This is a genomic window from Pseudomonas sp. W2Jun17 (assembly GCF_023127795.1).
Classification (GTDB): domain Bacteria; phylum Pseudomonadota; class Gammaproteobacteria; order Pseudomonadales; family Pseudomonadaceae; genus Aquipseudomonas; species Aquipseudomonas synxantha_A.
The window spans coordinates 286,190-340,244 of the sequence record NZ_SPKO01000029.1 but is presented as its reverse complement, the minus strand read 5'-3'; the positions used below and the strand labels follow the sequence as shown (position 1 = coordinate 340,244).

Below are 54,055 nucleotides of genomic sequence, written 5' to 3'. Positions count from 1 at the left end.
TTCGCTTTCATCGTCTTCGGTCTCCAGGCGTACCAGGTGGGCCGGCACACCGGTGGCGGCGCCCCAGTAGTAGATGCCCAGGGCGCAGGCCGCCACGACCAGTGTGTCAAACGGGTGGCTGATCACGCCGATACCGCCAAAGCTGCCGAGCTTGGAGAGCAAAATGGTCACGGCGTAGAAGCCGATCAACCAGGCCGAGGAGCGTACTTGCTGCTTGAGATTGAGGTGCGCGGTCGGTACCCAGCGTGCACACAGCAGGTACACCAAAAACATCAGGATTTGCAGGCCCAACAGCCATGACACCGTGTTCCAGCCTGACCAGTACACGATCAGCGCGGCGATGATGAATGACAGCGGGCCCAATACCGCCATGCCCTTGACCCGGAACGGCCGCGCCATGTCCGGTGCATTGCGGCGCAGAGCGGCGACAGTCACCGGGGCCACGGCGTAGCTCAGGATCAACGCGGCGGACACCACGTTGATCAGCGCTTCCCAGGAAGGGAACGGCAGGGTCCAGAACACCGACAGGCCAAAGGTCAGCCACAGCGCCGGACGCGGGATGCCGGACTTTTCATCGATGCGCGTGAAGATCTTGAAAAAGGTGCCGGTCTGCGCCCAGCCATACACCACGCGCGGGGTGGCATTCATGTAGATATTCCCGCAGCCGCTGGGGGAGATCACCGCATCGGCCACCACCAGATAAGCCAGCCAACCTACACCCAGCGCCAGAGCGATATCTCGATACGGCAGGGCCAGTTCCTTGCTGATCCCGGCCCATCCATTGGCGAGCATTTCGGTGGGCACGCCGCCGAGAAACGCAGTTTGCAGCAGCACATAGATGGCAGTCGACAACAGTACCGAGAGAATCAGCGCGATGGGAATGGTGCGCTGCGGGTTTTTGACTTCGCTGGCCACCGAAATGATCGGCGTCAGCCCCAGGTAGGCGAAGATTACACCGCCAGCCGACACCGCCATCTCAATGCCCGAGAGGCCGAACGGTGCAAAACCATGCATCTGGAAGTTCGCCGGTTTGAAGAAGGTGAACAGCACGCCGATCACCAGCAACGGCACGATGAACTTGAACACGCTCACCAGGTTATTGGCGATGGCAAAGGTCTTGACGCTGCGGTAGTTGAGGATAAAGAACAGGCATAGTAGCGTGAACTGCACCAGCCAGCCCAGAGTGGTCGGGTCGCTGGAACCAGCCTTGGTCAACTCCGGAAACCACGCTGCGGCGTATTGGCGCGAGGCAACCACTTCAATCGCCACCAGGCTGGAAAACGCGATCAGCGTGATAAAGCCCATCAGGTAGCCCAGCAACGGGCCATGGGAGTACACCGGGTAACGCACCACGCCACCGGCGCGGGGCAGGGCGGCGCCGAGTTCGCAATAGACAATGCCCAGCAACAGCACGGCGAACCCACCCAGCAACCAGGAAAAAATCCCCGCCGGGCCGGCGATGGCCGACACATGACTGGCGGCGAATAACCAACCCGAACCGAAGATGGCTCCCAGCCCGATAAAGGTGAGGTCCATCAGTGACAGCTGTTTCTTGAACTTGCCTTGGCCTGACATAGCGGCGCCTTCTTGTGAGTTATTGGATAGGCATGCAGTGGCGCTATCGTGAACCCGCCAGCCCGGCGGCGATTGATGTTTTACGTGGGGATGAATGACGAATTCAGCACAATTTCCCGCACTCGACAGCGCCCGGCACATGGCGCAATCTGCTGGCCGTCGATCAATAAAAGGGCGGTGAAAGTCATGTTGCACAGCGCGTTTGCGAGCCTTCTCCACGGCAGCCGCCCCGACAGCATCGAGCAGCTATTGAACGGGGTAGAGCAGTTATTACCGATGTTCGACGTGCTGCCCAACGCCGCGATTTTTATCAAGGACATCGACGCCCGCTACGTGCTCGCCAACCGCACCCTGGTGCAGCGCTGCGGCCTGAGGCAGTTGCAACCGCTGCTGGGCAAGACCAGCGTCGAGGTGTTCCCTGCGCAACTGGGGCCGGGCTATACCGAGCAGGATCGGCGTGTGCTCGAACAGGGGCGGGTGTTGGAAGACCAGCTTGAATTACACCTCTACGGCACCCGCGAACCCGGCTGGTGCCTCACGCACAAATGGCCGCTGTACAACCGGCTCGGTGCAATCATTGGCTTGGCCGGGATTTCGGTAGACCTGCAATCGGCCAGCGAAACCCACCCGGCTTATCAACGCCTGGCGGCGGTGGATGAACACATCCGCACCCACTTCAACCGCCGCGTCACCTTGGGTGAGTTGACCCGTATCGCCGGGATTTCCGTGGCGCAGCTGGAGCGTTACTGCAAGCGTGTTTTCCACCTCACGCCGCGGCAAATGATCCAGAAGGTACGCCTGGAACATGCCCGGCGGTTGTTGCATACCGAGCTGCCGATTACCGAGGTGGCGCTGCAATGCGGGTACACCGACCACAGTGCGTTTACCCGCCAGTTCAAGGCATCGACCGGGTTCACCCCCAGGCAGTATCGGCAGACAACGCCAAGAGACAAGACAGACGAAAATCCAGTGTGGGAGGGGCGGTGCGATGATTCGACTTGCTCCCGATAGCTGTGGGTCAGATAAACATATGCTGACTGACACACCGCTATCCACATTTTAGATTGCTGCCGGCCCTGGCTCTATTTCAATGCAACGAATGGCGCGCACGCCGCTCATATGCTTACGAGTAACCTTTAACGACCACAGGTACCGAGCTTATGACCGCGGCGAACAACGATCATGTGAACTGGCTGGTGCAACAATCCATGCTGCACGCGGCGCGGCAGCGGGCCAAGCTCTACTCCGGGCAAGGGCGCTTGTGGCAGCAGCCCTACGCGCATACCCGGCCGCGTGATGCGTCAGCCTTGTCGTCAGTGTGGTTCACCGCCTACCCGGCGTCGATTGTCACCCGCGAAGGCGGCACGGTGCTCGAAGCGCTGGGGGATGAAACCCTGTGGCATGCCTTGTCGAAAATCGGCATTCAAGGCATTCACAACGGCCCATTGAAAAAGTCCGGTGGCTTGGCTGGCACCGAACACACCCCGACCATCGACGGCAATTTCGACCGCATCAGCTTCGACATCGACCCGCAACTGGGCACCGAGGCGCAGTTGCAGGCGTTGACGCGCATGGCCGCCGCGCACAATGCGGTGATCATCGACGATGTAATCCCATCCCACACCGGCAAGGGCGCGGATTTTCGCTTGGCGGAGATGGCCTACGAGGACTACCCCGGGCTGTACCACATGGTGGAAATCCGTGAGGAAGATTGGCCGTTGCTGCCGGACGTGGTCGAGGGCCGTGATGCACAGAACCTCAGCCCGGTGCAGGTGGACGCACTGCGCGACAAGCACTACATCGTTGGCCAGTTGCAGCGGGTGATCTTCTTCGAACCCGGGGTAAAGGAAACCGACTGGAGCGCCACGCCAGAGGTGGTCGGCGTGGATGGCAAACCACGGCGATGGGTGTACCTGCATTACTTCAAGGAAGGCCAGCCGTCGCTCAATTGGCTGGACCCCTCGTTCGCCGCGCAGCAGATGATCATCGGTGATGCGTTGCACGCCATTGATGTGATGGGCGCGAAGATCCTGCGCCTGGACGCCAACGGTTTTCTCGGCGTGGAGCGCAAGCTGGACGGTACTGCCTGGTCGGAAAGCCATCCGCTGTCGATCACCGGCAACCAGTTGCTCGGCGGCGCAATTCGCAAGGCGGGCGGTTTCAGTTTCCAGGAACTCAACCTGACTGTGGATGACATTGCCTCCATGTCCCACGGCGGCGCCGACCTGTCATACGACTTCATCACCCGGCCAGCCTACCAGCACGCGTTGCTGATGGGCGACACCGAATTCCTGCGCCTGATGCTGCGCCAGATGCACAGCCTGGGCATCGACCCGGGCTCGCTGATCCACGCGCTGCAGAACCACGATGAACTGACTCTGGAACTGGTGCACTTCTGGACGCTGCACGCCCATGACACCTTCCTGTTCCAGGGCCAGACCTTTCCCGGCAACATCCTGCGCGAGCATATCCGCGAGCAGATGTACGAACGCCTGACCGGTGAACATGCGCCGTACAACCTCAAGTTCGTCACCAACGGTGTGTCCTGCACCACGGTCAGCATCATCACTGCTGCCCTGGGCATTCGTGACCTTGAGGCGATTACCGCTGCGGATATCCAGCAGATTCGCCAGATCCATTTGCTGCTGGTGATGTATAACGCCATGCAGCCTGGGGTGTTCGCGTTATCCGGCTGGGACCTGGTGGGCGCGCTGCCGTTGGCGGCCGAAGACGTGGCGCACCTGATGGCCGATGGTGATACCCGCTGGATACATCGAGGCGCTTACGATCTGGTCGACCTGAACCCCGAGGCCGAGCTGTCGGCCGGGCAGATGCCGCGTTCCAAAAGCCTGTACGGCAGCCTGAACCACCAGTTGCAGGACCCGGACTCATTCGCTTCGCAATTGCAGAAAATCCTCAGCGTACGCCGCGCCTACGACATCGCCGCGAGCCGTCAGATCCTGATACCGGATGTCGAGCATCCGGGGTTGCTGGTCATGGTTCACGAACTGCCGGCGGGTAAGGGGACGCAGATCACTGCGCTGAACTTTGGTGCCACGCCGATCACCGAATCCCTGCACCTGCCTAACATCGCGCCGGGGCCGGTGGTGGATATCATCAATGAGCGTGTAGAAGGGGACCTGACAGAGGAGGGCACGTTCACGATTACGCTGGATGCCTATGAAGGGCTGGCATTGCGGGTAGTGAGCAGCACGCCGATGTAAATGGATATTGGCCCGACGTAGGAGCGAGCTTGCTCGCTCCTACACCTGGCATTATGGCAAGCCGATCAATGATGCTTATTCTTGTGCTTATGCTTGTTGCCTTTGTGCTTGGCGCCGCCTGAGCGATGATTGCTTTCGTCGTCGGCCAGGTTATTGCCCAGCGCGCCTCCGGCTGCACCACCGACGCCTGCGCCGATGGTCGAACCGGTGGTGCCGCCCAGGCGATTGCCAATCACCGACCCGCCTGCCGAGCCCAAACCGCCGCCAATCGCCGCTTCGGTTTTATTGCCCTTTTGCGCGCCGACCGCGCCACCCGCTGCGCCACCCACACCTGCGCCGATGGCCGCACCGGTGGACCCGCCGAGCTGTTGGCCTACCACATTGCCCAACGCGCCGCCGACACCGCCGCCCAGTGCGGCAGTGCCATCTCCGGCGGCCAGGGCCCCTTGGGAAATCAGGATGCCCAATGCCAGGGCAGGGAATGTCATTTTCATTTTTTTGTACCTCAAGGGCTGTCTCAGGCGTTCACGGGTTAAAGCACGCCTGGCATTCAGATTAGAGCACATGCGGTATCACTGCGGTTTTTGCGATAGTCATTGGCGCAAGAAAAAATTTCTTGCAGCCCTCTTGAATTCCGTTTCCTCGTCCATAAATTTTTGATCACGCGATGCCGAATGCGGGTCGCGTACTAAATCACTTGGAGAAACTCAGGAGATTTTATAATGGCTACTACCCTTTCGTTGGCCCCACTGTTCCGTCAATCGGTGGGCTTTGATCGCTTCAATGACCTGTTCGAGTCGGCGCTGCGTAGCGAGGCTCCGAATTCCTATCCACCTCACAACGTGGAAAAGCACGGTGATGACGCCTATCGGATTGTCATCGCGGTTGCCGGCCTGACCGAGGAGGATCTGGATATCCAGGTCGAAAGGGGCGTCTTGACGGTTTCCGGCGGTAAACGCGAAACCGACGATAAGGTCGCTTACCTGCACCAAGGCATTGCTCAACGTGCCTTCCGGTTGTCGTTCCGCCTGGCGGACCACATCGAAGTGCGCGGCGCAGCCCTGACCAACGGGTTGCTGAGCATCGACCTGCAGCGTGAGGTGCCTGAAGAGGCCAAGCCCAAACGCATCACGATTGGTGGCGAAACCAGGCCTGAACTGCGTCAGGTAAGTGTGCAGTAAAGCAAACGGCGGTAAAAAGGCGCTCTACGGAGCGCCTTTTTTGTGGGCGTTAACCCTCGCCCTTGATCGCAAACAACTTCCTGGCTTCGGCAAAACACTTCTCGGCAATGGCCGAGCGTGGTTCGGTCTTGCGCATCACCATGCCCAGGGGCGCGAGGACGCTGGCGTCCGGCAGGTTGATGAACGCCAGGTTCTCGATCGGGCTTTCCAGGCCGCTGTCCAACGGCATGATCGCGCAGCAGAAGCCTTCGTGGATCGCCTGGAACAGTTGATAGGTGGAATCGCTTTCGAGGATGGGCTGCGGATCCAGGCCACGGCTGCGGAAACTCAGGTCGATGGATTTGCGGTAGTGCATGCCGTTGCTGATCATCCCCAATGGCAGTTCGGCGGCGTCTTCCCAGCTCATTTGGGTGCCTTCGAAGTGGAAGTGGCGGGTGTCGTAGAGCAGCCCGACACGGGTCTCGCCCATTTCGAAAAAATCCAGGTAGTTGGGGTTGACGTGGTCCAGGTAGCACACACCCAGGTCCAGCTGGTTGGTGCCCAGCGCTTCGATGATCCTGTCCGAACTCATGGATGTGAGGCTGAACTTGAGTTCCGGGAAGGTGTGGGACAAGTCCTGAATGAAACTGATCGGGTTGAAACCGCTCAGGGGCACCAGGCCCAGGCGCAGGTTACCGACCAGTTGGCCACGGCAAGCGGCGGCTTCGGCGAACAGGCCGTCGTGGGCGGCGAGCAGGGTCCGGGCCCAGGCCAGTACGCGCTCGCCGGCTTCGGTGAAGCCTTCAAAGCGCTGGCCGCGGGTGACCAGCTCCAGGCCCAGTTCATCTTCCAGGTTGCGCAGGCGCATCGACAGGGTTGGCTGGGTGATATGGCAGCGTGCGGCAGCCTGGCCGAAGTGCCGGGTCTGCTCCAGCGCGATCAGGAATTTGAGTTGCTTTATGTCCATTAATGCACCTGCCTGGGAATAAGTGAAAAGCCGTTCATGGCGCAAGGTGCTGGAACCCCGCGCAACCCGGCGAATGAATGAGCAGACGATCTCATTGTAACGGCAGGCACGTCCAATCACCTGTATTGACAGAGTGATTGATGCACTCGATAGCAGTCCAGGGCCGGCAGTAAAAGCCGTGATAGAAACGCTCGATAACCCGGTCAGTCGTAACGATTAGACAGCCATCGTTTCAGCGCTTTAGCCTCAGGCCATTGTTTTGATAATCGCCTGCCGGAGAATCACATGAGCGTAACGTCGGATGCATTGTTTGTACCCCTGAATATTGCCGTGTTGACGGTCAGTGATACCCGCGAATATGCCAATGATACCTCCGGGCAATTGCTGGTCAGTCGCCTGCTGGAAGCTGGGCACAGCCTGTTGGAGCGCAACCTGCTCAAGGATGACCTGTACAAAATTCGCGCCCAGGTGGCGGCCTGGATCGCCGATGAGCGCGTGCAGGTGGTGTTGATTACCGGCGGCACGGGGTTTACCGGCCGCGACAGCACCCCCGAGGCGGTGGGCTGTTTGCTGGATAAGCACATTGATGGTTTTGGTGAGCTGTTCCGTGCGATCTCGATTCTTGATATTGGTACGTCCACGGTGCAGAGCCGCGCCTTGGCCGGGTTGGCCAACGGCACGCTGGTGTGCTGCCTGCCGGGCTCGACGGGTGCTTGTCGTACTGCCTGGGAAGGTATTCTGGCCGAGCAGCTCGATGCGCGCCACCGACCATGTAACTTCGTGCCGCACCTCAAGCCGGTGGCTCTGTGCGGCACGCGAGGATGAGGCGCGCCGCGCTGATGTCGGTGGAGGAGGCCATTGCTGCGTTGTTGGCCCTGGCCGAGGAGCATCGCCTGCACGACAGCGAGCCGGTGCTGCTCAGCGATGCCCGGCAACGGGTGCTGGCCAATGACCTGGTGGCGAGCCTGGACCTGCCGCCCTGGCCCAACAGTGCCATGGACGGCTACGCCCTGAACCTCACAGACTGGCACGGCCAGCCACTGCCGGTGTCGCAGCAGATCTTCGCCGGTCAAGCGCCTGAACCGCTGCAGCCCGGTACCTGTGCGCGCATCTTCACCGGCGCACCGGTGCCGGACGGGGCCAACTGCATCGAAATGCAGGAGAACGCCGAGGTGCTGGACGATGCGCGTGTGCGCTTTACCCAGCCGCTGCGCGAGGGCCAGAATATCCGCACCCAAGGCCAGGAAAACCGCGCCGGTGAGGTATTACTGCAGGCCGGCAAGCGACTCGGCCCTTTCGAGCTGGCCATTGCGGCGGCCCAGGGCTGTACCCATGTGTCGGTGGTACGCCGGCCACGGGTGGCGCTGCTGTCCACCGGCGATGAACTGGCCGAGCCGGGCACACCGCTCAAGCCTGGCTGCATCTACAACAGCAATCGCACTTTGCTCAGCCATTGGCTGGGGGCACTGGGTTGTGAGGTCATCGACGGCGGCATTCTACCCGACCAGTCGCAACTGACTCGGCTCAAGCTGGAGCAGCTGCAACAGGCGGCCGACCTGATTCTGACCACCGGCGGCGTGTCGGCCGGCGATGCCGATTGCCTCGGCCAGGTACTGCGTGAATGCGGCAAGCCATTGTTCTGGAAACTTGCGATCAAACCGGGCAAACCCCTGACCGTCGGTTCGTTTGGCCGAGTACCGGTGATTGGCCTGCCCGGCAACCCGGCCTCGGCACTGGTGACCTTCGGCTTGCTGGCCCGGGCTTATCTACTGCGTATCCAGGGCGTCGATGATGTCACGCCGATGAGCTTTGAGGTGAATGTGGGGTTTGACTGGCCCAAGGCCGGCAGTCGCCGCGAGTACCTGCGAGCCAGGATCGAGGCGGGCAGGGCGGTGCTGTATCCGAACCAGAGTTCCGGAGTGATGCTGGGGGCGTCGTGGGCGGATGGGTTGGTTGAAATTTGCGAGGGCAGCAGGTTGCAGATGGGTGATACGGCGCGGTTTATACCGTTCTCTGAGTTGTTCTGATTCGGGCACGCTAATGCCAGTTGTAGGAGCGAGCAAGCTCGCTCCTACACAGGGCGATGTACGCTTCCACATTCAGATCTAAAGCGCCCACCGCTCCTGCGCCAGTCGATCACTTTCCCGTCCTTCTACCCAACGCTCTCCAGCTGGCGTTTGCTCCCGCTTCCAGAACGGCGCCCGAGTCTTGAGGTAGTCCATCAGGAACGCGCAGGCCTCAAAGGCCGCCTGGCGATGTTGACTGGCGACGCCGACGAAGACGATGGCCTCACCCACTTGCAACGCGCCCACACGATGAACGATGCTTACCCGCTGCAACGGCCAGCGTTCGTGGGCTTGATCAACGATCAACTGCAGTGAGCGCTCGGTCATGCCCGGGTAGTGCTCAAGGAACAACGCGCTGACCTGATCGCCCTGGTTGATATCGCGTACATAACCGACGAACGTGGCCACGGCGCCAACGCCGGGGTCTTCGGCGTGTACGCTGCGGGTCAGTTCACCCAGGTCCAACAGTTCGGTCTGCACCTGAACCGGCATGGGTCAGCCTCCGGTCACTTGGGGGAAGAACGCAATTTCGTCGAAGTCTTCGATCAGCGCTTGCGGTGTGCAGAGTTCCTGGTTCAGCGCGCACATCAGGCTGGTTTCACCCAGCACCTGCTGCCAGGTCTCACCGCGGGCGCATAGCAATTGCCTGACGTCTGCAATGGTGCGCAGGGACTCATCCAATACGAGCTTTTCACCGCCAACGCCCAGTTGTTCACGGTAGCGCGCAAAGTAGTTGATCAGAATCATTGGGCGTCTCCTGCAATGAAGGTGCCTGACTTGCCGCCGTGTTTTTTCAGCAGCTGGATTCGGTCGATGACCATGCCCCGATCCACGGCCTTGCACATGTCATAGATCGTCAAGGCTGCCACGCTGGCGGCGGTCAGGGCTTCGAGTTCGACGCCGGTCTGGCCGTTGAGCCGGCAGGTGCTGAGGATCTGCACTCTGTCAGGCTCGATGGCGCGCAGTTCGAGGTGGATCGAACTGAGCATCAGCGGATGGCACAGCGGAATAAGCTCATGGGTTTTCTTCGCGGCCATGATCCCGGCGATACGTGCCACGGCAAACACGTCGCCCTTGGGATGGCCGTTGGCCTGGATCAGTTGCAAGGTGGCCGGCAACATGTGCACCCAAGCCTGGGCCTGGGCTTCGCGGGTGGTGGCGGCTTTGTCGGTGACGTCGACCATGCTGGCTCGGCCTGCGGCGTCCAGATGGGTCAGGGTAGGCGAGTGTTTGTGCATGGGGTACCTCGGGTCAACTGAGTACAAAGAAAGAGAAGCCGGCCAGCTAGCCGCCGGTCATGTTCATGAAACGCACCACCTGCACGTCATCGTTGAGCTCGAAGTTGTGTCGGTACGGCTTGATCTTCATCGACTCGAGAATGGCGTGCTCCAGCCGTTGCGGTTCACCCGGGTAACGGCGCAGCACCTCCTTGAGGTCGACCGAATGCTCGTTGCCCAGGCACAGCAGCAAGCGGCCTTCAACGGTCAGCCGCACGCGGTTGCAGGTGCCGCAGAAGTTGTGGCTGTGGGGGGAAATAAAGCCCAGGCGAATATGCGGTGCTTCGGCCAGGCGCCAGTAGCGTGAAGGGCCCTGGGTCGATTCGGCCGAGTCGATCAGGGTGTAGCGTTCGGCGATGCGCTCGCGCACTTGCGCGCTGGAATAGAAAGCCTCGGCACGGCTGTGTTCGCTGATCACGCCCAGGGGCATTTCCTCGATAAAGCTGATATCCACGCCGCGCTCGATGGCGAACGCTACCAGGTCGTTGATCTCGTGATCGTTGCGGCCTTTCATCACCACGCAATTGAGTTTGGTGTGGTGAAAACCCGCAGCATTCGCAGCGTCAATACCGGCGATGACTTTGGCTAGGTCGCCGGTGCGCGTCAGTTCGCGAAAGCGCTGGGGATCAAGGCTGTCGAGGCTGATATTCAGGCGCTTGAGGCCGGCGTCGAACAAGGGGGCTGCGAGCTTGCCCAACTGCGAGCCGTTGGTGGTCATGCACAGCTCGCGCAGGCCGGGGAGGGCGGCGATGCGCTGGCACAGGTCAACCACACCTGGGCGAATCAGCGGCTCGCCGCCGGTCAGGCGAATTTTGCGAGTGCCCAGGGTGACGAAGCTTTCAGCCAGTTGATACAGCTCTTCCAGTGTGAGGATGCGTTGGCGCGGCAGGAACTGCATGTCCTCGGCCATGCAATACACACAACGGAAATCGCAGCGGTCGGTCACCGACATTCTGAGATAGTCGACCCGGCGAGAAAAACTATCCATCAGGATTTTATCGGTCATGGAAACCTCCGGCTGCGACTCAATAAGAGCGTAGCCATGGCGTTGTTTTTGAGCGCTCGACAGAGATGGGAGCCTTATTTGGTTCAAGCCTAAAGTTGTTTTTCAAGGGCGTCTAATCACTATTAACAACTGAGTGATCGATGAAATCTATAACGATTTTATTGGGGCTTTCCAGGTTCGTATCACTATGAAAAATAAAGATTTTAATCTTGATAGATGGTGTCGATGGCGTGGTCGTTATTTGTGATTAGACAGATGTTTTTGCAGGGCCTAGCCTGAATATGTAAACCGATTTCTAGACCGTGGAAAGATCGGTGCAAACACTGTTTGCGTTCTGCAATGCCTGAAAATAACCATCAATAAAGGCTTTAAGTTAGGCGCTGCCTATGCGTGAAGTCCTGGAGAAACATCATGAGCGAAGTTGAACGTTATAAACCGTACAAGGGGGCCGCCGCCGGTTGGGGCGCGCTGATCGCGGTGACGAAAAACTGGCTGGGCAGTGAAAACGCGCTCAAGAACATTCGTGCGATGCTCAAGACCAACCAGAACGGCGGTTTCGACTGCCCCGGTTGCGCCTGGGGCGAGTCGCCGGAAAGCGGCATGGTCAAGTTCTGCGAGAACGGCGCCAAGGCGGTCAACTGGGAAGCCACCGGGCGCCTGGTCAATCCGGCGTTCTTCAACAAATACACGGTGTCGTCGCTGGCAGCGCAAAGTGACTATTGGCTCGAATACCAAGGCCGCTTGACCCACCCGATGCGCTATGACGACTCCCTGGACCGTTATGTCGAAATCACTTGGGATGATGCCTTTGCCCTGATCGCCAAGCACCTCAACGAACTGGAGTCGCCGGACCAGGCCGAGTTCTATACCTCGGGCCGCGCCAGTAACGAAGCGGCTTATTTGTATCAGCTGTTCGTTCGCGCCTACGGCACCAACAACTTTCCCGACTGTTCGAACATGTGCCACGAAGCCAGCGGCCTGGGCATGGACGACAGTGTTGGCGTGGGCAAAGGCACGGTGACCTTCGATGACCTGGAAGAAGCCGACGCGATTTTCGTCATCGGCCAGAACCCCGGCACCAACCACCCACGTATGCTCGAACCGCTGCGCGAGGCGGTAAAGCGCGGAGCCCAGGTGATCTGTTTCAACCCGCTCAAGGAGCGTGGGCTGGAGCGTTTCCAACACCCGCAGCATCCCCTGGAGATGCTCACCAACGGTTCCGAACCTACCTCGTCGGCGTACTTTCGCCCGGCCTTGGGCGGCGACATGGCGGCCTTTCGTGGTATCGCCAAGTTCCTGCTCAAATGGGAACGTGAAGCCCTGGAGAACGATGGCGAGGCAGTCTTCGACCGCGCTTTCATTGCCCAGCACACCTCGGGCCTGGAGCACTATCTGGCGCAAGTGGACGCCACCTCATGGGAGCATATCGTCGCGCAATCGGGCCTGAGCCTTGAGGATATCGAGCTGGCCGCACGCATGTACCGACGCGCCAAGCGGGTGATCATGTGCTGGGCGATGGGCGTGACCCAGCACACACACTCGGTGCTGACCGTGCAGGAAATCATCAACGTGCAACTGTTGCGCGGCAATATCGGCCGGCCAGGGGCGGGGCTATCGCCCGTGCGTGGCCACAGCAACGTGCAGGGCGACCGCACCATGGGCATCAACGAACTGGCGCCGCCGGAATTGATCAACGCATTGGAAGCACGCTTTGACTTCAAGGTCCCGCGCCGCCATGGTCACAACACGGTCATGGCGATTGCGGCCATGGAAGAAGGGCGCGCCAAGGTCTTCATCGGCCTGGGCGGCAATTTTGCCCAAGCCACGCCGGACACCCCGCGCACCCACGCGGCACTGCGCAAGTGCGACCTCACCGTGCATATCGCCACCAAGCTCAACCGCAGCCATCTGGTGACGGGGCGCGAAGCCTTGATCCTGCCGTGCCTGGGCCGCACCGATATCGACATCCAGGAACAAGGCCCGCAAGGCGTGACCGTTGAAGACACCTTCAGCATGGTGCACATCTCCCACGGCCAGCTGAAACCCAAATCGCCGCTGATGCGTTCGGAACCGGCAATCATTGCCGGGATCGCCAATGCGACCCTGGGCAACCACCCGATTGACTGGCTGTGGACGGTGGCCGACTACGGCCGCATCCGCGACTTGATTGCCGACACCATTCCCGGCTTCAAGGACTTCAACACCAAACTGCTGCACCCGGGCGGCTTTCATCTGGGCAACGACGCAGCGCGACGCATCTGGAAAACCAACAGCGGCAAAGCCCAGTTTGTCTCCAGCGTGTTGCCGGCGCACCTGGTCAGCGAAGGCGTGCGCAACCTGGACGTCAAGCCGGAGCTGATCCTGCAGACCATGCGTTCCCACGACCAGTACAACACCACCCTGTACGGGCTCGATGACCGCTATCGCGGCGTCTATGGCATGCGCGATGTGGTGTTCGTCAATGAACAGGACATCCGCAAACTGGGCTACGAGCCGGGGCAGAAAGTCGACATGGTCTCGCTGTGGGGCGATGGCCGTGAGCGTCGGGTCAGCGGCTTCACCTTGATCGCCTATGACATTCCCGCCGGGCAGGCCGCCGCCTATTACCCCGAAACCAACCCGTTGGTGCCGCTGGAAAGCTATGGCGACCGCACCTTTACCCCGACGTCGAAGTTCATCGCCATCCGGCTTGAACCCGCGCCGGTCAGCAATCTGATCCAGTCCCACGGCGCTTGAGTCGTACCGGGGCGGCCAGTATGGCGCCCTGGGTTTCCCTGATCACTGCACATCCGTTTGCCCCAGGCCACGAGGCCTGAGGCACGCCGATCTGGGTGCGCGTGCGCATCAAGTTTCCATAAGGGTATTGCCATGTTAAATCTCGAGGCGCTGGACCTTGCGCGAATTCAATTCGCCTTCACGGTCTCGTTTCACATTATTTTCCCCGCTATCACCATCGGCCTGGCCAGTTTCCTGGCGGTGCTCGAAGGCTTGTGGCTGAAAACCAACAACGCGGTCTACAAGGACCTGTATCACTTCTGGTCGAAGATCTTCGCCGTCAACTTCGGCATGGGCGTGGTCTCGGGCCTGGTCATGGCCTACGAGTTCGGCACCAATTGGAGTCGCTTCTCGGACTTTGCCGGCAGCATCACCGGGCCGTTGCTCACCTATGAGGTGCTGACGGCGTTCTTCCTGGAAGCGGGTTTCCTCGGGGTCATGCTGTTTGGCTGGAACCGGGTGGGGCGGGGTTTGCACTTCTTTTCCACCGTAATGGTCGCCATCGGTACGTTGATCTCGACGTTCTGGATCCTGGCGTCCAACAGCTGGATGCAAACGCCCCAGGGCTTCTCCATCGTCGATGGTCGGGTGATGCCGCTGGACTGGTTCGCCATCGTCTTCAACCCGTCGTTCCCGTTCCGCCTGGCGCATATGGCAATCGCTGCCTTTGTTGCCACGGCGTTCTTCGTCGGCTCATCGGCGGCCTGGCACTTGCTGCGTAAAAACGACACCCCGGCAGTGCGTAAAATGCTCTCGATGGCGTTGTGGATGGCGTTGATCGTCGCACCGATCCAGGCGGTCGTCGGTGATGCCCATGGCTTGAACACCCTGGAGCACCAGCCGGCGAAGATCGCTGCGATTGAAGGGCATTGGGAAAACGTCGGTAACGGCGCGACGCCGCTGGTGCTGTTCGGTATCCCTGACATGGAGGCCGAAAAGACCCGCTACGCGATAGAAGTCCCGTACCTGGGCAGCCTGATCCTGACCCACAGCCTGAACAAACAGATCCCGGCGCTCAAGAGCTTCCCCAAGGAAGATCGGCCGAACTCGAGCATCATTTTCTTCAGTTTCCGGATCATGGCCGGGCTGGGGATGTTGATGATCCTCACTGGGATACTGGGTTTGGTGTTGCGCCGTAACGGCGCGCTGTATCGCAACCGCCTGTTCCTGCGCCTGGTACTGTTCATGGGGCCGACCGGGCTGATCGCAATGCTGGCCGGCTGGATCACCACTGAAGTAGGGCGCCAGCCGTGGGTAGTCTACGGGCTGATGCGTACCGCAGACGCGGCGTCCAATCACAGCGTCACGCAATTGAGCATCTCCCTGGCGTTGTTTGTGCTGATCTACTTCTCGGTATTTGCCGTGGGTATCGGCTACATGATGAAGCTGGTGCGCAAGGGCCCGCAGCCCCATCACGACCATCCGCCACAGGGCGGCCCCGGCCAGGAACGCACACCGCGCCGTCCTCTGTCCGCTGTCACCGAGACGCTCGCGTCCGGCGACCACACCAACTGATCAAAGGGATTGCACATGGGCATTGTAGGTATAGACCTGTCGTTGATCTGGGGCGTGATCATTACCTTCGGGGTGATGATGTACGTGATCATGGATGGCTTCGATTTGGGCCTGGGCATCCTGTTTCCGCTGATCCCGGACGAGCAGGAGCGCGACGTGATGATGAACACCGTGGCGCCGGTATGGGACGGCAACGAGACGTGGTTGGTACTCGGCGGCGCGGCGTTGTATGGTGCGTTTCCGCTGGCGTACTCGGTGATCCTGGAGGCGTTGTACCTGCCGCTGATTTTCATGCTGGCCGGGCTGATCTTTCGTGGCGTGGCGTTTGAATTCCGCTTCAAGGCCAGCCCGCAGAGGCGGCATATCTGGGACATGGCGTTTATCGGCGGCTCGTTCCTGGCGACCTTTTGCCAGGGCGTGGTGATCGGCACCTACATCGCCGGCATTGCGGTGGTCAATCGCCAGTTTGCCGGGGGCAGCCTCGACTGGCTCTCGCCATTCCCGCTGTTCTGCGGGGTTGGGTTGGTGGTGGCCTACGCGTTGCTGGGCAGCACCTGGTTGCTGGTCAAGACCGAAGGCATGCTCGAATCGCGCATGCGCCTGTTCAGCCGCTATCTGGCCTTCGCGCTGATGGCGGTGGTGGCGGTGCTGTGCGTGTGGACGCCGTGGCTGCACCCGGAAATCGCCGTGCGCTGGTTTGCCCAGGCGCACATTGTGGTGTTTGGCGGCCTGATGCTGCTGGGCGTACTGGCATTGGTGGGGCTGTTGAAAACGTTGCGCCAACACCACTCGCACTGGCCGTTCGTATTCACCCTGATGCTGGTGTTCCTGGGGTATATCGGGCTGGCCTTCAGCATCTGGCCGAACATTGTGCCGCCATCCATCAGCTTGTGGGACGCTGCATCGCCGCCTTCGAGCCAGTTGTTCATCCTGATCGGCACGCTGTTCATCCTGCCGATCATCCTGATGTACACCTGCTGGAGCTATTACGTATTCCGCGGCAAAGTGAGGATTGGCGATGGCTACCACTAAGGGTGAAAAGCCGCGGCCTGCTGGCCGTTGGTACCAGCGGGTGTTCTGGCTGATCGCTATCTGGTTCGCCAGCGTGCTCGCCCTCGGCATCCTTGCGAGTGGCTTGCGCTGGATGATGCACATGGCTGGCATGACCAGCCATTGAGGGGAGCCTGATCCAATGTGGAAGGGGCGGCACATCGTTCCATTTTTGAGATGCAGCGGCCCGGTTCAGCCACTACCTAACCTTGAAGCTGATGATTAAGGTGGCTCCATTGTTTTTTCGCAGGTGTCCTACAGGCGCAAGTCGTGGATACCGGTCGGAGCGTGTCTATACAGGAAGTGCAGACACTGCTGGGCACTGTTCCGGCACACCATTCCAGGGAGGTCTATCCAAGCAAGAGGAAATGCAAATGACTGCATCAGGTAACGCTGCAAACTTCAATGGTCAAAAGCCGACGATTGATCCCGCCGACACGGCCATGTTGCTGATCGACCACCAGAGTGGTCTGTTCCAGATCGTCAAGGACATTGATGTTCCTCAATTGCGCGCCAACGCTATCGCGCTGGCCAAGGCCGCGACCCTGTTGAAAATCCCGGTCATCACTACCGCTTCGGTTCCACAAGGCCCCAATGGCCCGCTGATCCCGGAAATCCACGAGGCTGCGCCGCACGCCCAATACGTCGCCCGCCGCGGCGAAATCAACGCCTGGGACAACCCTGAGTTCCACGCCGCTGTCAAAGCCACTGGCAAGAAAACCTTGGTGATCGCCGGCACCCTCACCAGCGTTTGCCTGGCGTTTCCTTCCATTGCGGCGGTGCATGAGGGCTATAAGGTGTTCGCGGTGGTCGACGCTTCGGGCAACCATTCCAAGCTGGCCACTGACTTGACCATCGCGCGCCTGGCCCAAGCCGGCGTGGTGCCGATCGACATCATGGGCACGCTTTCGGAGCTGCAAGGTTCGTGGAACCGTCCGGATGCCCAGGAGTGGGCGAACGTCTACACCCAGGCGATGCCGCACTACCAACTGCTGATCGAGAGCTACATCAAGGCTCAGGAAGTGGCAAACAATCACGAAGAACTAGACTCACAACGCAAGTAAACACGCTGGGTTCTTTGCGGGGCGCCCACTCAGGGCATCACCTTCATTTATCAGGAGTACCACCATGTCTACACCTTACGTTCGCTTGGACAAAGACAACGCCGCTGTGCTGTTGGTCGACCATCAGGCTGGCCTGCTGTCATTGGTCCGCGACATCGACCCGGACAAATTCAAGAACAACGTGCTGGCCCTGGCTGACCTGGCCAAGTACTTCAAGCTGCCGACCATCCTGACCACCAGTTTCGAAACCGGCCCGAACGGCCCGCTGGTTCCCGAGCTCAAGGCGCTGTTCCCGGACGCCCCGTATATCGCCCGTCCCGGCCAGATCAATGCCTGGGACAACGAAGACTTCGTCAAGGCCATCAAGGCCACCGGCAAGAAGCAACTGATCATTGCCGGCGTGGTGACCGAAGTGTGCGTGGCATTCCCGGCGCTGTCGGCGCTGGCGGAAGGCTTTGAAGTGTTCGTGGTGACCGATGCCTCCGGCACCTTCAATGAGCTGACCCAGCAATCGGCCTGGGCCCGCATGTCGGCCAACGGCGCGCAACTGATGACCTGGTTCGGCCTGGCCTGTGAGTTGCACCGCGACTGGCGCAACGATATCGAAGGCTTGGGGACGTTGTTCTCCAACCACATCCCTGACTACCGCAACCTGTTCACCAGCTACAACGCGTTGACTGAAGGCAAGTAAGCCTGGAATGCAGGCTGCCGATGTATTGGCAGCTTGCACTTGCTCCTGGGATAGGGCCGCTTGCGCGCGGGCACTACGGCGACCGTGACGGTGATTGAACAACCACAGGAGCAACGCTGATGCCTATTTTCAAGCGGATCGTGCGTGTCTCCATATCGCTCACGGTGTCACTCTCGGCGGCGGGCGTGCAGGCCGATAACTCCTTGGGCCAACGGGATAACCTCAGCACCGGTATCAATGAACGACAGAAAGCCGAACTGGCGGTGACGCCGGGATTTGTCGGCGGCTCGTCCCTCAATGGGCTGCTGCGCAATTACTACCTGGGCCGCGATAACCACAACACGCCGTCGCGGCTGGATCAGCGTGAATGGGTGCAAGGTGTGTACCTGTCGTTTCGCTCGGGTTACACCGACACGCCGATTGGTGTGGGGGTCGATGTGCATGGGTTCTATGGTCTCAAGCTCGATGGCGGTGGAGGCAGTGGCGGGGCGGGTTTGCTGCCGCTGGATTCGAAAAAGGCTCCGGAGTCTGACTTCTCGGCAGCCGGCGCGGCACTCAAGCTGCGCGGCTTTGGCAGCCTGGTGCAGGCCGGTGACCAGTACCTGGATAACCCACTGGTGGCCAGCGGTGTGAGCCGTGTGGTCCCGCAGACTTTTCGTGGCGTCACGCTGAAGAACTACAGCTTGCAAAACCTGACCCTCGACACCGGCTGGGTCGATTCCACACGCCTGCGCAACCAGAGCGGCCAGAACCACCTGACCACCAGTTACGGCACTGGCAACAAGGCCGGTGTGGCGGCCGAGCGCGAGAGTTCGCACATGAGCTGGCTGGGCGGCGTTTACAGTGCGCCGGGCGGGGTTACGCTGACGCTGTATGGCGGCCAGCTCAGCGATATCTGGAGCCAGTATTACGCTGGGGTCAGCTACCCCTTCACGTTGAACCATGGGGTCACGCTGACGCCGTATGTGCATTACTTCAAGACCCGTGACCAGGGCCAAAGCCACTTGGGGCGCATCGACAACAATACTTACACCGGCGGCCTGACCCTGTCCGGCGCAGGCCAGAGCCTGACCCTCGGTGTGCAGAAGGTCGACGGTGACACGCCGTTCGACTACGTCGTGCAGGACGACCGCACGTTCATGTACCTGAACAATTCCCAGCAATACGCCGACTTCAATGCCCCGGGTGAAAAGTCGTGGAAGATCCAATACCAGACCAGCCTGGCCTTCATCAACGCGCCGGACTTTCAGCTCAGCACCTCCTACACCCGGGGTGAAGCGGACCTGACGCGAGTCGACCCCAACAGCACCGGCTACGGCTACATCTATAACGCTGCGGGCAAGGATGCGCACCACTGGGAACGCGACGTCGCCCTGCGTTATGCGGTGCCGGGCGGCAAGGCCAAGGGCTTTAACGTCACATTGCGCTGGGCCGCGCATCGATCCGGCCAAGGCTATACCGCGCCGGGCAATACCCGTGGCAACTCGAATGCCGATGAGTACCGGGTGATCGTGGATTACCCATTCAACGTTTTTTAATCGGCAGTCAATGAAGGTGCTGTATGCGTCAAACACAATGGATTCAGGTACTGGGCATCAGCTCTGCATTGGCCTGCGCCACCAGCGAGGCAGACAGTGTCAGAACGCCAGCAGTATCCAGCCGGGCCAAGCGATCCACAGTAACCTCGCGGTGTCCTACGCCGTTGCCGAACGCTGGCGGGTCGGCGTGGCGGGGTATCAACTCAAGCAGATCAGCGATGACCGTATCGATGGCCATCGGCAACAGGACTCCAGGGAGCAAGTGGTAGGCATAGGACCCGGCGTGATGTATCAGCAAGGCAAGCGAACATTCTTTGCGAACCTGTATTTTGAAAGTGGTGCTGAAAACCGCGCCCAAGGAACGCAACTGACGCTACGTTACCTCCAGGCGTTTTAGCGCTTAATACTTAGAGGCAGTCATGCTATGCACAATCTTTTTCCGGTAACGCTGGCATTTGCGGCGGTAAGCGTATTGCCTGCGTGTTCCACCCAACTGACCGAGCGCGGTTTTAACGTCAACCTGGTCACTGCCTCGTCTTCGAACCAGTGTCGACTGATTGAAATGTTCACCGTGCAGGGGTCTGGGCCGGATGACATCTTGCGACGGGCGCTCAACCGGGCGGCGGTTCTTGGGGCAGACAGCATGGCTGTGGCAGATGGCAAGGAAACGGCCGATGGCGCCGAGATCAGGGGGGCCGCCTTGATTTGTCGCCAGCCATGAGCCCTGCGGGGGCGGGGGTGCTGCGTAGCTCAGCAGGAACAAGCGCCCTCGCCATAGGCATGGGTATCTACACAACTTCAGTTTGCAGCCCCCTACGGTAACCACGATGCGAAGCGAGCTGCTCTTGATCTTGATCTGCTTTTGATCTTAGGCGGCCCCCCAAATCCATGTTGGATTACGGGCACACCGAGCCTAGGCGAGGTGCCGAGTGGTGGGGCAAGAGCGTTTTGCTCACTTTTGCGCTTTTCAAAAGTGAGCCGCTGTAAGAGCGGAACCAATAGTGGCCGTTACTTAAATAACGGATATGTACTCGATCTGACCCAGCACCCGGGTCGGCCCTGAGGCCGCCAGCGGGAGCAAGCTCCCTCGCCACAGGTACAGCGCCGTATCAAAAGATGTGTAGATACCTATGCCGCCATAGGGGATCGCAGCATTTTAGACGCAATTTGTTACTAACCAATCGCCCGAAAATACATCGTTGTAGCGGCAAACAGGGACAAAACCCCGGTTCGCCATTCAATTTTCATAAAAATGTAACAACCCTGCTGCACAGTTCGGGAGCCCGTCACCACAACGAGTTCTTTTAATGAAAAGCTTGATGAAGTCTGCAGCACTGGCCGTTACGGTTTCTCTGTGTGCCTCCTCCATGACCTTCGCCGCCGAAAACGTGCGTCTCACCGGCTCCGGCGCCAGCTTCCCTGCACCGATCTACCTCACCTGGTTCAAGGATTTCAGCAAGAAGACCGCTGGCGTCACCGTGGACTACCAATCCAAGGGCAGCGGCGCCGGTGTGCAGGACTTCCTGAATAAAACCGTCGATTTCGCCGCCAGTGATTCGGCCATGAAAGATGAAGACATCGCCAAGGTGGCCGAAGGCGTGCAATTGCTGCCGATGACCGCGGGTGAAATCGTGCTGGCGTATAACCTGCCGGGTAACCCCAAGGGCCTCAAGCTGCCACGCGACGTTTATTCCAATATCTTCCTGGGCAAGATCACCAAGTGGAACGACCCACAGATAGTCGCCGCCAACCCGGACCTGAAACTGACCGACACACCGATCACCGTGGTAGTGCGTGCAGACTCCAGCGGCACCACGGCGGTGTTCACCAAGCATTTGGCGACCATCAATCCTGAATTCAAAACGGCGCTGGGCGAGTGCAACACGGTCAACTGGCCTGCCAGCGACAAATTCATCAAGTCGCCCAAGAACGATGGCGTGACGGCCACCGTACGCCAGACGCCAGGCGCGATTGGCTACATCGAGTACGGCTTCGCCAAGCTGGCCAAGGTCGACTTCGCCCAGTTGCAGAACAAGGCCGGCCAGTACGTGGTACCGAACGCCGAGAGCGGTGCCGAGGCCCTGGCAGCAGTGAAAATGCCGGAAAGCCTGGTGGCCTGGCTGCCGGATCCGGACGGTGCCAAGTCCTACCCGATCACGTCCTACACCTGGATGATCTTCCGCAAGGACAACGGTAATCCGGCCAAGGCCAAGGCCATGCGCGAAATGGTCGAGTACAGCTTGACCGAGGGGCAGAAAATCGCCGACTCGATGGGCTACATCCCACTGCCGCAATCGGTGGTCGATCAGGTGCGTAAAGCTTCCGCCAACATCCAGTAACACCCGTGAGGTCGCTCTTGGCCTGGGCTGTCAGCCAGGCCGGGAGCGTTTCCCCCCTTGTTCCGGAATTCGCCCATGATCAAACCTTTCGTCGTTCCGGTTAACCCGGATTCTGCCTGCCAACCCCCCTCTGCAAAAGACTTCCTGGTCGATCGCACCTTCCGTGGGCTTGCGCGAATCGGGGTGGTACTGATTCTGGCGTTGGTCGCAGCCTTGGTATTCGAGGTGGGACGCAAGGCTCTTCCCGGCATGGAGAAGCACGGTTTCGACGTGCTTTTTGGCAGTGTCTGGGATGTCAACCAAGGCAAGTACGGGATCCTGCCAGCGATTTGGGGCACGCTCTATAGCGCCCTGATTGCGCTGCTGATTGCAGGGGTTTTCGGCGTCAGCATGGCGATTTTCCTGACTCAGGATTTCCTGCCGGCGAAGCTGGCGGCGGTGTTTCGCACCATCGTTGAATTGCTCGCGGCCATCCCCAGCGTGGTGTATGGCCTGTGGGGCATCTACGTGGTGATCCCGGCGATCCGGCCACTGACCACCTGGTTGAACAGTGAACTGGGCTGGATCCCGTTTTTCGGCACCTCCTTGAGCGGGCCAGGGTTGCTGCCTGCGGCGCTGGTATTGGCGATCATGATTCTGCCGACGATTGCCGCCGTGTCCCAGGACGCCCTGACCAGCGTGCCGATGAAAACCAAGCAGGCTGCCTACGGTATGGGGACTACCCATTGGGAGGCGATTCTCAAGGTGATGGTGCCTTCTGCCGCCACTGGTATTTTCGGTTCGCTGGTGCTCGGCCTCGGCCGCGCGCTGGGTGAAACCATGGCGCTGGCAATGCTGGTGGGCAACGCCAACAACATCTCACTGTCGCTGTTTGCGCCGGCCAATACCTTGGCGGCCTTGTTGGCGCTGAACTTTCCCGAAGCCGGGCCGAATGAGATCGAGGTGTTGATGTACGCCGCGCTCGTGCTGATGTTTATCACGCTGCTGGTGAACGTCATCGGTTCCATGATCATGCTCTACGCCCAGCGCGGTACTAAACAATGACTGACCTCACGTCCCCAATCACCGCGGTGCCCAGCCTGCAGCGCAAGTTCGAAGGCCGCGCCCTGCGCAGCCTGGTGTTGACAACGCTGGTCTGGCTGGGCGCGCTGCTGGCCAGTGTGCCGCTGATTTCCGTGCTCTACATGCTGATCACCCGTGGTGGCGCACGCCTGAGCCTGGAAGTGTTTACCGAACTGCCGCCCACCGGCTTCGAAACCGGCGGCGGTTTCGGCAACGCCATGGCAGGCACCTTTGTGATGGTCGGCATTGCTGCTGCCATCGCGGTGCCGGTCGGCATCATGGCGGCGATCTTCCTGGCCGAACTGGGGCCGGATAGCAAATTGGCGAACACTGCGCGCTTTGCCGCCAAGATGCTCACGGGCCTGCCGTCGATCCTGGCCGGGGTGTTCGCCTACGCCCTGGTGGTCATGACCACCGGTACTTACTCGGCGCCGGCGGGCGGTGTAGCCCTGGCGGTACTGATGCTGCCGATCGTGGTGCTCACCGCCGAAGAGTCGATGCGCATGGTGCCCAAGATCATGAAGGACGCCGCCTACGGCATGGGCTGTACGCGCTCGCAGGTGATCTGGAAGATCATTTTGCCGACCGGCCTGCCGGCGATCCTCACCGGCGTGATGCTCGCGGTGGCCCGGGCTGCCGGCGAAACCGCGCCGCTGCTGTTTACCGCGCTGTTCAGCAACTACTGGATCTACCACGACGGCGACCTCGCGGTCATGAACCCCACGGCCTCGCTGGCGGTGCTGATCTACAACTTCTCCGGCATGCCGTTCGACAACCAGCTTGAGCTCGCCTGGGCGGCCTCGTTGGTGTTGGTGATGATTGTGCTGGTTGTCAATATTGTCAGCCGTATCTTCGGCAAGCCCAAGTATTAAGAACGGGAGCATCTGAATTTTGAACGTCTCAACTGCGCAAATAGCCGCTCCGTTTGTCACCCAGTCGCCTGTAGTCATGGACTGCAAGCTGGACAGGATTTTCTACGGCAACTTCATGGCGGTGCGTGACAGCCATGTGCCGATTGAAAAAAACAAGATCACCGGGTTTATCGGCCCGTCGGGCTGCGGCAAAAGTACTGTGCTGCGCAGCCTCAACCGCATGAACGATTTGGTGAAGGGCTTTCGCTTCGAGGGCCACGTGCATTTCCTCGGCCAGGACGTGTATGGCAAGGGCGTCGACCCGGTGGTGGTACGCCGCTATATCGGCATGGTGTTCCAGCAGCCCAACCCGTTTTCCATGAGCATCTTCGACAACGTCGCGTTCGGCCTGCGCCTGAACCGCTACAAAGGCGACCTGGGCGACCGCGTCAAGCACGCCCTGCAAGGCGCGGCGCTGTGGGATGAGGTCAAGGACAAGCTCAAGGTCAGTGGCTTGTCGCTCTCTGGTGGTCAGCAGCAGCGGTTGTGTATCGCCCGCGCCATCGCCACCGAGCCGGAAGTGCTGTTGCTCGATGAGCCGTGTTCGGCTCTCGACCCTATCGCGACCCGCCGGGTGGAGGAGCTGATGGTGGAATTGAAGAAGGACTACACCATCGCACTGGTGACCCACAACATGCAGCAGGCCATCCGCGTAGCAGACACCACGGCGTTTTTCTCGGTGGATATTTCCCAAGGCACGCGCACTGGCTACCTGGTGGAAATGGGCCCGACTGCGCAGATTTTCGGCAGCCCGCGTGAGCAGATGACCGAGGATTACATCAGCGGCAAGTTCAGCTGAGCCATCCATGTTCGATAACAGCCGCACCTGCGCCAACGTCTTCTCGGGAATGCCAATGCCTGTAACGCATCGTCTAGATTTGCCAGCGATTGAACGCGCCCTGCGTAAGGTGCAGAGCCGCTTTGCCCAGCTCAGCACGCAGTTTACCGAGCCGCGGGACCCGCTGACGGACGAGGTGTTGGAGAATGTGCTTGCAGGTTATGCGCTGGTTGACGACTACGTCGCCCAGGGCGTGGACCTGTTTGATCTGCACCACCTTGACCTGATGCTGGAGATCAACGCCACGGTGCTCTGTGGTCGAGATCCGGCACGCCGCCTGGAATACGCGCAACACCTGGCCGCAACCGAGGAGCACTTCTTCAACAACGTTGAGGGTGGCATCAAGGACTTGTTCAATTGGTACTGCGCCTACCGCAGTGAATCGGTGTGGAAGCGTGCAGCAGGTGTGTATGTACGCATCCTCAGCAAACCGCAATTGTTCATCGAAGGTAATAACCGCAGTGGCTCGCTGATCGTCAGCTACCTGCTGATGCGTGCAGGGTTGCCGCCGTTCGTGCTGACACTCGAAAACGCCGAAGGCTACTTCAACCCCTCCTCGGTGATCCGCAACTCGGCCAAACATGGGGTGAAGGCCCTGTATGAATTGCCCAAGATCAAGAAAAAGTACGCCGCGTTCCTGGAGGAACAAGCGCCTGATCCGGGTGTGTTTTTCTTGAGCGACACACCGCAGCCAATCTATCAGGGAGGCCAATGATGAGCAGGTATCAAACCTTTGCGGGCAAATGCCGAACGTCCGCCAACCTACTCGTTCAAGCCCTGTCCACGCGTCTGCTCACCCGACCACGCGTACGGATCTCGTTTGATATCGACGACACCCTGGCCTGCCAACTTGATCATTCCCCCGTGGAAAGCAGCTGGTTGCCGGCCTGCGTCCATCGCTGGTGGGGCGAGCCGCTGCGTGTCGGCACCCGCTCCCTGACCCGGGAGCTACGGCGCCAGGGGTGCAGCATCTGGGTTTACACCTCGTCAGGCCGGGCGCCTTCGTATATCAGGCGTTGGCTGATGCTGTACGGCATACGCGTCGATGGCGTGGTGAACAGCGTCGTGCATAACCAAGCCCTCAACGCGCGCGGGCTGTTGAACACGCCGTCAAAGCTTCCGTCGGCCTTCGATATCGATTTACACGTGGATGATTCCGAGGGCGTGCGCATAGAAGGTCATGAACATGGCTTTCGTGTGGTCGTGGTTGACCCGCAGGATGGGCAGTGGGCGCAGAGAGTACTTGAAGCTGTCGCGGGCGTGCAGGCGCAATTGGCCAGGCAGCAAGTGCCCCGATATCAAAAGCCGGCGCGACAAGGTGCTGAAGTTTTTTCTTCCTGAGGGCGAGTGTTATCTGCATCGCTATTTGATATTGGATCGTTATTGGGTTGAGTAAGTCATCCATAACGCGCGCGGCGGGTTTAATTATTCCTGACCCATTAGTCACGTAAAAAACAAACGCCCACTTATTGTTTGTTAAATAGCGCTCCCGGCGCTTTTTTTGTATGGGTGCTTAATAACAGCTCCTTACAATCCGATAGTCGGTCGATGTACGGCAATGTTTCTACGCTAATGTTGACAAGCTTCCTTAATGGTAAAAGTCGATATTAAGAAAAGAAGCAGCCTGAACAGAATGCACAACAACAACTTCAATGCATATTGTTTAGCCCGACGTATCAGTTATTACCGTCGACTTCGGTGTTGATCGCTGGGCTCAAGGAGTACTGACATGGCTATATTCGATTACAAGGGTCAAGATGCCCGTGTGCTGATTTCAGATGCCTGGAACCTCGCCACTTACACCAGCGGTGTCGCGACCGTAGGCGCGCTCTACAACCTTCCAGGTGCGGTACTGGGGGAGGGCAACACCTTTGCATTGCCCAAAGGCTGGCGTGAAATCGGCGCCAATGAACTGAGCGTTGATAGCAGTCACACCGATATCACCGCAAGCTTCACCGGCGATGGCGTGTTCGGTTCCCAGGCCAGGGTGTTTGGTCAATACGATGACAGTGGTCAATTGCTGAAAATGGGGTTTTCCATTGCCGGCACCAACTCCCTGACTGATCTGCTGGGCTGGCCGGCCATGATCGATAACTCGTATATCAACGGCTATGAGTACCTGCTCAATTCAATCAAGGATTACGCGATAGGCCACAACCTGAGCGGCAAGGATGTGCTGGTAACCGGCTACAGCCAGGGTGGCTCAGTCACTAACAGCATGTATATCGGCAAAGACACGCTGGCAGACGGTTTCTTCAAGGATTCGGACTACTTTGGCATGGAGTCACCCAAGTCCAGCAACAGCGACGGAATCTACAACTTCGGTTTTGAAAACGATGTGGTGCACCGCCTCACCGGTCAGGAAACCAACGTGGGAAGTGCCATCATCGACGCTCTTCAGGGGAGTGACGCCAGTTACACCTCGACGACCGACAATATCGTGCTGTTCGATACGATCTACGCCCTGCCGACCTGGCCCAACGGTCCGTTTTCCATCGCCAACTTGTCAGGATGGGCCGCGCACCTCGAAGGTATTTTCATCAACCCCATCCAGCGCATCGCCCAGTCGACGTTCTACGATTACATCGAGCGCGATAGCACCATCGTGATCAGCAACCTCGACGCGATCAGCCGCAGCTTCACCTGGGTCAGCGACAAACAGACCGCCACCTCCAACCATTACGGTACACCGGCCTTCCTGCTGGGCACCGACAGTGCAGACAAGCTGCAGGATGGTCGCAGCGATGACTTCCTCGACGGGTTCAGTGGTAACGACAGTTTCCGGGTCAGTACCGGTACCGATATCGTTGCTGGCGGTGCAGGCGATGACAAAGTCTTTCTCAAAGGTACGGCGTCCGCCTACGAAGCCGTGAAACTGAGCGACGGTACGTTGTTTTTGAACGATAGCAGCGGCCAATACGGCCTTAAAGAACTGCATGGCGTAGAGCATGTCGAGTTCGAAACGGGCCTTGCCAACACGCTCGGTCAACTGCCTGTTATCGGTGGCATCTTCAGCGGTATCGGGCAGACGCTGACGCCGTCTTATACGGTCACCAACGGCAAGCTGGATTTCGATGGCCTGTTCGGCGCCGACAAGGCTTACGCCAGATCCATTGAAGGTAGCCAACTGGCCGACACCCTGAAAGGCACTGCAGCACGCGACCTGATATTCGGCCAGAACGGCAATGATCGGCTCGACGGTGGCGCCGGCAATGACCTGCTGCACGGCGGTGACGGCAACGACACGTTGCTGGGCGGCATGGGTAACGACTCGCTGTATGGCGCCAGCGGTAATGATGTTTTGATCGGCGGGCAGGGCAATGACCAGCTCAGTGGTGGCGTGGGCAGCGACTTGTTTGTGTTCGATCAGCGCGGGTTCGGCCACGACGTGATCAGCGACTTCAACATCCATCAGAACGGGCATGATCTGCTGGTGTTCGCCAAGTCGTTGTTTGCGAGCGCCGATGCTGTAATCGGGTCCACCACCCAGAACGGCAGTGACAGCGTGATTCTGGCGGGGGACAGCAGTGTCACCCTGGTGGGGTTCAATGCGGCACAGCTGAGCGCAGAGATGATCAGCGTGGTTTGATGCGGCATCGGTACAGTTGGCGGTAAAACCTCACAGGATCGCTGATGCTGTGGGGTTTTTTCTTGCTTATCGTTTTATAGCAATCTATATCCCGCAGTATCGCGTTTTCCTCACTTGCCGGTAGCCATCATGTGCTTGCTTCGCATGACTACGGCTCGATCAGGCCTTGATCGCTCAGCGCTGCGCGGGCAATCCAATCCCGGTGCGATGCCAGTACGAAGGCTTTCTTCAAGGGTTTGTTGCAGCATCAACAACTCCTCACGCTGCACTTTTAGTGTGGCTTCGATTTGCTGTATCTCCTCCAGGCGTACATTGATCTGTTCCAGAGTGAGCGATTTGGAGCAGCTCCCGTCATGAAGGAAAAGGCCACGAATGGTGTCGAGGGAAAACCCCAGCCTTTGCGCGTGGATCACGACTTCCAGGCGTTTAATGGTGGACTCGCTGTAATAGCGATAGTTGTTCATGTCGCGCGTGGGGGCGTCCAGCAGGCCTTGCTCCTCGTAGTAGCGTATTGCTGAAGCAGCAAGGCCGGTACGTCGCGCAATCTCGCCTATCTTCATTTTTTGCTTGACCTTCAAGTTGACTTTAATCCGCAGTATAAGCCGCAGCGTAATCCGGAAGGTAATCGGATTGGGCTGGATAAACACCGTTGACCTACGTGGAATGTGAAGAATGAGCAAAATAACCGAGTTGCTGAATTGGCGTTATGCGACGAAAAGTTACGATTCGTCCAAGACAATACCTGCTGAAAAGCTGGAGCGAATCCTGGAGGCGGTACGCCTGACGGCGACGTCGAGCGGGCTCCAGCCATTTGAATTGCTGGTGGTGACCAATCCGCAAATTCGCGAAAAGATTAAGGCGGTCAGCTGGAATCAGTCTCAGGTGACCGACTGCTCTCATTTACTGGTGTTCGCCGCCTGGGATGACATCACGCCTGAGCGTGTCAACATGATGTTCGACCTGACCAATACGGTACGAGCTACCGTCAACCAGGGTTGGGAAGATTACCGTCAAATGCTCCTCGGTATAGTCGCCGAGCGTGGGCAGGAGGCCAACTATCAAGCGGCTGCGCGCCAAGCTTATATTGGCCTGGGCTCGGCTTTAATCGCCGCGGCATCCGAGCAAGTCGACGCGACGCCCATGGAAGGTTTCGACCCATCGGCTGTCGATGAGATTCTGGGACTGGGAGCCAGGCATCTGCGCAGTGTGGTGCTCCTGCCTTTGGGGTATCGGGCAACAGAGTCTGACTGGCTGGTAAACCTGAAAAAAGTACGGCGCTCTCGCGAAAATTTCGTAACCGAAATCAACTAGGGAGAAGTGCAGCCGCTCCACATTGCAGCAATAGTGGGGCGCAGCTGCATGGGTAGAACTGAGTATTTGATCGTGAGTTCCTTTCCAATCATTGAGCGCGGCGCGCGAAGCGCCGCGCTTTGTATCACGCCACGATGTCGCTGACGGCTGCCTGGCCAACGGTGGTGACGAGGAAATCCGCCACACCGTGTCCGGAGAAGTCCACAGCCAAGGTGCCCAGGTTGGTACCCGAGGCATAGTTCAGCACAGCATCGCCGGCATGGCCGGTAAATGCATTGACGAAGCTCAAGCCCGCACCTTTGGTAATGCCCGACAGGTCGATCTTGTCGGAGCCCGAGGTGAAGTCAAAGATCTTGTCCGCAGCGCGTGGCGTGGAATCGGAACTGGCACCGTACACGAACGTGTCGTTGCCGGCGCCGCCCCACAATTGGTCTGCGCCGCCACCTCCGTAGATGAGGTCGTTACCGGCCCCGCCTTTGATGAGGTTGGCGACCTGGTTACCAATGATCAGGTCGTTGCCCGAACCGCCGAATGCGTTCTCGATGGTGACGCCCTTGGCGATCGACACGTTGCCCACCAGGCCGCCCACATCAGAAAACGAGGTGGCAGTGAGGTTGATCTTCTGGTTTTGAGTGAAACCGGAGAAGTCTAGAGTGTCTTTGCCGCCGCCGTCCCATACCGAAAACACCAGCTTGTCGGCATCGGATGTGGCAGTGAGGAAATCACGCCCGGTATTGGAGTTGAACCCGGAGGTCGTGTCACCGGCGCGAGTGCTGTAGTTGGCACCGTAGAGCTTCTGGATCGCGGCGATGTCGTCGATCAGCGGGCCGGCAGCATAGGCTTCGACACCACCTTTACTGAAGTTCTGGTTGGTGTTGCTCTCGCTCCAGTAACTCATCACGGAGTAAGCATGTGTATCTTCGGCATATTTCGCATCCGAATACGACGGTTGACCCACACTGGCGTCGTACGAACCTGGATGCTGCAGTCCAAGTGTGTGACCAATTTCATGGGTCAAGGTTTGACGACCGTAATTGCCGTTTGCCGGTGTTAAATTTTCTTGATAGTTTTGATTGGTATAAAACAACGCATCGCTATTTCCGCTGTTATTGGGGTAGAAGGCGAAAGCTGATCTGGCACCACCATGCTGCAGGTCATTACTATAATTGCCCAGTGATATATGTGCGTCACCTCCGCTTCTGGATTCGATGAATGAAATGTTGGCGACGTCCGACCAGGATTGGAACGAAAGGGCTGCTTGGGATCTCTGTTGAGCGTTGAATGCGCTGAATCCAGACACGTTCTCGGAGGCGTATGCTTGACTTTCTGAAGTCAGAAAGCTGTAGGTGAAGTTGTATTTCCCATTGTGGTCGTTGTCACCCCAATAGTAACCTCCTCGAGTTATTTCATCCGCGGCCTGCGCAATAGTGTAAGACGGCTTGCCCTGTGAGGAATTAAATCCTCCTCGATCATAGGTGTGTGAAAAATTATAGAGTGCCTGGTAATCTTCACTTGTTCGCAGCTGCGCCGAAGTGGTGAGTGGGCTAACAAGATTTTTCGCCAAGATAGTCATACGAGTACATTCCTTCGTGTCCATTGATTTGAAGTGTTATATGCTTATCACGTTTTCGTTGCCTTCTTGTTGTGGTAGTCATTTATAAAGGACTTATGGGTTTAGTGTTATTTAAAAATTAAATATGGTATATAACTTGTTGATATATTCTTAAAAATTATTAAAACACCTTGGGTTGGTGAGTCAATTGACTGATTTTATTGCGGGGCGGTAATTCACGGTTCTCAAGGTGCATCCAAGAGGCGGTTAAGTAGTGTGGTGGCCTATTGATGGCTCGTCCTCAATATATTGATCACGGCCAGATCCCCTCTCATGCTGACTCGGTCAGTTAGCCGGTCAGTGTGTAGAGATCGGTCATGCAGCTGTCTTCTGCCTGGCATTGCTCTCGCTTCGAGATAACAACGAAAGCGAACGAACGATTTGATCTCACTCGCCCGTAGATTGCTCTTGCAAAAAAACTTGGCCTCCACTCTTAAAAACCCCGTAGATTGGGGAACTATAGAAGCTCCAAAATACTGAAGAGGACGTGCCAATACTTACTAATGTGTCGGGTTGGCAACTCCGGCCCGGGCATGAATTTTCTCGGCCGTCTCCTGTTTTGAGTGACCTCTACATGCGTTTACCGACACACATCAGGCATTTACAGACGTTAGTGGGCTAATAGATTGGCCGTGATCTTTGACACGGTCATCCTCGATAACGATTTTGCTGCTGGAGGAAATGTAGTACTCGTTTGTCTTTGCTAGACCTTGGACGACCATTAAATAGCCTCTTGAATCGCTACGCGTCCACGTGTCGCTATTACCTTGCTCTATTGGGTAGTAGTCCTCACTGGGGGTTGTATCAGTATGCCATGCACTTACTGCAACCTTGACAATTCTGCTTGCGCCGTTTGTGATTGTGATAGCCATATTTGCATTCCTTTTGGATTTTAAATTCCATGAGTTGGCTCCCTATTTAAAATAAAGCTGCAGACTTGCCACTGCTACAGAAAATCCGTAGTTAGGTTAACTCGCTGGCGCCATATTCAATTGATACTGGAGTCCAGCTCAATGCTGGACTCCAAGTAAAATGCAATGTGTTGCATGGGTTTATTGTTCTACCTGCTTCCGCAGTCAAGCTTACAGGCGGGAAAATGCAAGGTGTCATTACCTTGCCAACGCGTCGATTCTGACGAATGGTTAAATAAGATTTTGAAATAGTTGTTATTCACTCGAGTTCTTTCGCATAGGCCCATTGCCTAGTATTCAATCTGGAGTAAATAAGCACTTTAGCCCTCGCTGCTTCCACCCGGCTCGGCAACTCAATGATGGAAGTTTCTAGAGCCAGTTGGTTTTCGTAGAGCTTAGAGAGAATTGCGGAGCTGAAAAGATAAGGGCCTGCTCAGGTTTCCCTGGCAAGCCCTTGATATCTATGGTGCCCGAACCCGGAATCGAACCGGGACGCCCTTACGAGCGGGGGATTTTAAGTCCACGTACAAAGACATAAAAAACAGTAGGTTAGCGATATTTACGGTCCGCAATTGTACGTGGATGCCTCGCTTGTAGCCCTTTGTTTTTAAGGGCTCATTTTTAATTGCGGAACGGATTTTCACTTCGTGGGAAGCACCTTTAGGCCTTTGCGTCGCCGGATGTACTGCTCTGTCATGCCGACAGTTGTGTGCCCCAATTGATCTCTCGCATCGCGAATACTGCCAGTCGATTCCTCCTTGTCTGTTGCTGCTTTTGCGCGAAGGTCGCGCATCTGAAATGCAGACTTTTCAATCCCGGCCTTCATCCTGGCCGCGTCAAATCTCCCTCTGAGCATGCTCGTTGTCATCGCCTGGCCGTTGTCCATAACGACGAGCCTGGTTGAGCGAATCTTGTGCCCCTTTTTCCTTTCCAAAATGCGGTCAATAACCACCTTAAGCTCTCCTACGACCTCAATACGGCGTTTAGCGCTGGTTTTCCCTTGCTTGATCAGCAACTGGTTATCAAGCAGATCGCGTTCGTCCATCTTCAGCGTGTCACCTATGCGCTGAGCTGTGAGATAGAACAGGTCTAAGGCATCCTTGAGTGGCTGATCAGCGTGCAGATACACCGCCGCCAACATTTCGTCTTCGACGTAGGTGTCCCGGCCCGTCTCCTTGTTTCCTTTGATACCGGCGCACGGATTGGCCAGCGACGTATAGCCGCTCTGGCGTGCGAAATTCCAGATAGCGCTGAGCAGGGCCTTCTCTCGGTTGGCACGCACCTTCGCAGTCTTTGACCGATAACGCAGGTATTGAACGACATGCTTCGGCTCGATAGCCTCAAGCGGGCCGGGCGGATCATTGAAGAAAATCAACAGTTGTTTTAGCTCGCGGACGTTGTCTTTTTGTGTGTTCGGCGACTTGGTAGGCACCACCTCGTCCATATATTTGTTTGCGACGTACTCGAAGGTGAGCACCTGTGCGACGATTGCATTGGCTGCCCGGCTCTTTTCAAGCCGAGCATATTCAACGATTGCGGCTCCGTAGTCAGAACCCAGAGCGATTTCCTTTCTCGGTTTATCGCCTGCGTCGTAGTAGTAATAGACCCTTCCCCCTGGCCGCAGGCGCTTTCTAAGCCGAGGGATGCTGCCAGGGTTGGTCGGTCGTCTTGCCATTTACTGGATACCCATCCGTGGTTGCCATTCAGCCTTTTCTGGCTTGAGATCTTTCGAAATGACCATCAGCGATGCGGATATCACGCAAGGCCATCCGTTGCGCTTGATGGTGTGCCGTATACCGTTACGCGATAGGACCTGAATCTGGCCCGCTTTTGTTCTGGCGCCCGTCAATTCACAAACATCTTCGTGCGACAGAAAATGAATTTCCATAACTACCTCCCGCCGGCAGTGGGCCGCGCTGTCTTGATGATGTGGATTGCCAGGCCAAAGCTGATCAGCAGCCAGGCGCATGTGCCGGTGAAGGCGTAGAGCAGTGCCTCGGTGGTGCCGGTGACCAGCAGGTCGAGCCCGAGCCAGCCGAACCAGCCGATGGTTCCTGCCAGGTACAGAAAAGCGCCCAGCAGTATCAGGGTGAGTTTCATAGCGAACATGGGGTGTCCTTGCCGCGCTGGGCGGCAGAAGGTGGGTTAGGGTTAAAGCAAGGCGCCTTGCTTCGGCGCCGGCTCTGGGATTTGGTAAGTCCAGCGGGGAAGCGAATTGTGCGACTCGATGCGGCTGCGCATTACTGATGCGCGCGCCTCCTTGGTGGGCGGGGAGTAAGTGCCGCGCCAGGCTTGGTCGATCCCGATGTTCCGGCCGATGTTCGTGCTGTCTGCACTTGATAGGGGCAGGTGGCCGAAGATCGCTGGGTCGAGCATGCGCAGGCCGTGAAGCTTGCACATCGGCCTGCCGTCATCGTCGCAAACAACCCGCATCGCTTTTCCCATCTGCGCCCACCAGGCGGCGCTGCCTGGCTGCGAGTAATCGCCTGAGCTGCCGATACACACCCTTGGCCAACTGCTTGCCAGGCGCTCTAACCGATCAAGGCTTTCGTGCATGTGCCAGACGGGCGCACCAAACCATCGTGGCAGCGGCCATTCCTCGATCAGTGCATCATTTGCCGCCTCGTCTCCGTCGATCACATCAGGGATCACGGCGAAGTCGCAGGCGGGGATCAGCTTTGCGTCAGCGGCCCAGCGGTAGAACGGTTGCCAATCGGTAACCGGCTTACCTTGCTTCCAGGCTGAAAACGCTCCGTTGTCGATAGCAAACGACTGGCAGACTTGCGCAGCAAGTGCGAGTTGCCGGGGATCGCTGAAGCTGACGAAGGCATGGCCGCCACCAATCGCGGCGGCTGCGGCTGTCTCTGGCGTTATGGGCAGGCCGTGGTAATGGATCATCCGCTAAGCCTCACTGTTTCGATCTCAACACCCTGGTGCGTTGCGATGATGGTTTGGTCGCCGCCCAGCGATTCAGCTAGGCGATCGGCGATCTGTTCGTGCCAGCCCTTTTTGATCAGTGCCGTAGCTGCCCGGATGTGTTCGACATGGATCATTGCGGGAGACCGCAACTCAAACCGATAGATGATCGTTTCGCCGTCGGACGGGCAGACGGCTGCGAAGGTGTGTCGATAAATATTCACGCGCATACCTCGCCCGCCGCTCACCGGCAGGCATGTGGGGGGATTGGGGTTAGGCTGTTGCGAAAAGATCGAGTTGGTCGGATTCGACTTTCTGCTCTTGCTGGCGGAGTACTTCGAATTCGATGCGCGCCCGGGCGATCGCCGCGTACTGCTCGTCAATCTCGCAGCCGATGAACTCGAAGCCCTCGCGCATTGCTGCTTTGCCGGTGCTGCCGCTGCCCATGAATGGATCCAGCACTACGCCTCCCGGCGGAGTCACCAACCGGCATAGGTACGCCATGAGGTCGGTCGGCTTAACGGTAGGGTGGTTGTTGGCCTTGGTGTCGGTCGTCTCGACTTTACGTAGGGTGGTGCCCATCTTGAATTGGGGACCTGGGTTGACCATCCCTTCGTGCCGGTCGGTGCGGCAGGTCTTTGCACAGTAGAAGAAGCGGGCGGCGCTGCCGGTATCCAGGCGGCGATCGCCGGGCTTCATCTGAAAACCAACAATGCCGTTATTCCCGCTGTCGGCACTTGCTTCAGTGGCCCGTCCGCGCTTCATTGTGCCATAGCAGTTCTGCCCGCCCCGCTGGGTGTCGCTGGTGCTGGCGGCGGCGAGCTGGCCAGGTGCGTCTGGGAACATGGCCAGCACGGCATCACTTCCATCATGTATCAGATTTGCCGGCCATCTACCCAAGCAACTGGCCTTGTCGACATTGGCGGTTACTTTTTTGCCGTGGGCCGCTACGTGTTCTGCGTCATGCATCCAGGGCCTCACCCAGCCTTCCGGCTTGGACACTTTCCCGCTCTCATCGCCGCCGCCGAGCCGCTCGCCTGTAGGGTCTACACGGCAAGCATCGATGTTTAGGGCACCGGTACCGTGCTCGGCAACGTTCGATGCGACCGTTCCAGAGAACGGCTTGCGCGCCATGCAGATTGGTTCGTGCGCTGGCTTCAGCGCGGTACCCCATCCAGCATGATCGCCCTTCAGATTGTGCGACTTTGGGAAGCCTGAGCCAAACACCCACATGATCTGGTCGCGGATCTCAAACCCGGCCATTTCAATCCCAACTGCCATGTGGTGGTAAGTGCGCGCGGCCGCGAATGACAGTAGGTGACCGCCAGGCTTGAGTACTCTCAGACATTCGGTGGCCCACTCCAGCGTGAATGCCTGGAAAGCGCGCATACCCGCCGGCGTCAGGTCGTACTTGCCGGCCTCTGCAGCCACCGACCTGTGGCCGCCATTAGGGCCGCAGGCCGAAGCATGTGAAGGCATGCTGGCCCGGTAAGCGGCTCGAGCCTCGATGTCTTGGCCATCCCAACTCTTGCCCATGAAGCGAATACCGTAGGGAGGATCGGTTACCACGCTGTCGATACTGTTGTCAGGCAGCGACCGCATCGACTCAATGCAGTCGCCGATCAAAATAGGCATGACTTCGTCCTTGCCGCCATAGCGGCTATCAAATTCATAGAGGGGAGAGGTATCGTTGCCTCCTCAGATAGGGAGGTGCGATGTGGTCGTGCACGGAGTTGAATACCGGTTTTGTTGCGCCTCAAGCGTCATCGAAGGGCACGATGGACTTGCGATGGAGTGCTGGAGGGGTAACAACGGACCGTTGTTTGAGATATTTCGAAATGATGAAACGCTTCGATTCGAGGTGACTTTGTTTATACCGGACGTTCCGCTTGAGTTGCTTGAATACGCGGTCCCGATTGCCCGAGAGTGGTTGGGAGAGTTTGTACCCTATCCCTAATGCCGGGTTACTTGCCGCTATAGCGGCTGACTTTGAAGGGGACAGGGTGTTTGAGGTGACCTAGACCAAATTAATGGAACTGGTCAAACTTCGTTTTTTTAGCCAAGGAGCTACTCCGTTGAAAAAACAGGCAATCCCGGAGGGCATGAAGGTCGCTAGCATTTGGGCGGTTTGGGCGTTTGTTTCTATAGGCGCTATCGGCTGGGCGCTATTTGTTCTTTTGGAGGCTTTCGGTGTGCTGAAAGACGGTGCTGCCTGGGTTCAGGCGGTGGGGTCCATAGCTGCGATTTGGGGAGCGTTCAGCATCAGCAATCGGCAAGTGCGGAAAGAAGATGAGCTAAGGCACACGGAAAACAGAAACAAGGCGAGAGCACGATTGGGTGTTGTAAAAAATGTAGCTACGTATGCTGAAGCTCTTAGTAATTTTGTTGAAGGCGAGCCTTCGTCTACTCTATTCGCAGAGGTCTGGTCTAGCACTATGAGCTTCACTACGGGCGCTGCGATTGAGTCGTTGCGATGTCTGCCTGCTCACGATCTCGGATCGGATACTCAAGTTTTGATATACAACGAAATGTTAGGAGCATTTGCTCAACTGAGAAATCTGGCTGCGAAGTTCGCAGAAAGCAAGACGCATCACCCATTGATAACACTAAGCGCATATCGAGACATACAGAATCAAGCGAATTCGATTAAGGCGCTGTGGTTAGACTTTCAGGTGTACTTCAATAAGAACTCCTATTGACACAGAGGATACGGTCCCGCTTTATGGTCGAGAGGGGCATCGCTCTCAGGGCCTGCCAAAGCCGGGCGGGCTAATAGCTTGGCGACAAGGCGCCAGAAGAGATTGATCATGTTGGCTCCTTGTCATGACCTGGGCAGCCACCGCCGGCGAAATCGAAGCCTTCACACGGCGGGCCAAAGGGTAGTACCTCTTTGCCCTGGGCCAGCGCCTCGAGCAGATGATCCTTCGCCTCGTCGGCGGTGCACTCACGCCCATCCACGCGGAACATGCCCTTGAGATGGCGCTTGCTGAAGTCGCGGATTGCGCCGCGCACGCTCAGGTGAATGTGAAAGGTACGGCCGTGCGGTCCGAAAGGATCAGACGGTTTGTTTTCTGTAGGCATGGGGAGTCCTTGCCGGGCCATGCCCGGGCGGTGGAGTTGGGGAGTTGGAAAGAACCCAAGAGGAAGGGCAGGCCGAGATTTGAATTAATTGGGCACTTATAGACTACGAAGCCAAATTAGGCTTTGAGTCTTCCGAGGAAGCTCAAGATGAACAAACTGATAAAACTGATCACCGCCATCATTGTCCTGGCCGATGCGATTATTCGTACCGGTTGGCTTTGAGCTACGATGGCCCCTTCCTCTAAATGGGCTGGACCATGACCAAGCACGATATTTACGATGAGATCGAAGGCTTTCAGGTTTGGAACTACATGGAGTGCGATAAGGACGATGAGGGGCGGGAGACCTGGCGTATCAACGTCGAGGTAAAGCGCGGTGGTGAGGTGGTGGTGCCGGTTGTTGCGGGTGACCGAACCTATGTTGACCGTGGCCTGGCGCAGGTTGCTGGGCGTGAGGTCGGTGCCAGGCTTATTGCTGAAGGCGTTTAAGTCGCAACAGCCTGACGCTCGGCCACTCGCCATGGGTCGTTGGCCCTGGCCAGTGCTGCCATCGGCGGTGGGCTGACGCTGTTGCCGCACATGTGCACTTGCTGGGTTTTGGTGAACGGCTTGCCGTCGGCGCCGTGGCTGATGATGTAGTCGGCCGGAAAGCCCTGGGCCTTGTACAGCTCGGCCGGCTTCAGCATCCGCAGGCAGATGTCAACGATTACGTAGGGCGTGCCCTGAACCATCACCGTGACCATGGCCAGACGGTCCTTTGTGGTGATCGTCGGCGCCGGCGAGTCACAGGCGCTGATGTTCTCGGTTCCGTAGTAGCTGATCAGGAACGCCGCGACCCGCAGGGCCCCGGCTTCATGCTCAGGCGAGAGCGTGAGTGACACTAGCGAACTCTTGCCACCGCCGCCGGCCGTAATCGTCGGTGCCGGATCATCCAGGCCCTGGCCAACACTGCCACCGAAAGCCCGTTCCATGAACGCGCTGGCCAACCCGTGGTGCTGGCCGCCAGCGCTGATAGTGTGCAGCGGATCGTTCACATCCCGTGCATCGCAGTTGCCACGCAAGTGCACCAGGTTCGCCACGGCAAGTTGCTGCTGGCTGCCGGTATTGGTCACTGTGGTCATGGGTTCTTGCATGCCCTTCGCGTGAGTGGTGTTGAATCCGCCGTTCGCCTGGATCATTACCGCAGCGCTGACGGACTGGCCGCCGCCGCTTGCAGTGACAGTTCCCACCGGGCCGCAGATATCGTTCACCCCGTGGGAGCGGCGCTTGTTTGCGCCAGAGCCCTCGCCGTGCCCAGCCTGGACGATGCAGGCGGAAGCCAAGACGCGGTGGTTCTGCGTCATCAGCGTTCCCACCGGCTGGTCCATGCCCACCGGCTTGCCTGAGTACTCCGGGCCACCGGCCCCAACCATCAAGGGGCTGATCAGCGTCAGCTCGCCGCGGTTTGCGCAGGTCACTGTAGGCAGCGGGTCGAGCGGGTTATTGATTCGGTCACTGCCCTGGTGCGTTGCCGGTGCGATGATCGGGCTCACTACCGAGAAGGCACCGCCCCTCGGGTATGAGGTGACGGTGCGCAGCGGCTCGTCGGCCGACTGCACCGTTTCTCCTGACCAGTTGGCGATCGGCACAATGAACGGCGCCGCGCTGTCGATGACGAACTTCTTCATGCCCTTGGCTACGCGGCGCAGGGTGGCCGGGGCCAAGTCTTTCTTGCGGCCGAATATGCTTTTGCCCAGGTCGCTAAAGTCGATGCAGTCGGCGGCTGTTTTCCACTTCAACTGGCCCTTGGCGGGGTTCTTGGCGTGAGTTGGCTCCGGCCATACGATCGGCTGACCGTCGCACCGGGCGATCATGAACAGGCGTTCCCGGCTGGTCGGCGCGCCGAAGTCGCAGGCTTTGATGACTTTCCACTCAACGACATAGCCCATGCCTTCCAGCAAGGCGACGAAGCGGCGCCAGGTGCGGCCACGCTGCTTTGGGTCTGGGATCAGGAACTGCTGACCAACCGGCACCACCTCGCCAGGTGCCGCGATATTGCCGTCAAGCTTCACTACTCGTCCGGTGACCTTGTCGCGCTTGGCGATCAGGCGGCCCCACTGCAGGATCTGCTTCACGTTCTCCAGGCTGATGACCCGGGGCCGCTTCTTGCCTCCCCACTTCAAGCCGATCCACGACAGGTTGCGGATCTCGCGCTTGCGCGGCTGGCCGCCGGCGGCCTGGGAGTGGTGCGTGCAGTCCGGTGACATGTGGAACCAGCCGACGGCCTTGCCGCCGCATTCGGTGTCCGGGTCACCATCGAACACGTCGGTGGTGAAGTGCTTGGCGCCTGGGTGATTCACTGTGTGCATGCTGATCGCTTGCGGGCTGTGGTTCTTCGCCACGGTCACCGTGCGGCCCAGGCCCATTTCCAGCCCGGTACCGGCGCCGCCGCCACCGCAGAAGAAGTCGACAACGATCTCATCGTCCTGAGGGTTGAAGCCGAGTCCGTATTGGGTTTTGAAATCGAAGGGGTGTTTCTTCTGTTGTGCGGACATAGGGGATCCTCGCCGGCTGGCGTGATTCGTTAATTGGATTGATGATCTGCACTCAGTAAAAAACCTGATGGTGACTGCGGTGAGTATGTAAATTGATGTAGTAGAGATACGTCTGATAGGTGATGAGGTCGTGCGGATGATTAGTCGGCCTGCTGATGCGCTCGGAGCCAGAGTTCGCTTGGGTTCTTAAGCTGATCGCTGACCTAGCGCAGTTGTGAGTGTTAACATGAAGCCGCGGGCCTTAGAGGCAGACTAGGTGCGCTGAACCTTGAAATAGATAACGTTTTTTGCTTAAGTCCAAGTGTTTGAGGTTGGGGGCAGGCATCTCTAAAATAATTGTCCGTCGGGAAAATGAGTTTTTGCCGATTTATTCAATATAGGGGTTGAATCTATGTATACGGGGATAGTGCAGGGCACTGGAATAGTCTTGGATGTGAGATCTGGCGATGGCTTTAAGAGTCTGCTTGTTAGTAATCTAGGTGGATTGTTCAATGATGCTTTCGTCGGAGCAAGTGTAGCTATCGATGGAGTGTGCTTAACTGTTACTTCTGTCTTTGTAAACTCCGTTACTTTTGATGTTTCGGATAAGACGAATCTAAATACCTCAATGCAATATTTGAGCATTGGCGATGAGGTGAATATAGAGCGATCGCACATTACCGGCTCTGAGAACGGCGGGCACAGTCTCTATGGCCATATTGAGGGTGTCGCTGAGATAGTTGAACTTAAGAGTCGTGGGGAGACGGTGGATATGATACTGAAGCTTCCTCCGCTCGCTATTAAATATTTCTTCTCCAAGGGTTTTATCGGGATGCATGGCGCTAGTCTGACAGTTCATGATGTCGATAGACAAAAGAATCATTTGAGCGTTAGTCTAATTCCAGAGACAATACGCCTGACAAATTTCAGGCTTCTGCGTAAGGGCTCATTTGTCAATATCGAAGTTGATCATGCCACTCGCGTGATGGTCGATGCTATATCCGCAACGCTGAGGCCGTTACATTAGTACTTATTTTGAGCTACGACTTCGCCGGCTGGCGCTGTTCAGTGATATGGGGTATTACGGGTGACCGGCATGAAGCCGGATCAAGGAGAGAAGCATGTTTGAGCCATACGGCCCCAATGGTCCAACTAACGCATTCAGATACAAAGGCATACCCGTACGCTTCACCTATCGCGTGGACGTTGGTGAGTTTCACGTAGCTGAAATGGACATTGATGGCGTTCTTCCTGGCAAAACAGAAGAAAGCCGCTTCCATCGCCTTCGGGGGCCATGGAAAACCAGAGACGATGCCCTATCTGCTGCCCAAGATTGGACGCGGGGCTGGCTGGACAAGGTGATTTCCGGCGAGGTTAATCCGGATCGATGATCTCGTCGCCCGGGTCTTTCTGGATGGCGAGCAGGCTTTTATTGCGGAATTCCCGCGCCACAATTTCCGTAGGTTCGAAAACGTGGCGCGGCGGATTGAGCAGCGGCTGGCACTTTGCGGCGCCCATCGCATGCAGGTGATGAATCATCAACGTCATCGCCTCTCCCTGCTCAGTAATGCCGGACCACTCCATCAGGTCGGCCAGGGCCTGGCGGGTGCCGGGGCGAACCCTGAGCCTCAATTCCTCTTCGGCAAGTGCCACACGCTTTCTGGCAGACTTGGCCGAGCGTTCTTTCTGCGGTACTGCTGCCATGGCCTACCTCTTCTATTCCGCTGGCCGGCAGTGCTAGCCAGGTTTGTCGTTTGCGTTGCTGGATGCGGGCTATGCGGCGCATGAATCGACCTTCACCTGGTGCCAGGCGCCGACCGCTTCGAAGATCCGCGCGGCGTGCGCCTCGTCCAGCGATATCGCTTCAGGGATGGCGATCCAGCCCGAAGCCACCATCTGGCTTTGATTGGCCTCGTCGCGCAGCTTCTTGTAGCAATGCTCGATCACGTCTTCCAGGTGGTCGGAGAGGTAAACGCCATCGGGCGCCACCTCCACCGACTTGCTGTAGCGGTCGCCGCGGGCGTCGATGCAGAGGGCGCTGAGATAGATCGTCCACCGGTGGGGAATGCCACAGACGGCCTGGCCGATCTTCCCGGGCGCGATGTTCTTCAGCGACTTGTAATTGATCATGCCTTGGCGACCACTGGGGTCGATGTTGACCACCGCGACGTGGTTGGCGGCCAGCAGCGAGCGGCACGACCGAGCAATGCGCGCCTGGAGGTTGTGAGGCTTGCGCTTGCTCATAATGCCTCCGCGAGTTTGCGCAGCGCTTCACGCTCGGCCCGGGTGATGGGCGGCTTGCGGCGCTTGAGGATGGTGTCGGGGTCGATCTTGGCAGAACGCTTCGGCGGTAGCGGGTTGATAGATGGGCTATCGCCCTGGTAGATCGTTCCGCCAGCGGCCAGGAACTGTGCGGTGCGCTCCGATATTGAGTCGGCGTGCTGGCGTTGCTGTTCGACCAGGTTGAGGTGGTTGCTGATCATGGCTGCCTCACTTAATTCTGATTGAACTGTCGCCGCGCTCCAAGTGGGCCCAGGTAGGTTCGGGTAGAAGTTCGTGTTCAGCGTCTTCACCGGCTGTCATGCGCTTGCGCACCGCTTCGTTATGCTCGCGGGTCTCTTTAAGCTTGGCGGCGATGGCCTTTTTGTCGGGGGTGATGCTCGATTTCACCGACGTCAATTCGTCCGGCACGGCGTCTTCGTTGTCCACGATGACCCGTTCGATGCCCATGGCCAGAGTGATGGTGAAGAGCGGACGCTTGATCGACTTGATGTTGGCGGCTTCCATGTTGCGGCGCAGGTAGTCGCTGATCTGCGACACGCTGTTGGACTTGATCCGCTTGAGTTCAGCCAGGCGCTCGATTTCGTTGTCGATGGCCGTCACGTCGCTTTCGATATTGCGGCGCAGCATGACGATGTTGTCGGCCTTGTCGTTGAAGTTGCCTTGAACCTCGTCCATGGCGTGCTGCAGGGCCTCTTTCAAGCCTTCGTCGTCGGTGTCGGCCATTGCCTGGAGTTCGGCGAGCTTGCCGGTGAGTGCGTAGAGTTGAGTCATGCTGCGGCCTCCGTGCCTTTTTCAAGCACAGCTTTGCGCTCCTCGAATGCTCGTGTGATTCGCGCGATGAAGGTGGGTTCGTTGCGGCGAGTTGCCTCGCGGATGTATTTCACGTTCAGAAGCTTGAGTTCGTGAGTCGTGACGGCCTTGCCGATGGTTTCGACCGCTGAGGCAAGCCAGTCGACACGCTCTTGTTTTTGGCGAAGTATCTCGGCGTCCTTGTCCTCGGCCTTTTCAAGCTTGAACTCTTCGGTGATGGTGTCGACGTAGGCTGGATCGTCGAACATGCCCATGTAGATGTCGGCGGCGAACCCCAGAGGCTGCAGGCATTTACCGATGGCGTCAGTCAACGATTTTTTCGCCGCGTCCCAGTCGGTAAGAATTTTTCCCTGCTGCAGGTAGATAAATGGCGTATGGCCGTAGTGCTGAACCGTGCATTTCTGCCCAGCGTTGCCCAAGTACCAAAGTTCGATTTTTACGGTGTGTAGCTTCGCGCAGATCATCGGAGCCTCTGGCCACTCTTTCGTGGGCCCCTGGAGCGGTGCACCTTCGTCAAATCGATCCTCAAGGACGTTCCAACCCCAACCCTCACCACATGGGCCGAAAATTTCGGTCGCCTTGCGCATGAGATAGGTTGGCCTGATCGCAGTGCCCTTAAAACCACCTGCGCCAGTGTATTTTTTAGTCGCATCAGGGTCGGTCGTGTCGACCTGGTCCCAAATTCGCGTGTTCGTGGCCATGAGAAATCCTTGCCGCGACGATCGCAGCAGTGAGTAGGGGGGAGGGAAATAAAAGTTGATAAACATTCTTATTCGTATTTAAGATACGTAATAACATTTCAATTCATCGCAAGGAGCCTCACCTATGAAAGTGCTGTCCTCACTCAAAGAAGCTAAAAACCGTCACCGTGACTGCCAGATAGTTATGCGCCGCGGCCGGATCTACGTGATCTGTAAATCCAATCCAAAATTCAAAGCGCGGCAGGGCAGTGCGAAGAACAAGAACAAAGGCAAAGGCTGATCAGTTCGATTGCTGATCCTGCTGCTGAACCTTGTATCGCAGGACCTGGAGCACTCGACCGCCATAGCCAGGTTCTGCGTATTGCTCAACCGGTGCGCCGAAGAAGCCGCGCCGTTCGGCAAGGCTGTAGGCCTCGCGCAGGTTGTGAGCGCTGATATCTTCGAGCTGCTCGTCGATCAGTGATTTAACCGGTGCGGTAGTCATGCCTTCTCCTTACGCCGCCGGCTGACATCCAGGAGGCGTGCGCTATACCAATGAAATTCTTCTGCGTTGATGGCGCCTGAGGTGAAGTGGCGCACGATCAAACCCTCAGCCAAGATCTCGTCGAGAGCGGGCTTATCTGGATCTTCAAGCGCAAACAACGCTTTATCGATCTCAACGTAGGGGCTCACAGCTCGTTGTCCTCGGCCTGGGCGACAAGAGCGTCATCAGCCAAAGGTTGAAGGAGGCGTTCGGCAATCTCGCCGAGCTTCCCAAGTTGGTGGTCACTCCGGCCAAGCAGCTCCAGTGATTCCGATTTCACCCTCGAACCCGCCATCCCTGCGATCAGTAAGTAGCCCAGGGCTGGAGCGTCGACGCCGCAGTCGGCAAGTAGGTTGTTGGCGTACTCATCGACAGCCAGTGCAAACTGGTAGGCCGTGACGCCTTGCTGGGGGTGCAAGTGGCGCTTGAACATCACGCTGCCACCTCTGGCCAACTCTTCGGCTGCGTTGTACAGCCATTCGCTGCGAGCCAATTGCTGAGAGTTTTCGCTCACCGGAGGCGGTAGTTGTTCGTCGTGCTCAAACTGAGTCTTGCGTAGTGCTGACATGGTCGCCTCCAAGGTGGCGGGTTGTTCACCTTTATTCGTCAACACTCATGCGTCCCGCTGGTTGCCGATGGGCGCGGGGGAGGAGTGCTGACGTATAGAGGTGGGGAAGGTGAGGTGCCGGTCTTTCCCGGCTGTCATGGCGCTGGCTGTTCAGTCGTACAGGCCATAACTGAAATCGTGCTCGTCGCAATCGACCACCAGCTTGGCACCACCGAAGTAGAGGGCCGCAGTGAGCTTTTCCCACTTCTTGTAAATCATGAAGTTGCGGCCAATGGGTGCGCCGTCCAGCTTCGCGCTGTAGACCTCACCGAAGTCGTAGCCCTGATCGTTCTGGCCCTTGACGCTGATGCTGATCCGATTGGCCAGCTCCCATTCGGTGCGCTTGGTACCAGGGGAGTATCGAGATGATGAACTGCGCTCTTCCGGCTGTGGGTCAAAGCAGATGTGCATGTGCTTGCTGCTGCCGATGTAGTCGTTTTCAGCCTCGCGAATGGTGATGCACGGGCCTTCCCACTGCTCGTCTGTTGCGCGCTCTTTGTTTTCTTCGATGAAGGCATTCAGCAAATCGCTCAGGTTTACGAATTCCGGCACGATGTCGTCTTTCAGCGCATCGTCTATCGCTGCTTGCGAACGACGAAGCATTTCGCCAGTAACGCCAGAAGACTCCCACTGTGTTTTCAATGCGGTGGCGATCAGGTCGTTGTAGCGAGTCAGCTCAAACAGATCGCTCACGTTGGATGGAAGCGCGTCTTTAATGGCCTGGCAGACCAGCTTGCCCATGTCGCTGTAGCTGCGGAAATTTTCTTTGATGATGTCGGTGAACATGCTTTCCACATGTTTATCGATGATTTGGGCTGGCTTGGCGCTATCCGTGAAGCGGGTTACGCCTTCCATCAACATGGATTGAAGTGTTTGTTCGCTCATTTGATGCTCCGTGCTTGATCGGTTGTTTTCCCAATGGCCACCGCTCTGGATGGGCATCAGTGAAAAGGTCCGTTACAGATCTTTCAGGTGATGGCGTAATCGCTCCGCTCAGAAGAAGCCTGTATGCGACCGAATAACGCCGATTTCAGCCAGAGCCTTACGGTCCAGTAGGTATTCAGCGTCCAACTTGATGTGGTCGGCGATGAACGTCAGCTCGCGAGCCTTGTTCTCGTGTTCAGCCTGCTTATCTACCAGCGCTTTCTTCGGGTCACCATTCGAGTACTGCATTGCCCCGATCTGGGCATCCTGAAGACTGTTGTGTTGCTTGGCGTAAGCACCAGCACGCTCATGGTGGAAAGCTGCCTGCTTGTTGCAGAGGTCACGAAGCTCGGGGCCTGCGACGGTTACCTTCAAGCCGTCGATTGGAAAGCTGATTGCTTGAGCTGCTACTTCGGTCATGGTTTTCTCCAGGCAATAAAAAAACCGCCTCATGGGCGGCTGCGGTGCTGCGAGCTTTTCGTTACATCTGGTCCTCGGCGTAAATGGCAGCGCTAATGATCGCGCCACCTACCCGCCGCTTACCGTAGCAGAGCGGAACCGGGTTGCCGGACGCGGTGGTGTTCTTCGCGCTGCCGAACGCGTAGCCCGGTGTGTTCTCAGGCGCGGCGCTGGTCTTGAGTCCGCTAGCCTGAGGACTGAGCATTTGGATCACGCCGCCAGCGACAAGGCCAAGGCCCACAGGCATTAATACTTGAAAACCAGGGATGAATGACACGGCAATCAAAATGGCCCCGACGATGGTCTGTAAAAGACCAGATCTCTTGCTGCCGGTTACCACCGGAACGACTCTAATGACCCCTCGACCTTGAAATCCCAGCTCGCCTTCGCCGATATTTTTCTTTCCGCGAAATACAGCGAACTCCAGACCTCTAGACTTGGCATTCGACAGGAAGCGCTCGAAGCCTGGGATCTGAACGCAGAGTGCTTTAATGGCCTCTGCCGGACTACGAATAGAAAGCCTGTATTCTTTCCCAAACTGCCGCAGCAGGCCGCCTAGCCGTATCGTTTCGAGCGGCGAGTATTCAATAGCAAGTGCTGACATAGCTTTTCTCCAAGTGTAAAAAAACCGCCCGAAGGCGGCTCCGTACCGTTAAATAATTTACAAGCAACTATTAAACGATTTTCTCAGTTCGCTGCGCCCAACCTGCTGCCATGCCATGCGCTGATAGAGCTTTACAGCGCTGCCTGTGGAGTTCAGCTTGATATCAAGCACGTCGTCTGTCTGGCCATTCATTTCGCTCCCCGCAACGACTCGATAGCCGTCAGTCGTCTCGCTCATGATTGAGCTGGAGCGATAATCCTGCCATGCAGGGAACACACATAATGCATAGGCCTTCGGGCTCTTCTTGGTAGTTGCCGAAAGTTCTGGCGCGCCCCTCAAAAGATCAGAAGGCGTTGTGCATCCCGATAACAATGCTACTGCCAATCCTAAAGCCACGATCCTCATAGCAATCCCTCCATGTCAAAGGAGGGATCGTATCATTGACAGGCTTACAGCCTTAAGCAGTCATGGCTCCAGCGACAAACCCGAGCGCCGTCATGACATCTCTTTTTATGTTGAAGGTTCGACAGATGAACAGCATGTTGTTTCCATGCTTGGAGTCATCAAGCATTTCCTTCACCTCTTTAGCCACGACAGATCTAGAGACAATCATGTTGATCTGAACCTCGCAGCCTTCAGCGGTTGAAGCATCATCCCATCCGACTCCGTCGAAGTCTTGGGTTACCGTCGCCCTCATCTGCTTGCCTTGATAATGAACAACGAGAATCTCGGTTCCATTGCGATGTGGAGATTTTGCGCGATTGCTTACTGGATTCATTACCTTCTCCCGTGAGCCGTCTGACTCTCTGCTTTCCGCAAAGTCCTTCTCAAGGCTTTCTGGAGAGCGTCCTGCCCGCTGGTAACGGGCAGGTATCTCGATTCCTTGCATAGGTCAACGGTCGCTTTCCCGTTGATGTTTTTCGGTGTGCCTGGGGTCATGCCGCCATTAGCCATACACCTACTCAACACCACGCAGCCTCTCCAGCTACGCCCTCCGAATGAGGTCTCCTATGCCCAGCGCCGACATGAGGTCGAATCGCTGCGTACCGTTGCGCGGTACGTCCGCTGGCTATGCATCGGCTAGCTCGGCGTCCATCAAGTTTTTAAAGAGCGGATCGATTGGCCGCCTCCTGTTGAGGGGAGATGCCGTCTCGATGAACAAACATTACCGTACGGTAATTATCCAAGTCAATACCGATTGGTAATTAAATTGTTGCGGCCACAAATAAGCCCGCTCAGTGGCGGGCTCTCAGATAGTGGCGTTCTGCTAGAATGCGCCGACAAAACCTAAGGGGAATCGAATGAAAAGGATAATCGCCGCAGCGACAGTGTTATTCACTCTGGGTGGCTGCGCAGCAGGCCCAACGTGGCAAGCGACTGGAACCACGGACGAGTTCACTGACAAGACCACGATGATGGTGACTACGAGTGAATTTCCGGCCTCCGGCTCAATCGTGACAAGATCTCTTCACTTCTATCCAGTGATTCGAAAAGAGGGCGACGAGATCTATGTGGGCCTAATGTCTGGAGGTCGGTTCAAGATTCCTGTTGGTACGGTCCAGCTGCGCATTGATCAGAACGAGGCTTGGACCATCACTCCACAGGAAACGCCTGTCAGCATGATGCCTTCAGCACCTCAATATGCCTTGAGCCTTCCGGCCGAGCAGGCGGCTATTGTCAAGCAGGCCCAGGATCAGGCCATGCTCAACGTGACCCAGTTGATGAGCCCGTACACGGTTACCGGAGGCGCCAAGGCCAAGAAAATTCTGAAACAGATGCTGGCAGGGCATACCCTGAAATATCGCACCGTAGGCATCAACCAGGCAGCATCGACTACGGGAGAGGCGTTGATTGATCCGACTCTTATCGATGCGCTCAGGGTAATCGGGATCAATCCGGGATTGCTGTAAGCCGCCCGCAAAAATGCCCGCTCAATGGCGGGCTACGGATTCAGACCGAACGCGGCATCAGTCAGGCTGGTGCACATTCAGTCGAGCCAGGCCCTGCTTGATGTGTCCGGCGTTATCGCCGATCACCCTTAAGACCTCTCGGACATTCTCGCCTACATCGGCGCTACCTCTTTGCTCAACCCACAGGGTCAGCTCCATGGTCGCGGCTTCCAGAGCAATTTGGTTTTGGTAGATGCGTTCGAGCATATCGGGGAGGGAAGTAGGGGGAGGGTATGGCGTCGTCCCCAATTGAGGGACTAGATAGCGTAGACCACGGAATTGAAGGCAAAGAAAAGCCCGCGATGGGGAGGGCGGGCTTAAAGGTGTACTTAGGAGATGGAGGAAACAAAGCTTCTGAAAGACGAACGGCGGCGAATAAGCTAAATGATCGGTTAGGGGGTGGGGTAACACCCATAAAAAAAGCTCTCTGGGAGTAACCCGGAGAGCTTTTTGGGGGAGGAAGCTACCCGGTCAAAAAATGAAGGGCAGTCCAAAAATCGACGCTTATGCGACTCCATTCGCATCGACCTCGTTTTTTTATACCCTCGGCAGGGTTGGTGTCAACCTGTTTTTAAGTATTATCATCCAGGATAAAATCAATCGTTCCTCGAATTTCCGGTGTTGCGTTAACGAATTTGATTCTTTTGAAAGCATTCATTCCCAGCCCTTTGATCGGCGAAGCTAACAACGCGCTTAAAAAACTGTGGGGGGAGCTCTTAACACCATCAAAATCAATGACGATAGTTTTTCCTTCATCCAATGCTGGAAAAATTCGCTTGTCTCTAAATTTTATCGCTGCTTCCTTGTCTTCTGCGTAGTTCCCAAAGAAGTTATTTATGCCGAAAAGGGACCTAGCCTCCTCTTCTCTTGTGTCGCCCTGCTTTTGTTCTTTATCTGCAGCATCTCTGAATTCTTGCATGATTTTATGCAAAAGAAATGAAGGGTTTTTCTCTAGCCTTAGCGACACTAGTACTAGCGTGCCTGGCCATGGATTGGTTAGTTTTCGCTGAGTCATGTCACGAGGTGATATGTGGACCAGCCCGTTGTTGGAAATGATGTGCATATCAGCATTTAGGCGTCTGATGATATTTGAGGAGATATATAAACCCATTCCAGCATTGTTTTTGTTTCTGTAAGGATCATTTTTTCCGAAGGTACCAGAAACTTTTGATCTTAAAGCAAGCATAATTGCTTCTTCGTCTGACTCTTGACCCGGAAATGCCTGTTCGATGTGCTTCTTAATTCCTACGCCTAAATCTGCAATAATGAACTGAATTTCGTTTCGTTGTTGATACCAGGTGAACTGAACTAGAGATGGTATCTGCATGAAGCCATTTCTCATGTAGCACGGCCCGTGCTCCATTGTGTTGTAAAGAAGCTCGCTCAATACGTAGCGAAGGGTGCCTTCATACTCAACGTTAAATCCCTTTGTATAAGTTTTAGCTGACTCAATTACAGTTTTGAAGTCGTTGATCTCTCGGACGGCAAATAAAGGCTTGAACATATGGCCTTTGAACTGCTGTCCTTTGTTGAATAGGACAGAAAAAGCACCTCTAGCGCCCATGGAACGCCACATGCTACTTGCACCTGTCGTCTTCTCATTTTCCAAGAAGGTGACCTTGCACCCTTGGGCCTTTAGTCGCCAAGCGTAGATGGTTAGTAAAGATAGGGCTTGATAGTTTGCTGTATGGCACTGTGTCAAATCAATTGTCACAGGAGTATCATGGATATCCCAGTCGAAGAAGCCGAGCAGCCTATTGAAGTCATAAACGTCATGCTCTTTGAATGAGAATCTGGGCGGTAATACAAAGGTTTTTGTTCTTTGATTTTCCAGTATTTTCTTCAATTCAATAAGCTGCTCGTTATGCATCATTCTTCAATCCTTGAGGTATTCCTTCGGAGCCATTATATGAAAGGCTCTTTAGCTATGATGGACCATCACAGTGAAAATGGCCGTTTGTTGTGCTCGCAATATAATCTACTACACCTGCACTGACTAGAAACTGTGAGAAATGGCGAATTGGAAGATCGTAACTCAAAAGAATTTGTCGATCCCCAGCAAGCCAGCTTCTGCATGCCGATCTTCATCGCGGAAGGCAGAAACGTCCATTCCAGCCTGCTCCGCCAGTTTTAGCTGGTAACCCCACCAACTGATTCGATGTTGTTTCGCCTCTTTCGCTAAAGCTTCTTCAAGACGCTGGCTTCGGTACTGCTCCCTAGTGAAAGGGGAGAATTCATCGTCGCTCAGCGCTTCTATCTCCCTAATCAGCTCTGGGTGGGTTTCAAAGATATGAATGATGGCGTTTGTTTGAATCTCATTTCTAGTCGTCATAAACCAACCTATTACACGCTTAATTTAGTCAACTCGAATTGTCTACAGCCTCCCAGCACGCCAAACCTTGCGCTTACTTTAGCGTCGCCGCGCACAATCCTTCCCGCCTTCACCTCATCTGCATAACCCACCAACCTGTCAGCTTCTCATAAAACGTACCCACCAGTCCCATCAGGGCTATGGCGTCTGCATCGCTGAGTTTTTTTGAGAGCTTGACCAGGTCGATACAGGACTGTTCAAGGTTGAAGGCAATAGCCTTCAGATCGCGACGTAGCCGCTGGTTGGGTTTGGTGAGGGACATGGCGTCGGCCTATAACTTCCGCGCATTCCAGACAAGCAGAACACGAGCCTGAATATGCACTTTGGCGAGCATATCGCCCTCAATCATGATTGCGGGGTACACAGGGTTATCTGAAATCATGCGCAGGGAGCCGCCAGTCAGGCGCTGAAGCCGCTTAATGAAGAGCTCGCCCTCCAGCGTGAAGACATAGATCGCATCGGTTCGGATCTCGGTGATGCCACGATCTACCAGCAGAGCGTCGCCGTTACGGAACGTGCCCTCCATACTGTCACCGTCGCCATCGATGATGGCCAGGTTCTCCAGCTTCGAATATGACAAGCCCTGAGTCTTAAGCCAATCAAGGTGGACGGTAATATCCCTGATGACCTCGATATGGTCTGGCGGAACCCGCCCCGGCCCCATCGAACCAGCTACGTCAAGCTGGGGAATGGTGATGAAATTGGCGTCATGAGATTTTCGACGAGAATCGATAGGAATCACGTTGCTCTCCTTGGCATGACCGTCACCAATCGGCGCATCTAGCGCATATCTGGCGAGCCCAAACTCGATCTCGATTTCCCTAGCGAAGTCTTCTCCGATGGTTTTTGCTCCATTTTTTTCTGGATCAAAAAGACATCTCGATATGAAGTTTTGAGGCTTCTTCAACTTTTCTGCTAGGCGCGACTGTGCGCCGCGAGCGCCAACCCCGTACTCGGTATCCATCAGCTTTTTTAGGTTGTGCCTGCGCACTTCGCGAATATCCATCTTGCGATTCTCTACGGGTCATTACTCATTGGTAAATGACCATGCGGTATTGATTAAATGGTTACCGTGCGGTAATAATTGCGTATCACAGAGGAGAACCGTGATGCGAACTAAGCACACCCAGCTTTTGGAGTGGCTCAAAAGCGCTTCCGACGACGCCGTCGAGCGCACCGGGACCTCTCGCGGCTACTTGAAACAAATTGCGTATGGGAACAAGCAAGCATCCGCCGCGCTTGCGGTTTCGCTTGAGCGTGAGTCGGCGGGCACCCTGAGTCGCCGGTCGTTGCGTCCCGCTGACTGGAATCTGATTTGGCCAGAGCTTGCCTCCGCCGCCTGACATCCCTGTCCGCCGTTCCATTGAAGCCAGATTAGAAGAGAGCAGTCCCCATGCAAACGTCCAGTTCCAGACACACCGTACAAACCCGTGATCAGGTGCTGGTCGCTCATGCTCAAAACCAGATCGCCCGCACCAGCTTGAGCCAGGACGACTTCGCCCAGGCGTTGAGCCGCGAACTGCACTTGTCGATTCCTGATCGTGCCAAGAAGAAAGACGTCCCCGACTTCAATTCTGCGGAGCTGACCGGCGACGTGAATGAGTTCGTGAAAGCAACCGGCCGCTGGCTCAAGCGTGTTCAGCGCTGGCTGTCCGGCGATCAAGAAATGCCGTCCTGGCTGGAAGAGTCGTGGGTCAACGCCCTTGAGCCTGAATACCGAGATCACTGCCTGAACGAGCTGGCGAGCCGCCACGGCTTAACCGGCGCCCGTCAGATGACCAGCGACCAATGCGCGAACAAAAGCTTCGGTGCGCTGATCCGCGCGCTCGGCGAT

General features: G+C 57.1%; 65 protein-coding genes and 1 pseudogene (1 of these 66 only partly in view). 30 read left to right on the top strand and 36 right to left on the bottom strand.

Annotated features, from left to right (window positions below; translation table 11 throughout):
- Positions 1-1,575: the 5' portion of an APC family permease gene (locus tag E4O98_RS18800; RefSeq protein ID WP_148854338.1), read on the bottom strand. It extends 51 nt beyond the left edge of the window; only the first 1,575 of its 1,626 coding nucleotides appear in the window; the start codon lies at positions 1,573-1,575; the stop codon falls past the left edge of the window.
- Positions 1,576-1,761: 186 nt separating this feature from the next.
- On the opposite strand from E4O98_RS18800, the gene E4O98_RS18795 reads away from it, so the two are divergent.
- Positions 1,762-2,586 (top strand): AraC family transcriptional regulator, encoded by an 825-nt coding sequence (locus E4O98_RS18795; protein WP_248135945.1) that lies wholly within the window; start codon positions 1,762-1,764, stop codon positions 2,584-2,586.
- A 149-nt stretch (positions 2,587-2,735) separates the two neighbouring features.
- Positions 2,736-4,799, top strand: coding sequence for a maltose alpha-D-glucosyltransferase (gene treS / locus E4O98_RS18790; protein ID WP_148854336.1), 2,064 nt, complete (start codon positions 2,736-2,738; stop codon positions 4,797-4,799).
- A 65-nt stretch (positions 4,800-4,864) separates the two neighbouring features.
- Here the strand turns inward: treS and E4O98_RS18785 are convergent, their stop codons facing one another.
- The gene (locus E4O98_RS18785; RefSeq protein ID WP_043047676.1) at positions 4,865-5,293 is read right to left on the bottom strand and encodes a glycine zipper domain-containing protein; all 429 of its coding nucleotides are present in this window, start codon (positions 5,291-5,293) and stop codon (positions 4,865-4,867) included.
- Between the two features lie 228 nt (positions 5,294-5,521).
- Between E4O98_RS18785 and E4O98_RS18780 the strand changes: the two genes are divergently transcribed.
- Entirely contained in the window at positions 5,522-5,980 is a 459-nt protein-coding gene (locus E4O98_RS18780; RefSeq protein ID WP_078821298.1) for an Hsp20 family protein, read from the top strand.
- A 49-nt stretch (positions 5,981-6,029) separates the two neighbouring features.
- Here the strand turns inward: E4O98_RS18780 and E4O98_RS18775 are convergent, their stop codons facing one another.
- Positions 6,030-6,926 carry a LysR family transcriptional regulator gene (locus E4O98_RS18775; protein WP_032875580.1) on the bottom strand — a complete coding sequence of 299 codons (897 nt, stop codon included), beginning with the start codon at positions 6,924-6,926 and terminating at the stop codon, positions 6,030-6,032.
- A gap of 285 nt (positions 6,927-7,211) precedes the next feature.
- Here E4O98_RS18775 and moaB point away from each other — a divergent pair, with 285 nt between their 5' ends.
- Both moaB and glp read left to right on the top strand, forming a co-directional pair.
- Positions 7,212-7,751, top strand: a complete 540-nt coding sequence (moaB, locus tag E4O98_RS18770; protein WP_005788101.1) for a molybdenum cofactor biosynthesis protein B — start codon at positions 7,212-7,214, stop codon at positions 7,749-7,751.
- A complete protein-coding gene (gene glp / locus E4O98_RS18765; protein ID WP_248091489.1) occupies positions 7,748-8,953 on the top strand; it encodes a gephyrin-like molybdotransferase Glp in 1,206 nt (401 codons plus the stop codon). Before moaB ends, glp begins: the two co-directional genes overlap by 4 nt.
- A 78-nt stretch (positions 8,954-9,031) precedes the next feature.
- On the opposite strand, the gene moaE is transcribed toward glp, so the two are convergent.
- Genes moaE through moaA form a run of 4 tightly spaced genes read right to left on the bottom strand, consistent with a single transcriptional unit; the run spans position 9,032 to position 11,275 of the window.
- Entirely contained in the window at positions 9,032-9,484 is a 453-nt protein-coding gene (gene moaE, locus E4O98_RS18760) for a molybdopterin synthase catalytic subunit MoaE (protein WP_078821300.1), read from the bottom strand.
- A gap of 3 nt (positions 9,485-9,487) precedes the next feature.
- Complete coding sequence (gene moaD, locus E4O98_RS18755; RefSeq protein ID WP_078821301.1) at positions 9,488-9,739, bottom strand: molybdopterin converting factor subunit 1; 252 nt, start codon at positions 9,737-9,739, stop codon at positions 9,488-9,490.
- Positions 9,736-10,230: a cyclic pyranopterin monophosphate synthase MoaC gene (moaC, locus tag E4O98_RS18750; RefSeq protein WP_103734433.1), complete on the bottom strand. Its 495-nt coding sequence runs from the start codon at positions 10,228-10,230 to the stop codon at positions 9,736-9,738. The genes moaD and moaC overlap by 4 nt, the downstream gene beginning before the upstream one ends.
- Positions 10,231-10,276: 46 nt before the next feature.
- Complete coding sequence (gene moaA, locus E4O98_RS18745; RefSeq protein WP_248135943.1) at positions 10,277-11,275, bottom strand: GTP 3',8-cyclase MoaA; 999 nt, start codon at positions 11,273-11,275, stop codon at positions 10,277-10,279.
- Positions 11,276-11,686: 411 nt separating this feature from the next.
- Between moaA and E4O98_RS18740 the strand changes: the two genes are divergently transcribed.
- The 16 genes and pseudogenes from E4O98_RS18740 to E4O98_RS18665 all read left to right on the top strand — a co-directional run bounded on the left by E4O98_RS18740 (position 11,687) and on the right by E4O98_RS18665 (position 28,647).
- A complete protein-coding gene (locus E4O98_RS18740; protein ID WP_032875563.1) occupies positions 11,687-14,011 on the top strand; it encodes an FdhF/YdeP family oxidoreductase in 2,325 nt (774 codons plus the stop codon).
- Between the two features lie 132 nt (positions 14,012-14,143).
- The gene (locus E4O98_RS18735) at positions 14,144-15,565 is read left to right on the top strand and encodes a cytochrome ubiquinol oxidase subunit I (RefSeq protein ID WP_248135941.1); all 1,422 of its coding nucleotides are present in this window, start codon (positions 14,144-14,146) and stop codon (positions 15,563-15,565) included.
- 15 nt (positions 15,566-15,580) lie between these two features.
- Complete coding sequence (gene cydB, locus E4O98_RS18730) at positions 15,581-16,597, top strand: cytochrome d ubiquinol oxidase subunit II (protein ID WP_248135939.1); 1,017 nt, start codon at positions 15,581-15,583, stop codon at positions 16,595-16,597.
- A complete protein-coding gene (locus E4O98_RS18725; RefSeq protein ID WP_103734436.1) occupies positions 16,584-16,742 on the top strand; it encodes a DUF2474 domain-containing protein in 159 nt (52 codons plus the stop codon). The genes cydB and E4O98_RS18725 overlap by 14 nt, the downstream gene beginning before the upstream one ends.
- Positions 16,743-16,989: 247 nt before the next feature.
- Positions 16,990-17,679, top strand: a complete 690-nt coding sequence (locus E4O98_RS18720; protein ID WP_248135937.1) for an isochorismatase family protein — start codon at positions 16,990-16,992, stop codon at positions 17,677-17,679.
- A gap of 64 nt (positions 17,680-17,743) precedes the next feature.
- Positions 17,744-18,370, top strand: a complete 627-nt coding sequence (gene ycaC, locus E4O98_RS18715; protein WP_003191542.1) for an isochorismate family cysteine hydrolase YcaC — start codon at positions 17,744-17,746, stop codon at positions 18,368-18,370.
- A 119-nt stretch (positions 18,371-18,489) separates the two neighbouring features.
- The gene (locus tag E4O98_RS18710) at positions 18,490-19,908 is read left to right on the top strand and encodes an OprD family outer membrane porin (protein WP_248135935.1); all 1,419 of its coding nucleotides are present in this window, start codon (positions 18,490-18,492) and stop codon (positions 19,906-19,908) included.
- 106 nt (positions 19,909-20,014) lie between these two features.
- Positions 20,015-20,305, top strand: a pseudogene (locus E4O98_RS18705) (transporter); the annotation flags it as partial.
- 27 nt (positions 20,306-20,332) lie between these two features.
- Positions 20,333-20,629, top strand: a complete 297-nt coding sequence (locus E4O98_RS18700) for a hypothetical protein (RefSeq protein WP_248135931.1) — start codon at positions 20,333-20,335, stop codon at positions 20,627-20,629.
- A gap of 586 nt (positions 20,630-21,215) precedes the next feature.
- The gene (gene pstS, locus E4O98_RS18695) at positions 21,216-22,247 is read left to right on the top strand and encodes a phosphate ABC transporter substrate-binding protein PstS (protein ID WP_248135929.1); all 1,032 of its coding nucleotides are present in this window, start codon (positions 21,216-21,218) and stop codon (positions 22,245-22,247) included.
- Positions 22,248-22,322: 75 nt separating this feature from the next.
- Positions 22,323-23,291, top strand: coding sequence for a phosphate ABC transporter permease subunit PstC (gene pstC / locus E4O98_RS18690; protein ID WP_005788132.1), 969 nt, complete (start codon positions 22,323-22,325; stop codon positions 23,289-23,291).
- Positions 23,288-24,181, top strand: coding sequence for a phosphate ABC transporter permease PstA (gene pstA / locus E4O98_RS18685; protein WP_005788134.1), 894 nt, complete (start codon positions 23,288-23,290; stop codon positions 24,179-24,181). The genes pstC and pstA overlap by 4 nt, the downstream gene beginning before the upstream one ends.
- Positions 24,182-24,257: 76 nt before the next feature.
- On the top strand, positions 24,258-25,019 hold the full coding sequence (gene pstB / locus E4O98_RS18680) for a phosphate ABC transporter ATP-binding protein PstB (RefSeq protein ID WP_019817112.1): 762 nt from the start codon (positions 24,258-24,260) through the stop codon (positions 25,017-25,019).
- A gap of 55 nt (positions 25,020-25,074) precedes the next feature.
- Positions 25,075-25,773: a hypothetical protein gene (locus E4O98_RS18675; protein WP_148854365.1), complete on the top strand. Its 699-nt coding sequence runs from the start codon at positions 25,075-25,077 to the stop codon at positions 25,771-25,773.
- A complete protein-coding gene (locus E4O98_RS18670) occupies positions 25,773-26,399 on the top strand; it encodes a hypothetical protein (protein ID WP_032875543.1) in 627 nt (208 codons plus the stop codon). The genes E4O98_RS18675 and E4O98_RS18670 overlap by 1 nt, the downstream gene beginning before the upstream one ends.
- 388 nt (positions 26,400-26,787) lie before the next feature.
- Positions 26,788-28,647 carry a calcium-binding protein gene (locus E4O98_RS18665; RefSeq protein ID WP_248128676.1) on the top strand — a complete coding sequence of 620 codons (1,860 nt, stop codon included), beginning with the start codon at positions 26,788-26,790 and terminating at the stop codon, positions 28,645-28,647.
- Between the two features lie 110 nt (positions 28,648-28,757).
- Here E4O98_RS18665 and E4O98_RS18660 read toward each other — a convergent pair whose 3' ends face one another.
- On the bottom strand, positions 28,758-29,225 hold the full coding sequence (locus E4O98_RS18660) for a MerR family transcriptional regulator (RefSeq protein WP_228308393.1): 468 nt from the start codon (positions 29,223-29,225) through the stop codon (positions 28,758-28,760).
- A gap of 94 nt (positions 29,226-29,319) precedes the next feature.
- On the opposite strand from E4O98_RS18660, the gene E4O98_RS18655 reads away from it, so the two are divergent.
- Positions 29,320-29,958, top strand: coding sequence for an NAD(P)H-dependent oxidoreductase (locus E4O98_RS18655; RefSeq protein ID WP_248135927.1), 639 nt, complete (start codon positions 29,320-29,322; stop codon positions 29,956-29,958).
- Positions 29,959-30,082: 124 nt separating this feature from the next.
- Here E4O98_RS18655 and E4O98_RS18650 read toward each other — a convergent pair whose 3' ends face one another.
- The 8 genes from E4O98_RS18650 to E4O98_RS18615 form a co-directional block, all read right to left on the bottom strand.
- Positions 30,083-31,531, bottom strand: coding sequence for a serralysin family metalloprotease (locus tag E4O98_RS18650; RefSeq protein WP_248135925.1), 1,449 nt, complete (start codon positions 31,529-31,531; stop codon positions 30,083-30,085).
- 632 nt (positions 31,532-32,163) lie between these two features.
- On the bottom strand, positions 32,164-32,442 hold the full coding sequence (locus E4O98_RS18645; protein WP_228308391.1) for a hypothetical protein: 279 nt from the start codon (positions 32,440-32,442) through the stop codon (positions 32,164-32,166).
- Positions 32,443-33,121: 679 nt separating this feature from the next.
- The gene (locus E4O98_RS18640) at positions 33,122-34,156 is read right to left on the bottom strand and encodes a tyrosine-type recombinase/integrase (RefSeq protein ID WP_248135923.1); all 1,035 of its coding nucleotides are present in this window, start codon (positions 34,154-34,156) and stop codon (positions 33,122-33,124) included.
- Positions 34,157-34,369, bottom strand: a complete 213-nt coding sequence (locus tag E4O98_RS18635; protein ID WP_194438020.1) for a DUF4224 domain-containing protein — start codon at positions 34,367-34,369, stop codon at positions 34,157-34,159. It lies immediately after the preceding gene.
- Positions 34,370-34,371: 2 nt separating this feature from the next.
- Positions 34,372-34,590 (bottom strand): hypothetical protein, encoded by a 219-nt coding sequence (locus E4O98_RS18630; protein ID WP_194438021.1) that lies wholly within the window; start codon positions 34,588-34,590, stop codon positions 34,372-34,374.
- Positions 34,591-34,632: 42 nt separating this feature from the next.
- On the bottom strand, positions 34,633-35,379 hold the full coding sequence (locus tag E4O98_RS18625) for a hypothetical protein (protein WP_194438022.1): 747 nt from the start codon (positions 35,377-35,379) through the stop codon (positions 34,633-34,635).
- Positions 35,376-35,627 carry a hypothetical protein gene (locus E4O98_RS18620; protein ID WP_242462603.1) on the bottom strand — a complete coding sequence of 84 codons (252 nt, stop codon included), beginning with the start codon at positions 35,625-35,627 and terminating at the stop codon, positions 35,376-35,378. The genes E4O98_RS18625 and E4O98_RS18620 overlap by 4 nt, the downstream gene beginning before the upstream one ends.
- Before the next feature lie 43 nt (positions 35,628-35,670).
- Positions 35,671-37,032 (bottom strand): site-specific DNA-methyltransferase, encoded by a 1,362-nt coding sequence (locus E4O98_RS18615; protein ID WP_248135921.1) that lies wholly within the window; start codon positions 37,030-37,032, stop codon positions 35,671-35,673.
- Between the two features lie 395 nt (positions 37,033-37,427).
- Between E4O98_RS18615 and E4O98_RS18610 the strand changes: the two genes are divergently transcribed.
- On the top strand, positions 37,428-38,096 hold the full coding sequence (locus tag E4O98_RS18610; protein ID WP_248135919.1) for a hypothetical protein: 669 nt from the start codon (positions 37,428-37,430) through the stop codon (positions 38,094-38,096).
- A gap of 106 nt (positions 38,097-38,202) precedes the next feature.
- On the opposite strand, the gene E4O98_RS18605 is transcribed toward E4O98_RS18610, so the two are convergent.
- Positions 38,203-38,478 (bottom strand): hypothetical protein, encoded by a 276-nt coding sequence (locus E4O98_RS18605; RefSeq protein ID WP_248135917.1) that lies wholly within the window; start codon positions 38,476-38,478, stop codon positions 38,203-38,205.
- A gap of 257 nt (positions 38,479-38,735) precedes the next feature.
- On the opposite strand from E4O98_RS18605, the gene E4O98_RS18600 reads away from it, so the two are divergent.
- On the top strand, positions 38,736-38,966 hold the full coding sequence (locus tag E4O98_RS18600; protein WP_248135915.1) for a hypothetical protein: 231 nt from the start codon (positions 38,736-38,738) through the stop codon (positions 38,964-38,966).
- On the opposite strand, the gene E4O98_RS18595 is transcribed toward E4O98_RS18600, so the two are convergent.
- Positions 38,963-41,011: a DNA cytosine methyltransferase gene (locus tag E4O98_RS18595; RefSeq protein WP_248135913.1), complete on the bottom strand. Its 2,049-nt coding sequence runs from the start codon at positions 41,009-41,011 to the stop codon at positions 38,963-38,965. The genes E4O98_RS18600 and E4O98_RS18595 overlap by 4 nt on opposite strands.
- Before the next feature lie 391 nt (positions 41,012-41,402).
- Here E4O98_RS18595 and E4O98_RS18590 point away from each other — a divergent pair, with 391 nt between their 5' ends.
- Both E4O98_RS18590 and E4O98_RS18585 read left to right on the top strand, forming a co-directional pair.
- Entirely contained in the window at positions 41,403-42,017 is a 615-nt protein-coding gene (locus E4O98_RS18590; RefSeq protein ID WP_194438034.1) for a riboflavin synthase subunit alpha, read from the top strand.
- A 94-nt stretch (positions 42,018-42,111) separates the two neighbouring features.
- Positions 42,112-42,381 (top strand): hypothetical protein, encoded by a 270-nt coding sequence (locus tag E4O98_RS18585; RefSeq protein ID WP_248135911.1) that lies wholly within the window; start codon positions 42,112-42,114, stop codon positions 42,379-42,381.
- On the opposite strand, the gene E4O98_RS18580 is transcribed toward E4O98_RS18585, so the two are convergent.
- The 5 genes from E4O98_RS18580 to E4O98_RS18560 all read right to left on the bottom strand — a co-directional run bounded on the left by E4O98_RS18580 (position 42,365) and on the right by E4O98_RS18560 (position 44,784).
- The gene (locus E4O98_RS18580; protein ID WP_248135909.1) at positions 42,365-42,694 is read right to left on the bottom strand and encodes a hypothetical protein; all 330 of its coding nucleotides are present in this window, start codon (positions 42,692-42,694) and stop codon (positions 42,365-42,367) included. The genes E4O98_RS18585 and E4O98_RS18580 overlap by 17 nt on opposite strands.
- Before the next feature lie 69 nt (positions 42,695-42,763).
- Complete coding sequence (locus E4O98_RS18575; protein ID WP_248135908.1) at positions 42,764-43,234, bottom strand: hypothetical protein; 471 nt, start codon at positions 43,232-43,234, stop codon at positions 42,764-42,766.
- Positions 43,231-43,473: a hypothetical protein gene (locus E4O98_RS18570; RefSeq protein WP_248135906.1), complete on the bottom strand. Its 243-nt coding sequence runs from the start codon at positions 43,471-43,473 to the stop codon at positions 43,231-43,233. The genes E4O98_RS18575 and E4O98_RS18570 overlap by 4 nt, the downstream gene beginning before the upstream one ends.
- 7 nt (positions 43,474-43,480) lie before the next feature.
- Positions 43,481-44,044: a siphovirus Gp157 family protein gene (locus E4O98_RS18565; protein ID WP_248135903.1), complete on the bottom strand. Its 564-nt coding sequence runs from the start codon at positions 44,042-44,044 to the stop codon at positions 43,481-43,483.
- A complete protein-coding gene (locus E4O98_RS18560) occupies positions 44,041-44,784 on the bottom strand; it encodes a hypothetical protein (RefSeq protein WP_248135900.1) in 744 nt (247 codons plus the stop codon). The genes E4O98_RS18565 and E4O98_RS18560 overlap by 4 nt, the downstream gene beginning before the upstream one ends.
- Before the next feature lie 124 nt (positions 44,785-44,908).
- Between E4O98_RS18560 and ykgO the strand changes: the two genes are divergently transcribed.
- Positions 44,909-45,064, top strand: a complete 156-nt coding sequence (gene ykgO / locus E4O98_RS18555; protein ID WP_019816741.1) for a type B 50S ribosomal protein L36 — start codon at positions 44,909-44,911, stop codon at positions 45,062-45,064.
- On the opposite strand, the gene E4O98_RS18550 is transcribed toward ykgO, so the two are convergent.
- The 8 genes from E4O98_RS18550 to E4O98_RS18515 all read right to left on the bottom strand — a co-directional run bounded on the left by E4O98_RS18550 (position 45,065) and on the right by E4O98_RS18515 (position 48,679).
- On the bottom strand, positions 45,065-45,268 hold the full coding sequence (locus tag E4O98_RS18550; RefSeq protein ID WP_248135899.1) for a hypothetical protein: 204 nt from the start codon (positions 45,266-45,268) through the stop codon (positions 45,065-45,067).
- Positions 45,265-45,456 carry a hypothetical protein gene (locus tag E4O98_RS18545; RefSeq protein WP_248135897.1) on the bottom strand — a complete coding sequence of 64 codons (192 nt, stop codon included), beginning with the start codon at positions 45,454-45,456 and terminating at the stop codon, positions 45,265-45,267. Before E4O98_RS18545 ends, E4O98_RS18550 begins: the two co-directional genes overlap by 4 nt.
- The gene (locus tag E4O98_RS18540) at positions 45,453-45,875 is read right to left on the bottom strand and encodes a hypothetical protein (protein ID WP_248135895.1); all 423 of its coding nucleotides are present in this window, start codon (positions 45,873-45,875) and stop codon (positions 45,453-45,455) included. The genes E4O98_RS18545 and E4O98_RS18540 overlap by 4 nt, the downstream gene beginning before the upstream one ends.
- 150 nt (positions 45,876-46,025) lie before the next feature.
- A complete protein-coding gene (locus E4O98_RS18535; protein ID WP_248135893.1) occupies positions 46,026-46,799 on the bottom strand; it encodes a hypothetical protein in 774 nt (257 codons plus the stop codon).
- 108 nt (positions 46,800-46,907) lie between these two features.
- Complete coding sequence (locus E4O98_RS18530; RefSeq protein ID WP_248135890.1) at positions 46,908-47,258, bottom strand: hypothetical protein; 351 nt, start codon at positions 47,256-47,258, stop codon at positions 46,908-46,910.
- 61 nt (positions 47,259-47,319) lie between these two features.
- Entirely contained in the window at positions 47,320-47,901 is a 582-nt protein-coding gene (locus E4O98_RS18525; protein ID WP_248135888.1) for a tail assembly protein, read from the bottom strand.
- Between the two features lie 57 nt (positions 47,902-47,958).
- Positions 47,959-48,306: a hypothetical protein gene (locus tag E4O98_RS18520; protein ID WP_248135886.1), complete on the bottom strand. Its 348-nt coding sequence runs from the start codon at positions 48,304-48,306 to the stop codon at positions 47,959-47,961.
- Between the two features lie 52 nt (positions 48,307-48,358).
- Positions 48,359-48,679, bottom strand: coding sequence for a hypothetical protein (locus E4O98_RS18515; protein ID WP_248135884.1), 321 nt, complete (start codon positions 48,677-48,679; stop codon positions 48,359-48,361).
- A gap of 523 nt (positions 48,680-49,202) precedes the next feature.
- Between E4O98_RS18515 and E4O98_RS18510 the strand changes: the two genes are divergently transcribed.
- Entirely contained in the window at positions 49,203-49,811 is a 609-nt protein-coding gene (locus tag E4O98_RS18510) for a hypothetical protein (protein WP_186558667.1), read from the top strand.
- A gap of 57 nt (positions 49,812-49,868) precedes the next feature.
- On the opposite strand, the gene E4O98_RS18505 is transcribed toward E4O98_RS18510, so the two are convergent.
- The 5 genes from E4O98_RS18505 to E4O98_RS18485 form a co-directional block, all read right to left on the bottom strand.
- A complete protein-coding gene (locus E4O98_RS18505; RefSeq protein ID WP_248135882.1) occupies positions 49,869-50,057 on the bottom strand; it encodes a hypothetical protein in 189 nt (62 codons plus the stop codon).
- A 364-nt stretch (positions 50,058-50,421) separates the two neighbouring features.
- Entirely contained in the window at positions 50,422-51,723 is a 1,302-nt protein-coding gene (locus E4O98_RS18500) for a DUF4325 domain-containing protein (RefSeq protein WP_248135880.1), read from the bottom strand.
- 162 nt (positions 51,724-51,885) lie between these two features.
- Positions 51,886-52,182, bottom strand: a complete 297-nt coding sequence (locus E4O98_RS18495) for a DUF6388 family protein (protein WP_248135878.1) — start codon at positions 52,180-52,182, stop codon at positions 51,886-51,888.
- Positions 52,183-52,291: 109 nt separating this feature from the next.
- A complete protein-coding gene (locus E4O98_RS18490; protein WP_348984635.1) occupies positions 52,292-52,483 on the bottom strand; it encodes a hypothetical protein in 192 nt (63 codons plus the stop codon).
- A 9-nt stretch (positions 52,484-52,492) separates the two neighbouring features.
- A complete protein-coding gene (locus tag E4O98_RS18485) occupies positions 52,493-53,227 on the bottom strand; it encodes a S24 family peptidase (RefSeq protein WP_186558673.1) in 735 nt (244 codons plus the stop codon).
- Between the two features lie 103 nt (positions 53,228-53,330).
- On the opposite strand from E4O98_RS18485, the gene E4O98_RS18480 reads away from it, so the two are divergent.
- Positions 53,331-53,564, top strand: coding sequence for a hypothetical protein (locus E4O98_RS18480; RefSeq protein WP_186558675.1), 234 nt, complete (start codon positions 53,331-53,333; stop codon positions 53,562-53,564).
- 50 nt (positions 53,565-53,614) lie between these two features.
- Positions 53,615-54,055: hypothetical protein (locus E4O98_RS18475; protein ID WP_248135875.1), on the top strand; the 441-nt coding region annotated here is incomplete at its 3' end.

Coding starts and splice junctions, on each gene's coding strand:
- E4O98_RS18605 (WP_248135917.1), bottom strand. CDS start 38,478: ATGCCTACAGAAAACAAACCGTCTGATCCTTTCGGACCGCACGGCCGT.
- E4O98_RS18670 (WP_032875543.1), top strand. CDS start 25,773: ATGAGCAGGTATCAAACCTTTGCGGGCAAATGCCGAACGTCCGCCAAC.
- E4O98_RS18710 (WP_248135935.1), top strand. CDS start 18,490: ATGCCTATTTTCAAGCGGATCGTGCGTGTCTCCATATCGCTCACGGTG.
- E4O98_RS18785 (WP_043047676.1), bottom strand. CDS start 5,293: ATGAAAATGACATTCCCTGCCCTGGCATTGGGCATCCTGATTTCCCAA.
- glp (WP_248091489.1), top strand. CDS start 7,748: ATGAGGCGCGCCGCGCTGATGTCGGTGGAGGAGGCCATTGCTGCGTTG.
- E4O98_RS18480 (WP_186558675.1), top strand. CDS start 53,331: ATGCGAACTAAGCACACCCAGCTTTTGGAGTGGCTCAAAAGCGCTTCC.
- E4O98_RS18795 (WP_248135945.1), top strand. CDS start 1,762: ATGTTGCACAGCGCGTTTGCGAGCCTTCTCCACGGCAGCCGCCCCGAC.
- E4O98_RS18485 (WP_186558673.1), bottom strand. CDS start 53,227: ATGGATATTCGCGAAGTGCGCAGGCACAACCTAAAAAAGCTGATGGAT.
- E4O98_RS18740 (WP_032875563.1), top strand. CDS start 11,687: ATGAGCGAAGTTGAACGTTATAAACCGTACAAGGGGGCCGCCGCCGGT.
- ykgO (WP_019816741.1), top strand. CDS start 44,909: ATGAAAGTGCTGTCCTCACTCAAAGAAGCTAAAAACCGTCACCGTGAC.
- E4O98_RS18635 (WP_194438020.1), bottom strand. CDS start 34,369: ATGGAAATTCATTTTCTGTCGCACGAAGATGTTTGTGAATTGACGGGC.
- E4O98_RS18515 (WP_248135884.1), bottom strand. CDS start 48,679: ATGAATCCAGTAAGCAATCGCGCAAAATCTCCACATCGCAATGGAACC.
- E4O98_RS18650 (WP_248135925.1), bottom strand. CDS start 31,531: ATGACTATCTTGGCGAAAAATCTTGTTAGCCCACTCACCACTTCGGCG.
- E4O98_RS18615 (WP_248135921.1), bottom strand. CDS start 37,032: ATGCCTATTTTGATCGGCGACTGCATTGAGTCGATGCGGTCGCTGCCT.
- pstC (WP_005788132.1), top strand. CDS start 22,323: ATGATCAAACCTTTCGTCGTTCCGGTTAACCCGGATTCTGCCTGCCAA.
- E4O98_RS18735 (WP_248135941.1), top strand. CDS start 14,144: ATGTTAAATCTCGAGGCGCTGGACCTTGCGCGAATTCAATTCGCCTTC.
- moaE (WP_078821300.1), bottom strand. CDS start 9,484: ATGCCGGTTCAGGTGCAGACCGAACTGTTGGACCTGGGTGAACTGACC.
- E4O98_RS18620 (WP_242462603.1), bottom strand. CDS start 35,627: ATGCGCGTGAATATTTATCGACACACCTTCGCAGCCGTCTGCCCGTCC.
- E4O98_RS18570 (WP_248135906.1), bottom strand. CDS start 43,473: ATGATCAGCAACCACCTCAACCTGGTCGAACAGCAACGCCAGCACGCC.
- E4O98_RS18720 (WP_248135937.1), top strand. CDS start 16,990: ATGACTGCATCAGGTAACGCTGCAAACTTCAATGGTCAAAAGCCGACG.
- E4O98_RS18530 (WP_248135890.1), bottom strand. CDS start 47,258: ATGACCGAAGTAGCAGCTCAAGCAATCAGCTTTCCAATCGACGGCTTG.
- moaA (WP_248135943.1), bottom strand. CDS start 11,275: ATGACCGATAAAATCCTGATGGATAGTTTTTCTCGCCGGGTCGACTAT.
- moaD (WP_078821301.1), bottom strand. CDS start 9,739: ATGATTCTGATCAACTACTTTGCGCGCTACCGTGAACAACTGGGCGTT.
- E4O98_RS18520 (WP_248135886.1), bottom strand. CDS start 48,306: ATGAGGATCGTGGCTTTAGGATTGGCAGTAGCATTGTTATCGGGATGC.
- E4O98_RS18580 (WP_248135909.1), bottom strand. CDS start 42,694: ATGGCAGCAGTACCGCAGAAAGAACGCTCGGCCAAGTCTGCCAGAAAG.
- E4O98_RS18540 (WP_248135895.1), bottom strand. CDS start 45,875: ATGTCAGCACTACGCAAGACTCAGTTTGAGCACGACGAACAACTACCG.
- E4O98_RS18490 (WP_348984635.1), bottom strand. CDS start 52,483: ATGTCCCTCACCAAACCCAACCAGCGGCTACGTCGCGATCTGAAGGCT.
- E4O98_RS18630 (WP_194438021.1), bottom strand. CDS start 34,590: ATGTTCGCTATGAAACTCACCCTGATACTGCTGGGCGCTTTTCTGTAC.
- E4O98_RS18585 (WP_248135911.1), top strand. CDS start 42,112: ATGTTTGAGCCATACGGCCCCAATGGTCCAACTAACGCATTCAGATAC.
- E4O98_RS18535 (WP_248135893.1), bottom strand. CDS start 46,799: ATGAGCGAACAAACACTTCAATCCATGTTGATGGAAGGCGTAACCCGC.
- E4O98_RS18500 (WP_248135880.1), bottom strand. CDS start 51,723: ATGATGCATAACGAGCAGCTTATTGAATTGAAGAAAATACTGGAAAAT.
- E4O98_RS18575 (WP_248135908.1), bottom strand. CDS start 43,234: ATGAGCAAGCGCAAGCCTCACAACCTCCAGGCGCGCATTGCTCGGTCG.
- E4O98_RS18505 (WP_248135882.1), bottom strand. CDS start 50,057: ATGCTCGAACGCATCTACCAAAACCAAATTGCTCTGGAAGCCGCGACC.
- E4O98_RS18655 (WP_248135927.1), top strand. CDS start 29,320: ATGAGCAAAATAACCGAGTTGCTGAATTGGCGTTATGCGACGAAAAGT.
- E4O98_RS18510 (WP_186558667.1), top strand. CDS start 49,203: ATGAAAAGGATAATCGCCGCAGCGACAGTGTTATTCACTCTGGGTGGC.
- ycaC (WP_003191542.1), top strand. CDS start 17,744: ATGTCTACACCTTACGTTCGCTTGGACAAAGACAACGCCGCTGTGCTG.
- pstS (WP_248135929.1), top strand. CDS start 21,216: ATGAAAAGCTTGATGAAGTCTGCAGCACTGGCCGTTACGGTTTCTCTG.
- E4O98_RS18595 (WP_248135913.1), bottom strand. CDS start 41,011: ATGTCCGCACAACAGAAGAAACACCCCTTCGATTTCAAAACCCAATAC.
- E4O98_RS18780 (WP_078821298.1), top strand. CDS start 5,522: ATGGCTACTACCCTTTCGTTGGCCCCACTGTTCCGTCAATCGGTGGGC.
- E4O98_RS18560 (WP_248135900.1), bottom strand. CDS start 44,784: ATGGCCACGAACACGCGAATTTGGGACCAGGTCGACACGACCGACCCT.
- cydB (WP_248135939.1), top strand. CDS start 15,581: ATGGGCATTGTAGGTATAGACCTGTCGTTGATCTGGGGCGTGATCATT.
- treS (WP_148854336.1), top strand. CDS start 2,736: ATGACCGCGGCGAACAACGATCATGTGAACTGGCTGGTGCAACAATCC.
- E4O98_RS18565 (WP_248135903.1), bottom strand. CDS start 44,044: ATGACTCAACTCTACGCACTCACCGGCAAGCTCGCCGAACTCCAGGCA.
- E4O98_RS18625 (WP_194438022.1), bottom strand. CDS start 35,379: ATGATCCATTACCACGGCCTGCCCATAACGCCAGAGACAGCCGCAGCC.
- pstB (WP_019817112.1), top strand. CDS start 24,258: ATGGACTGCAAGCTGGACAGGATTTTCTACGGCAACTTCATGGCGGTG.
- E4O98_RS18610 (WP_248135919.1), top strand. CDS start 37,428: ATGGAACTGGTCAAACTTCGTTTTTTTAGCCAAGGAGCTACTCCGTTG.
- moaB (WP_005788101.1), top strand. CDS start 7,212: ATGAGCGTAACGTCGGATGCATTGTTTGTACCCCTGAATATTGCCGTG.
- E4O98_RS18495 (WP_248135878.1), bottom strand. CDS start 52,182: ATGACGACTAGAAATGAGATTCAAACAAACGCCATCATTCATATCTTT.
- E4O98_RS18640 (WP_248135923.1), bottom strand. CDS start 34,156: ATGGCAAGACGACCGACCAACCCTGGCAGCATCCCTCGGCTTAGAAAG.
- E4O98_RS18645 (WP_228308391.1), bottom strand. CDS start 32,442: ATGGCTATCACAATCACAAACGGCGCAAGCAGAATTGTCAAGGTTGCA.
- E4O98_RS18700 (WP_248135931.1), top strand. CDS start 20,333: ATGCACAATCTTTTTCCGGTAACGCTGGCATTTGCGGCGGTAAGCGTA.
- E4O98_RS18590 (WP_194438034.1), top strand. CDS start 41,403: ATGTATACGGGGATAGTGCAGGGCACTGGAATAGTCTTGGATGTGAGA.
- moaC (WP_103734433.1), bottom strand. CDS start 10,230: ATGCACAAACACTCGCCTACCCTGACCCATCTGGACGCCGCAGGCCGA.
- E4O98_RS18675 (WP_148854365.1), top strand. CDS start 25,075: ATGCCTGTAACGCATCGTCTAGATTTGCCAGCGATTGAACGCGCCCTG.
- E4O98_RS18775 (WP_032875580.1), bottom strand. CDS start 6,926: ATGGACATAAAGCAACTCAAATTCCTGATCGCGCTGGAGCAGACCCGG.
- E4O98_RS18550 (WP_248135899.1), bottom strand. CDS start 45,268: ATGACTACCGCACCGGTTAAATCACTGATCGACGAGCAGCTCGAAGAT.
- E4O98_RS18725 (WP_103734436.1), top strand. CDS start 16,584: ATGGCTACCACTAAGGGTGAAAAGCCGCGGCCTGCTGGCCGTTGGTAC.
- E4O98_RS18525 (WP_248135888.1), bottom strand. CDS start 47,901: ATGTCAGCACTTGCTATTGAATACTCGCCGCTCGAAACGATACGGCTA.
- E4O98_RS18600 (WP_248135915.1), top strand. CDS start 38,736: ATGACCAAGCACGATATTTACGATGAGATCGAAGGCTTTCAGGTTTGG.
- pstA (WP_005788134.1), top strand. CDS start 23,288: ATGACTGACCTCACGTCCCCAATCACCGCGGTGCCCAGCCTGCAGCGC.
- E4O98_RS18665 (WP_248128676.1), top strand. CDS start 26,788: ATGGCTATATTCGATTACAAGGGTCAAGATGCCCGTGTGCTGATTTCA.